The organism is Streptomyces mabaensis (genome assembly GCF_053763515.1).
Map to the genome: position 1 here is coordinate 113,195 of NZ_JBSOPZ010000016.1, position 54,758 is coordinate 167,952.

Sequence of the window (54,758 nt, forward strand, 5' to 3'; positions counted from 1 at the left end):
GGTCCGTGCCCGTGATCGTCTTGGTGACGTAGCCGCGCGCGCCGCCGCGGATGACGCCGATCACGTCCTCCGCCGCGTCCGAGACGGACAGCGCGAGGAAACGCACCGGGTGCTCGTGGGCCGCCATCAGCGTCGCGCAGCGGCGCAGGACCTCGACTCCGCCGCCGCCCGGCAGGTGCACGTCGAGCAGGACGACCTCGGGGCGGGTCGCCGTGATGACGGTGACCGCCTGGTCGACGTCAGCCGCCTCGCCGACCACCTCCACGCCCGTGCGGCCGGTCTCGCCGATCTCCGCCTGCACGCCCGTGCGGAACATGCGATGGTCGTCGACGAGCACCACCCGTACACGCCTGTCCCCGGTAGACGCCGTGCTCTGTTCGGTCATGGTGTGCTCGCCCTCTCCATCTCAAGCTCGACTTCCGTGCCCCCGTCGGGCGCGGAACGCAGCCTCGCCGTACCGCCGTTGCGCTGCATCCGGCCGATGATCGATTCTCGTACGCCCATCCGGTCGTCCGGTACCGCGTCCAGGTCGAAGCCGGGGCCGCGGTCCCGTACCGACACGAACACCGTCCGGCCCTCCACCTCGGCGTACACCTGCACCGCACCGCCCTCGCCACCGTACTTCGCGGCGTTCACCATCGCCTCGCGTGCGGCCTGCATCTGTGCGGCCAGTTTCTCGTCCAGTGGGCAGTCCCCGACGACCACGACCTCCAGCGGGACGCCGTGCTTGTCCTCCACCTCGGCCGCCGCCCGCTTCACCGCCTCCGCGACCGTGCCGGGCTCCTCGTCCTCCTCCTTGCCGGTGCCCTCGGGCTTGTAGAGCCAGTTCCGCAGCTCGCGCTCCTGAGCGCGGGCCAGCCGCCGTACCTCGCCCGGGTCCTCCGCGTTGCGCTGGATCAGGGTCAGGGTGTGCAGCACCGAGTCGTGTACGTGCGCCGCGACCTCGGCGCGCTCCTGGGCCCGGATGCGCATCAGGCGCTCCTCCGACAGGTCCTGGGACATCCGTACGAACCAGGGGCCGGCCAGCAGCGCGATCCCGACCAGGACGGCGAGGGCCGCGGTCAGGACGTTGCTGAGCTGCGCCACCGAGCCGCGGACCACGATGAAGACGGTGAGACCCGCGCCGACCAGCGCGACGCCCGCGAGACCGCGGGCCAGCGGCAGCAGCCGGCGACGCCTGCTGACCTCCATCCAGTGGGCGCGGCGGGCGTTGTCCGCCTGCCGCCACACCAGGACGACGCCGGCGCCGATCAGCAGCAGCGGCCAGATGTACGGACTGGCGGCGCCGCCCACCTCGACATTGGCGACGAACACCGCGGCGCCGATGAGCAGCGCGATGAGCGCGAAGAGCTGACCCTTGTCGGGCTTACGCAGCCGGCGCCGGCCGTCGGGGGTGATCTCGAACGCGGAGCGCGGGGCGGCCGTACCGCCGACGCCGAGCGGTACGACGATCCAGAACACGGCGTACAGCAGCGCCCCGAGGCCGTCCGCCAGGAACAGGCCGAGGAAGCCGATCCGCACCCACGCCACAGGCAGCCCCAGGTGCCCCGCGAGCCCGCGCGCGACGCCGCCCAGCATCCGCCCTTCGGCGCTGCGGTACAGCTTGCGCAGCGGCTCTTCGGGGTCGGGCGCGAGGGGGGGCGTGGCGCGGGGCGAGGCTGCTGACATACGCCGATCGTCACACGTACGCACCCGGGCGGGCATCAGGGCCGTCCCCGACTTCTGCCCCGGAGAAATCAGGGAACGGCCAGGGTCGGGCCCGGTCCCGCTGCTGCGGAGGGCCCGTCACCATGGACGTATGACAGAACAGCCCGGTGTACAGCACGGCGGCCGGCCCGGTGTACCGCCCGGTGGCCGGCCGGGCGAACCGGCCGGCGAGGGCGACGTCGCCGGGGCCGAACCGCCGCGGCCGCCGCTGCGCCGCAGCCGGCGGAACAAGGTGCTGGCCGGCGTCTGCGGCGGACTCGGCCGGTACTTCGACATCGACCCGGTCGTCTTCCGCATCGTGCTGGGCGTGCTCACCGTCACCGGCGGCGCCGGGCTGATCTTCTACGGCTTCGCGTGGCTGCTGGTCTCCTACGACGGCGAGGAGGAGAACGAGGCGCGACGGCTGCTGACCGGACGGGTCGAGGGACCGGCGCTGGTCGCCGTACTCATGGCGCTGGTCGGCTGCGGACTGTTCCTCTCCATGCTCGGCAACGGCGGCGTACTGACCTTCGCCACCCTGCTCACTCTCGCGACGGCGGGCTCGGCCTACTGGTCGCAGCGGCGCCGGCTCGCGGTCACCGAGCCGGGGCGCGGCCGTGTGGCGGACCCGGCGACGGCGACGGCCCACGCGGTCGCGGACGCCGCCCCGCCCGAGACGCAGGCGCCGCCCGCTCCCGGCGGGCCCTCGTGGTGGCGGGACCCGATCGTCAAGGACGGCACGACGGGCCCGGTCGGCACGGGGTACCTGTGGGGTCCCGAGGACACTCCGGCGGAGGCCGCGGTGCCGGTACGGCGGCGCAGCCCCACGGCGGCCGCGTCGGCGCGGGTGGCGGTCCGCCCCCGGGGCGGCGGCATCGGCGGCCGGGTGTTCCTCCTCGCGCTCGCCGCGGCGGCTGTCGGCACCGGGCTGACCTGGGACGCGTACCCGCTCGGTGTCAGTCTGCAGGCCGGTCTCGCGTGCGCGCTCGCCGTCTTCGGCCTGGGCATCGCGGTCAGCGCGTTCCGCGGGCGTACGGGCATCGGCTCGGTCGTGCTCGCGGTCCTCACGGCGGGGCTGCTGGCCGGGGCGGCCGTGGTGCCGAGGGACATCAGCACCGACTGGGTACGGCAGGAGTGGCGGCCGGCGTCGGTGGCCGCCGTGCAGCCTCGGTACGAACTGGGCTCGGGCGTGGGCACGCTCGACCTGCGCGGGGTCGCGGTGCCCAAGGGCGAGACGGTGAGCGTGAATGCGGAGGTCGGCGCGGGGCGGCTCGAAGTCGTTCTGCCGAACAACGTGACGGCGCAGGTACGGATCGAGGTGGGCGTGGGCGACATCCAGTTGCCGGGCGACCTGCCGAACGATGTGGATGTCGCCCCGGGCCGCCAGCGGACGGCCACCCTGACGCCGTCGGCGGGGACGGCACCGGCGGGCACGCTGAAACTCAATCTGGAAGCGGGCGTGGGACAGGTGGAGGTGACCCGTGCGACGTCATGAGTTCCAGCCGGGCCGGCTGGTCGCGGGCGTGACCCTGCTGAGCACCGGCATCGCCTACGCGGGCGACGCGTGGGACGCGTGGGAGACCCCGTGGTACGTGCTGGTCCCCCTCGTGGCGGGGGGGCTGTGCCTGGCGGCGGCGACGGGAGTGGTGACCCTGGCCGTGCGCCGCCACACGAACCGGTCCTGACACCGCGCGCCGCCCGGCGCGCAAGCCCCGCGAGCCCCGCCCGCCTGCCCGCCGCACGCCGCGGCGCAGGCCCGCCCGCCGCTCAGCGGCCGCGGCGGGCCGCCACCAGTGCGTCCAGGGAGAGCACCGCCGCGCCGCCCAGGATCAGCGGCAGCCAGGCCATCAGGTACGCCAGGTCGTTGCCGTAGTAGTACGGCTGGGTCTGCCAGCTCACCGTCAGCCACAGGCTCAGCGAGATCAGCGCCCCGCCCACCGCCGCCAGCCGGGTCAGCAGACCGAACAGCGTGCCGAGGCCGACCGCCAGTTCGCCGAGGGCGATCGTGTACGCGAAACCCTCGGGGTTCTTCAGCGCGAGGTCGACCAGGGCCGGAATCGCCGACGAGTCACGGACCGAGCCCATCAGCTCACCGATGGAGCCGGGCCCGACCGCCGACATGAACACGCTGTCCGTCAGCTTGTCCAGGCCCGCGTAGATGAACGTGACACCGAGAAAGATCCGCAGCGGCAGCAGCGCGTACCGCGTGGCGGTCTCTTTCCACCCCCTGCTGCCGCCCGCCTGGACCGCCGCGCCGTAGGTGTCCGTCCCATATCCGTGCGTCATCACGATGTGCCGCCTTCCCAGCCCGCCGACCCCGTCAGGCTGACCCGTCACGTTGACCCGTCAACAGACCATACGTACGCCGCAATCGCCCGGCTCACCAGCTGAGCGGCGCAATCCGGTTGCGACAGGTTCAGCCCGACGCTCCGCCCGACGTTCAGTCCGCGACCTCGATCACGCAGCGGTTGGTCTCCACCCCGGCCGCCGTCACCACCTGGACTTCCACCCGCCCCGGTTCGACGTCCACCGGCACCGGCACGGTGATCACGGTGTCGGTCGGATTGGTGAAGCCGCCCGCCACCGGCACCAGCGGCACATGCACATGGACCGCGCCGATCCGCACGACCATCCGGGCGAGCGCGTCCGGCGTCTGCGCCCCCGGCGGTACGAAGCCGGCGCCGCGGATCTCGATGTCGTCGCCCGTACGGATCGGCGCGTCCAGGTCGCCGGCCTCCCTGGCCCGGACGACCGACAGCAGCACCGGACGCCCGCCCTCCGCGTACTTGCCGCCCAGATAGGTCGCCGCCGAGACCGCCACCAGCAGGACGAGCCCCCACGGCAGGCCGGCCGGCTGCTCGGGCTGCCGGGCCAGCCGTACGCCGGCGAAGATCACCGCGACAGCGGTCACCAGCACGTACTGCATGTCCGTGAAGCTGCCCCGGCCCGCGTCGTCGGTGAGCAGGTCGGCCGCCCGCGGCCGGTCGGCGGGCACCTTCTGCAGTCGCTGGGCCAGGACGCGTACGGCCACGACCCGCCGTACCAGGACGGCCGCCCCGCACACCAGCGCGAGCACGGTCAGCAGACCCGCACCCCGGGCGAGCGCGAACCCGTCGATCAGCTCGTCCCGCCGCCGCCCGTCGGAGGCACCGGCCAGCTGGAGCGCCGGTACCAGTACGGAGAAGACGGCCACCAGCACCCATCCCGCCGCCACCGACCGCGACGTGGAGAGCCGGTTGTCCTCGCCGGTGACCGGTGTGAGCAGCCCGCCGCGCGTCCTGAGCACCCGTGCCGCGCCGGTCAGCAGTGCGGCGACCACCAGCGCGGCGAGCAGCCCGGCCGTGCGCGCGGCGGTCCAGCCCGCGCCGATCGCGGTCAGGGCCTGTCCGACGAGCAGGGCCGTCACCGCACCCCACACCACGGTCAGCGTGCGGCCCAGGCGGAGCCGCTGCCCGGCGAGTCCCGCCTCCCGGCCGCGCTCGGCGACGGTGCGGGCGGACTGGGTCAGCTCGTCCGAGACCCACTGGCGGGACGCGCCCGCCGAGTGCGCGACGGCCACGGGCAGCCCCTGCCCGGCGGCCAGTTCGTCGCGCTTCGCCAGGAAGGCGGCCACCGCCTGCCGGTGGCCCTCGCGTGCCCCGTGCGGGCAGTCACCGCACGTGCAGCCGCCGCCGTGGGTGCTCCGACCCGCCTCTTGGACCGCCACGGGAAATGCCACCCTTCGCACCGCACCGATGTGAATTTCCTTGTAATGCCAGCGAATTGTGCCGCACCACGGCGAAATTCCGCCCAACCTCCGATGTCAGGAAGGGTGATTGCCGCGCCATCGGGTTGACGACGGGAGCGGTGGGCGCTGGGCTGTGGGCGCTGGGCTGTGGGCGTCAGGTCAGCAGATCCGGCTCGCTGCGGCTGATGCGCTGCCACAGCGACTGGTAGTTGATCCATGCCACCAGGTCCGTGCCGATCTGCTCGCGCGTGGCCACCGCGTTCCGGTGGTCGATCAGGACGGGCTTGCCCGCGGCCCGCGCGGTGAGCTGCACCTGGCAGGAGCGCTCCATCGCGATGAACCACCAGGCCGCGGCGTCGACGGAGTCGCCGACCGTCAGCAGCCCGTGGTTGCGCAGGACGAGCGCCTTGTGCGGGCCGAGCGCGGCCGCGATCCGCCGGCCTTCCTCCGCGTCCACCGCTACACCCGTGTAACCGTCGAGCAGCGCGTGGTCCTCGTAGAACGCGCACGCGTCCTGGGTGATCGGTGCCAGCAGCTCCCCGAGCGCGGCAAGCGCCCGTCCGTACACGGAGTGGCAGTGCGCGACGGCGACGGCCTCGGGCCTGGCCCGGTGCACCTGCGCGTGCACGGCGAAGGCGGCCTGATTGACATGCTGCCGGCCCTCGACCACCTGCCCGTCGCCGTTGACCAGGATCAGCGCGCCGGCCGTCATATGGGCGAAGGGCATCCCGAACGGGTTGACCCAGTAGCAGTCGGCGAACTCCGGGTCCCGGGCGGTGAGGTGCCCCGAGACCCCCTCCTCGAAGCCGAGCTGCCCGAACAGCCGCAGCGCACCCGCGAGCCGTTCCTTGCGATACCGCCGCTCGCCCTCCACGGAGTCGTGGACGGGGGGCATCGAGAAGTGCAGCTGCTCGACGGGTACCGGGGCGGGCGTCGCAGTCGTACGAGTCATGCGCCGGAAGTTACCGCGCGGTACGTCGGGTGACCAGAGCCGCGCGGGAAAACGGCGACGCCGCCGCTCCGGTGAGGGAACGGCGGCGTCGGCACCGAGCCGGCGGGCGGCGTCGGGTCACTCCCACTCGATGGTGCCCGGCGGCTTGCTCGTCACGTCCAGCACCACGCGGTTCACGTCCGCGACCTCGTTGGTGATACGGGTGGAGATCTTCGCCAGCACGTCGTACGGCATCCGCGTCCAGTCCGCCGTCATCGCGTCCTCGGACGAGACCGGGCGCAGCACGATCGGGTGGCCGTACGTCCGGCCGTCGCCCTGCACGCCCACCGAGCGCACATCCGCCAGCAGCACGACCGGGCACTGCCAGATCTCGCGGTCGAGACCGGCCGCGGTCAGCTCCTCGCGGGCGATCGCGTCGGCCTCGCGCAGCAGGTCCAGGCGCTCGCGCGTGACCTCGCCGACGATACGGATGCCGAGGCCCGGGCCCGGGAAGGGCTGGCGCTGGACGATCTCCTCCGGCAGGCCCAGCTCCTGGCCGACCATCCGGACCTCGTCCTTGAACAGCTTGCGCAGCGGCTCGACGAGCTGGAACTCCAGGTCCTCGGGGAGGCCGCCGACGTTGTGGTGCGACTTGATGTTCGCGGCGCCCGTGCCGCCGCCGGACTCGACGACGTCCGGGTAGAGGGTGCCCTGGACGAGGAACTCGACGGCCTCGCCGCCCGTACCCGCCTCGGCGACGATCTCCGCCTGCGCCTGCTCGAAGACCCGGATGAACTCGCGGCCGATGATCTTCCGCTTCTCCTCGGGGTCGGAGACCCCGGCGAGCGCGTCGAGGAAGCGCTCCTGCGCGTCGACGACCTTGAGCTGGACACCGGTGGCCGCGACGAAGTCCTTCTCGACCTGCTCGGTCTCGCCCTTGCGCATCAGCCCGTGGTCGACGTACACGCAGGTGAGCTGGGAGCCGATGGCCTTCTGTACGAGGGCCGCGGCGACCGCGGAGTCCACGCCGCCGGACAGGCCGCAGATGGCGTGCTTCGTGCCGACCTGCTCACGGATCAGCGCGACCTGCTCGTCGACCACGTTGGTGGTGGTCCAGGTCGGCTCGATGCCGGCACCGCGGTAGAGGAAGTGCTCCAGGACCTGCTGGCCGTGCGTGGTGTGCATGACCTCGGGGTGGTACTGGACTCCGTACAGCTTCTTCTCGTCGTTCTCGAAGGCCGCCACCGGTACGACGTCCGTGGACGCGGTGACGGTGAAGCCCTCCGGGGCGGCCGAGCAGGCGTCGCCGTGCGACATCCACACCGACTGCTCGGTGGGGGTGCCCTCGAAGAGGGTCGAGCCGGCCTTGGTGACGGTGAGCGGGGTACGGCCGTACTCGCGGGCACCGTTGTCGTCGACCGTGCCGCCGAGGGTCGTGGCCATCAGCTGGAAGCCGTAGCACATGCCGAAGACCGGTACGCCGGCCTCGAAGAGGGAGCGGTCCAGGACCGGCGCGCCCTGCTCGTACACGGACGACGGACCGCCGGAGAGGATGATCGCCCGGGGGTTCATGGCCAGCATCTCTGCCACGGGCATCGTGCTCGGCACGACCTCGCTGTAGACCCGGGCCTCACGGACACGGCGGGCGATGAGCTGGGCGTACTGCGCGCCGAAGTCGACAACGAGTACGACGTCGGGGGCAGCGGGGGACGCTGATGGCACGGCGGCGGCCTTCCGGCGGGAAGAGGGGGCTGGTTTGTCAATTCTAACGGGGCCGGAAGATTGGATCTGTCTCACCATCCGAGCCCGCCTTTGCCCCGCCCGGCGCGGCGGGACATAATCCCCTCATGTCCAAGCAGCTGAGCTTCCTCTTTACCTATGGCACCGGCCCGTCCGGCTGCCATGGTCGTGCTGCTTGAGTCACTGACAAGCAACTTCCCAGGCGCCCCGGGCCGACAAGGCCCGGGGCGTTCTGTCGTATCCGGGCCTTGCCGCTCCGGGGCACCGCCCCCGACAAGGAGAACCCGCAGATGAGCACCACCACGGTGGAGACGACCGGCGCCCGCACCACGGAGGCCGCCGACCTGATCGGTGACGCCCGCCGGCGCATCGACGCACTCGACGACCGGATCATCGGCCTGATCCAGGAACGGATGGCCGTCTCGGCCGTGATCCAGGAGGCCCGGATCTCCTCGGGGGGCCGCCGGGTGAACCTCTCCCGCGAGATGGAGATCATCGGCCACTACAGCGACGCCCTCGGCAAGCCCGGCACCTCGCTCGCGATGACCCTGCTGGAGCTGTGCCGGGGCCGCGTCTGACGTGGGGGCCGCGGGCGGAGCGGCGGCCTGGACCTGAGTTCGGATCCGCTCTCACCCGTACGGCGCGTGACCGGCCCCGGGGGGCTTCGTTGGTCCCGTTGTCCGTGCCAGCCAGGGGCGGCCCGAAAGAACCACGCGTGGCTCCGCTGGAGCGATGAGACGTACGGCCCGTGGATCGTGCGTCGTGGGACCTCGCTCCAGCGCGTGACCGGTCGGCAGGGGACAGCAGCCCGGTCACCTCTGAGGCCGGTCGGCTCCGGGGACGCCCGGGGCCGACCGGCCGTCTTGCAGCCGGGCCTGCGTCTGCGCCCTGACTACTTGACCCTGGCGAGCTTCGCCAGCTGCGCGTCGATGACCGCCGGCGGTACGACCGCCTTGGCCGGGTCCAGGATGTTCATCGCGTAGAACGACACGACCGTCGAGCCGCTGCGTACGACGGTGAACGTCATCGGCAGCTTGTCCCCGTCGATGACCCCCTCGACCTGGTACGAGACGGACTCGTCGCCCTTCTTCGGGTCCGCCAGGGCCTTCACGCCCGCGTACTTCATATCGGCGTGCTCGTACGCCTTGCAGCTCGTCGACGCGGTGCGGAGCCCCGCGACGATCTTCCCGGCGTCCGCCTCCTGGTGCGCGAGCAGGCCGATCGAGACGACGGTGGCATCCATCTCGTCGGTCCCGTCGGGGCCGGTCAGCGTGCTGGCGACGCGGGCCTTCGCCTTGGGCTGGCTGGCGAACATGAACATGTCCGCCAGCGGCTGGCAGGCCGCCGGCTTCGCGGGCACGCTCAGCTCCGGTATCTCCTCAGCCGGGATCTTCTTGAACGTGTACCCCTTGAGCTCGGCGGGGGTGACCATGGCCTGCTCCAGCTGGGCCGCGGTGAGCGGCGGTGGCCCCGCCGGCTTCGACGGCGCCGAGGTGGCGGGTGCTTTCGCGTCCTTGTCCCCGTCGTCACCGGTGCAGGCGGTGGTGAGGGCGAGAGAGGCGATGACGGAACCGGCTGTGAGCAGCCGGGAGACTGACTTGTTCACTTGCACATTCACTTGCACACCTTCGGGACGTTCAGACGTGGGACGCGCGGCGACGCGAGGACAGGAAGAGGACGGCACCGGCGACGACGGCCGCGGCGGCGGCACCCAGGGCCGGCAGCGTCGCCGTACCGGTGGCGGCGAGGGCACCCCCGGTGAAACCGCCGGTCGTACCCGCTGAAGCGCCGGCGGACATACCGGTCGTTGTACCAGCCGAGGTGCCGGCCGAGGTGCCACCCGTCGACCCGCCCACGTCACCGCCGGTCGAGCCACTCGTGGTGGAGCCGCCACCCGTGGTGGAGCCGCCGTCCGCACCGGAACCACCGCCCGTGGCGGTACCGGAGTCCGTGCCGTTCAGGACGAGCCGGGCGGTGTTGTTGGCCGGCTTCGGGTCGAAGCCCAGCTCCGGACGGGACTGGTAGGGCGCGCGCACGGTCACGGCCCCGGTCGCGTTCGGCACGGCCCTGTCGACCTTCAGCTCGAAGGGCAGGGCGAACTTCGCGTCCTCCAGGACGACGGCGGACGTGTCACAGACGTAGCGGGGCGCGCCGAGCTGCTCCTCCCGGTATCCGCCGTCGGCCGCCACACCCCGGCAGCGCTCGGGCTTGCGGGTGACCTTGGCCCCCCGAGGCACCGTGAAGTCGACCGCGGCGACGCTCTCGCCGGAGCGGAGGTGGCCGATCCAGGCCGGGCCCCGGTTCCGGAATCCGACCTCGGCCTTCACCGTCTCGCCCGCGGCGGCCGTCAGCGCCGGGCCGTACGCCGCGAAGTCGGCGGTGTTGGCCGTGCGGAAGTCGAACTCCTGCTGGTTGTCCCACGGATGGAGGTCCGCGGAGTGGGCGGAGACCGTCTTCTTGGCGAGGGTCAGCTCACGGCCGGTGCCGCGGGCGAAGCCCAGGCCGGCCTGCTGGGCGGCACGTGCCGCCGGACTGTCCTCGTTGACGCGGTACACGAGCGTGTCGAGGTAGGCGATCCCGGTGGCCCGGATGTGCAGCGGCTCGGCCAGCTCGTAGACCGCGCCCGGCTCGTACGCACCGTCGAACCGGCACACGGTGGCGTGGAGGGCGCGGATGTCGTCCCCGCCCTCGCTGTACTCGCAGTTCGCGTACCGCTCGACGAAGGCCATGCCCCGCGAGTGCCTGAGCGTGAGCAGGATGCCCTCGGCCGGAGCGGTGCCGGTGTTGGTGAAGGACACGGGCACGGGCTGGACCTCGCCCGGCTGGAGGTTCCGCTTCAGGGCGAGCGGCTTCATCACCAGGTCGGGGCCGCCGACCGTGACCCGGGTGGAGAAGGGGGTGAAGCTCGCGCCTTCGGCCTCGCCGGTCACCTTGATGGCGCCGGTGGCGCCCAGCTCGCTGCCCTTGGCCGCGGTGAGTTCGAGTTCGCCCACACTGTTGAGGCCGGGCCGGATGCCGTAGTCGGTGCAGACGGCGGTGGTGCCCGTGACCGTGCAGTCGGAGCTGCCGGTCTCCCCGAAGCGGGCCTCCGCAACGCCGGCGATGCCGCTCAGGTCGATCGTGACGGTGTACTCGCCGTCGAACGAGCCGCCTTCCTCGTCCTCGCTGGGGTTGGTCACCCGGATGTCCACGGTGGCCTGCTGCGGGCTTCCGGCCGCGGGATACGGCCGGAGGCCGATCTCCGGCTCACCGCTGAGCGTGAACACGGGGTCGGCGGCGTACGCGGGGGCGCTGCTCAGCCCGACGGCCAGCAAGCCCGCGGCGCCGAGGCCGGCGACGGCGAGACCGGCGACGGCGCGGCGCAGCCCGGCGGGCGAGGAAGTACCTGTCATGACCACTCTCACGGTTGGCGGCAATGCAAGATCTTCGACCGGAAGAGAGCAGCCCGGGTTGCGCCCGGGAAGGTCACGGATTGAGGACGATGGGGGCGGTGGGGCTTGTGTGACGCGGGACACATAAAATCTGTGTGAGTGGGGCACAACCGTTCGCCCAGGTCGCAGGTCATCTATGCGCAACCAACGGCCTCACCCGTGTCCCCCACCGCGGAGGCCCCACAGACTCCGTGCCGCCCCGTGCGGCACGCCGGACTTCACTGAGGTCTTCATGAAGCTTCGCCGCGCCATGGCCCTTGCGGCCGCGACGGCCGTCATCGCCCCGGCCGCGCTGTTCGCTGCCCCGGCCGCGTACGCGACGGACGGCCCCGAAACGACGACCACCACCACGGGTGGGACGGGTGACGACTCCGCCACCACGGGTGGTACCGGCGACGAGGCGACCACCGGCGAGACGGGCGAGCAGCCCGCCACCGGCGGCACCGTCGAGACGCCGGCGGACAAGCCGGCCACGACGGGCGAGACCGACACCGAGCCGGCCGAGGAACCCGCCACGACGGGCGAGACCGAGGCCAAGCCGGACGAGGAGCCCGCCACCGGCGGCACCGAGACCAAGCCGGATGACAAGCCCGAGGTCAAGCCGGAAGAGAAGCCGGAGACCGAGGAGCCCAAGGGCCCCGTCGAGTGCAAGGACGACGAGGAGAACTCGGAGTTCGACGAGAACCTGACGACGGGTCTCTACGGCCTGCCCTCGAAGATCGTCGCGGGCAGCGGCTGGCACGGCTTCAACCTGAAGGTCTCCAACAAGTCGGACGTCGCCTACGACCGCGTCGACCTCGGCGTGTTCGCGGCCTCCCTCTCCGAGAACTTCGACGAGGACGAGCCCGACTTCACGAACCACGTGACGCTCCAGTTCAAGGACCCCGAGTCCGGTGAGTGGACCGACATCTCGCTCGGCGACGAGGACCAGGCCGCCGGTTACATCGGTTACACCGACATCAAGGCCAAGGAGTCCTTCTCCCTCGGCCTGCGCCTGAGCGTCGCCGCTGCCGCTCCGAACGGCATGGGCTTCGCCATCAGCATCGGTATGTACGCCGACGCCGAGGGCAACTGCGTCTACGCGAACGAAGAGGAGAACGGCTCCTACTTCTTCGACATCCTCGCGGCCGGCTCCAAGCCGGGCGAGGTGCCGGACGCCAAGCCGCAGCCGGGCAAGAAGCCGGTTCCGGACACCAAGCCGCAGGGTGACCGCGAGATCCAGCCGGTCGGCAACCTCGCCGAGACCGGTTCCTCCTCGATGCTGCCGACCATCGGTGCCATCGGCGGTATCACCATCCTCGCCGGTGCCGGCGTGATGTTCGCCGTCAAGCGCCGCAAGGGCGACGAGGGCGCTGCCGCGTAACGCATCACGCGTCACACAAGCTGAGGGGGCTGCACTCGGAGGGGAGTGCAGCCCCTTTCTGCTGCTCGGTTTCTGCTGCCCGATTACTTCCGCTTCTTCGGCGGCACCTCCGGCACCGCCAGCAGCGGCAGCCTCAGCGCGCCGAACGCGTCCTTCGGGACCGCCGGCCGCCGCGGCTCGACCGCCGCGAGCCGCGCGTAGGCCGCGCCCTGTTCCGGGCGCGGGTCCCGCTCGCCCTTGTTGGGCCAGTACGACATCGCGCGCTCGGCCTGCGCGGTAATGGTCAGCGACGGGTTCACGCCCAGGTTGGCCGAGACCGCCGAGCCGTCGACGACCGAGATGCCCGGGTGGCCGTACAGCCGGTGGTACGGGTCGATGACCCCCTGCTCCGGGCCGACGCCGATCGGGCAGCCGCCCAGGAAGTGGGCCGTCAGCGGCGTGCCCATGAGCTCGCCGACATTGCTGCCCGCGAAGCCGTTGATCTCCTCGGCGAGCAGCGTCGCCGCGCGCGTCGCCTCCTCGATCTGCTTCGGGTTGGGCGCCCCGTGCCCCTGCCGGGCCGTGAGCAGGCCTTTGCCGATGCCGCTCGCCTTGCGGTGGGTGGTGAGTGAGTTGTCCACCGACTGCATGACCAGGCCGATGATGGTCCGCTCCGACCAGCGCCGGTTGGACAGGGAGCGGAGCAGCAGCAGCGGGTGGCGGGTGACGTTGCCGAGCCAGCCGAGCACGCGCCGGCCGCCGTAGGGGACCTGGAGGATGGACATCGCGCCCATCGCGTTGGAGCCCTTGCCGTACCGGACCGGCTCGATGTGGGTGCTGGCGTTGGGGTGGATCGACGAGGTGATCGCGACGCCCTGGGTGAAGTCCGCCTTCTTCACGCCGTGCCGCTTGCGGTAGCGGCGGTTGTCGGTCTGGGCGCCGACGAGCGCCTCGGAGTTGGTACGGGTCAGCTCGCCCAGCCTGGCCGAGATGCGCGGCAGCAGCCCGCGGTCCCGCATCGTGTGCAGCAGCGTCTGCGTGCCGTACGTACCGGCGGCGACGACGACCTGCCGGGCCCGCAGCACCTTCGGCGCGGCTTTCCGGCGCGCGTCGGTCGGCACGGTGGAGACCTGGTAGCCGCCGGCCGGGTCGTCCGTCAGCCCGACGACCGAGGTCATTGGGTGGATCACGGCGCCGGCCTGCTCGGCGAGGTGGAGGTAGTTCTCGTTGAGGGAGTTCTTCGCGCCGTGCCGGCAGCCCGTCATGCACTCGCCGCACTGGGTGCAGGCGTTGCGGGAGGGCCCGGCGCCGCCGAAGTACGGGTCGGGGACGGCCGCCCCGGGCCGCGCCTGCGAGGCGCCCCCGGCATCGCGGCCGTCTCCGAAGAAGACCCCGACCGGCGCCAGATGGAAGCTGTCACCGACGCCCATCGCCTCGGCAGCGGCCTTCAGATGCACGTCCGACGGCGTCATGGTCGGGTTGAGCCGTACCCCCAGCATCCGCTTCGCCTGGTCGTAGTACGGCGCCAGCTCCTCCTGCCAGTCCGTGATCCCGGCCCACTGCCGGTCCTCGAAGAACGCGGCAGGCGGTACGTACAGGGTGTTGGCGTAGTTGAGCGAGCCGCCGCCCACGCCCGCGCCCGCCAGCACCATCACATTGCCGAGCAGATGCACGCGCTGGATGCCGTACAGGCCGAGTGCGGGCGCCCACAGGTAATTCCTGATGTCCCAGGAGTTCCTGGGCAGGGTCTCCCGGGTGAAGCGGCGGCCGGCCTCCAGCACGCCGACCCGGTACCCCTTCTCGGTCAGCCGCAGAGCGGACACGGCTCCGCCGAAACCGGATCCGACAACGATGACGTCGTAGTCGTACGACGCGTCGTCCTCGTCCCGGGCAGGCGCCTGGGCATGGGTGTCCTGTGACACTGGCTCTCCTCGTCGAAATCTGGGGGCCGGACCCCGCCTAGCGGAGGCGGAACGCCTTCATCGCCCGCAGGCTGCGGCTCATGAACGCCGCGTACTTCTCGTCGTCCATCCCGAAGGACGGGGCCATCGGCATCAGCCGCTGGTGTGCGACCGTCTGGGCCTCGGTGTACTTGAGGATGCCCTCGGACCCGTGCCGCCGGCCGAGGCCGGAGTCCTTCATTCCGCCCATCGGCGACTGGACACTGCCGTACGCGGGCGCGTACCCCTCGTTGATGTTGACCGTGCCGGTGCGCAGCCGGGCGGCGACCTCGTGGCCCCGCCTGCCGTCCTTCGTCCACACGCTGGAGTTGAGGCCGTACGGCGTCGCGTTGGCACGCTCGACCGCGTCGTCCTCGTCGCTGAAGCGGTAGATCGAGACGACCGGGCCGAAGGTCTCCTCCGTGCACACGGCCATCGGCGCCTCGACGCCGTCGAGGATGGTCGGCTCGAAGAAGAGCGGGCCGATGTCGGGGCGGGCGACTCCGCCGGCGACGAGCGTGGCGCCCTTGGCGACGGCCTCCTCGACGTGCCGCCGTACGGTCTCCAGCTGGCGCTCACCGACGAGCGAGCCCATGTCGGCGCCGTACGCGAGGGCACTGCCGAGCCGCATCGCCTTCGTACGGGCGGCGAAGCGCTCCACGAACGCGTCGGCCACCGACTCGTGGACGTACAGCCGCTCGATGGAGATGCACAGCTGGCCCGCGGAGGAGAAGCAGGCGCGCACGGCTCCGGCCGCGGCCTTCTCGATGTCGGCGTCCTTCAGGACCAGCATGGCGTTCTTGCCGCCGAGTTCGAGTGAGACGCCGACGAGACGGGCGGCCGCGCCCTGCGCGACCTCGCGGCCGGTGCGCGTGGAGCCGGTGAAGGACACGTAGTCGGCGTGCTTGACGACCTCCGGACCGACGACCGGGCCCTCGCCCAGCACCACCTGGAAGACCTCGGCCGGCAGACCGGCCTCGATCAGCAGGTCACGCGCCCACAGCGCGGTCAGCGCGGTCTCGGTGTCGGGCTTCATCACGACGGCGTTGCCCGAGACGAAGGCGGGCAGCGCGTCACCGACGGACAGCTCGAACGGGTAGTTCCAGGGCGCGATCTGGCCGATGACGCCGCGCGGCTGGCGCAGCTCGGTGACCTTGGTGAGGGTCGGCACGGCGCCGGTGTGGCGCTTCGGCCTCAGATACGACGGTGCCTTGCGCCCGTAGTGACGCGCGGCGACGGCGACGGCCTGGACCTCCTCGTGGGCGTGCAGCCGGGCCTTGCCGGTCTCCAGCTGGATGAGGTCGAGTACCTCGGCCTGCCGCTCCAGCACGAGGTCGTGGAAGCGGAGCAGGACCGCGGCCCGCCGGCGGACGGGCGTGGCCGCCCACACCGGCTGGGCCTCGCGGGCCCGGGCGAAGGCGGTGGCGACGTCCTCGGGAGTGGACTCCGGAAGGTCGGCGAGCTTCTCCCCGGTGAAGGGGCTGTGGTTGGCGGTGCGGCCGGAGCCGGTCACACCACGCGTGAGCTGCGCGACGATCTCGGGGGTGACCACATCGGCGGCCGTCCGCGCGCCGGCCGGGGCGGCGGCCACGGGGTTGGTGCCGGGGTGGGTGCCGAGGGGAGCGCTGAGGAGGGAGGCGGGGGCCTGCGAGTCCGTCATGGCGGTGAGCGTATGACGATCGGAACGCTTTGGGTACCCGTGGGTAACAGTTTTCAAAGGCACCGTTGAACGCACCGTCGAAGGCACCGTTGACCGCGCCAGTGATGGCTGGCACAAAGCCCCTGATCAGGGGCTTGTCGCGGTCGGAGGCCGAGTCGGAAGTCGGGAAGGCGGCTGCCAGCCGCGCAGCACCGTGTCGAACTGGTCCCGCGTCGTCTCCTAGTCCTCCTCGGGCCCGGACACTCACGGAGACAGCACTTTGACGTCCTCTCCCTCGTAGGCGAGGGAGATTCCTGGCTCACGCTGCCTGACGGCCCGGCGGGCGGTCAGGTCTTCCGCGATCGGCACCAGCCGGGTTGAGACCTGCCCGGACGAGCATCACGCGTGCGGAGTTTTTGTCCCGAGGGGAGACGGCTCCGCATGCGGTGCAGGTGTAGGTACGTTCCGACAGCGGGAGTGCGTGCTTGGTTCTCGCTCCGCAGTGTCCGCAGTCCATGGTGGTGTGCACGGGGTGCACCAGATGCAGGATGCGCTGATGCTTGCGCGCCATGTTGATCAGCTCGTGTTTGGTGGCGGAGATCGCCGCGTCGGCCGCCTTGCGGGCCATGCTGGACCTGGCGAGGAACTTCGGCCGGAAATCCTCCACCGCGAGCTGGTCGAAGTCGGTCACGACACGTTTGGCCCACTTGCGTGCGGTGTCCTGCCGCCGGCGTGCGATCTTCTTGTGCACCTTCGCGGCCTGCCGCTTCGCCTTGCGGTACCCCTTGGAGGCAGCCTGTCCGCGCTTCGGCTTCCGGCGGGCCATCATCCGCTGATAGCCGGCCAACTTCCCGGCCGCCTGCTTGCCGTGCTCGGCGTGCGGGAGGTCGTGGGTGTCGCTGGTGGTGGTCGCGGTTTCCTTCACACCCCAGTCGATACCGACCACGCTGCCGGTCGCGGGCAACGGATCGGCCTCGGCCTGGACGACGAAGGAGGCGTACCAGTAGCCGAGGCTGTCGCGGTATACACGGACACTGGACGGTTCGCCAGGCAGATCACGCGACCACACCACCGTCAGCCTGATACCGCCCGCAAGGTACAGACGCCCGTCCTTCAACCGGAACCCACGTTGGGTGTAGTTGAGCGTCGGATCCGCCAGATGCTTTTTCTTGAACTGCGGCATTCCCGCCCGCTGCTGAATCGGCAACCGGGCCTTGATGTCCTTGAGCGCCTTCCCGCGTGACTTGGCAAAGTCCCGGATGATCTGCTGCTGCGGGACACTGCTGCCTTCACGCAGCCAGCTCTGATGACCGCGCACTTCGGTCAGCATCTTGTCCAGCCGCGCCGGACCACACTTCTCGTCATCCCGGTATGCCTTCTTGGACCGGGCGGCGCATTCGTTCCATAACCAGCGGCACCGGTCCCACTCACCCAGCAGCGCGGCGAGCGCCGTGGATGACACACGGAGCCGGTAGGTGTACCGGGCATGCCCGCCATCCCCGGCTTCCTGAGGTGTCGTCATGGTGCCAATATAAGCCGGTATGCATCACGAGCTACGCACAACAGCCAGACTCCCCGCAGAACTTCACGCCCGATGGGCAGCTCACGCAAAACGCGAACGACGGTCCTTCAACGCCGATCTCATCTACCGCCTGGAGGGTGTACTCGGCACTCCCGCGGCAGACACCAATCCGGCCAGAGGTAAATCGGCCATCTCTGACCCGCTACACGGCAAGCCGGATTCCTCCCGCCCCAAAGGACCGGGCATCCTCCGGTAGCCCGGTGACTCAGGACGTGGCGCGGTAGGTGGCGGAGGCCTGTTCGAAGATCTCGCTCACCTTGTCCCGGCCCGATTCGGGGCCTGTCACCATCACCACGTGGTAGCGGTCGCCGACGGTCGTGACGAGGTTGCGGACGTACACCTCGCGGCCGCTGCTGTCCGACCAGGTGTACTGACCCTCGGCCATGACCCGTTCGCCCACGACGATTTGCCGCACCCCGGTGGAGGTGGCCCAACTGGAGTCGCGGAACGGCTGCAGCTCGCGCTCCCTCTCCCGCTGGTACGTCATCGGATCCGCGCCGTCGTCCTGCACGGGGTCCCGGCCGGGGACGATGATCAGCTCGTACCCACCGCCCGTGTACCGGACCTGGCCGCTGTCGTTGAGCGGGCGCCGCCGCAAGTCCCGGTCGACGGCGACCTGGAACCCCTCCGGGTCCTTGCGCAGTACGTACCCCTCGGCCAGGTCGCCCGCGGGCGCGGTCGTCTGCGGCCGCTGGGAGGAGGGCTTCCCCGACTGCCCGGACGTGGCGGACTGTTCCGGCCGGCCCGGCTGCTCCTGCTGATCCGCCTGATCCGACTCATCCGACTGCGACTCGGCGGACCCCGAACGGCTCGGGCCGACCGCTCCGGGCCGCTGCTGCGCGGCGTCCCCGTCGGCCTTGGGCATGAACATCACCGCGTACGCGACAACGGCCGCCAGGGCCAGCAGGATCAGCAACAGCAGCGTCCGCCCGAGCGACCTGGGCCCGCGCTGCCGCCGCTCCCTCCGGGGGACGGCCTTCTGCTGCCGGTGCCGGCCGTGCGCAACGGCCGGTGAGGCCGCGCGGCGCCTGCGTACGAGCTCGCCACGACGGCGTACGACCGGGAGCCGGGTGCCGTCCAGGGAGGGCACCGGCACCACCTGGGCGCCGGCCTCCGGCTCGGGAGCGGACCGTACGAGCGAACGCAGCCAGCCGCGCAGCTCCTCGAAGTCCGGGCGCTCCGTGGGGTCCTGACGCAGCAGCGACTCGACCACGGGCCGCAGCGGTCCGCACTCCTCGGCGAAGGCGGGCGGCTCGGCGCAGACCATCTGGACGAGCTCTGCGGTGTTCTCCTCCGGGTAGGGGGCGTGCCCCTGGACGGCGCGGAACAGCAGCGCGCCCAGCGCCCACAGGTCCGTCGAGGGACCGACGGGCGCTGCCAGCTGCCAGTTCTCGTGTACGGGGCCGGCCTGCTCGGGCGCCCAGCGCTCGGTGACCGCACCGACGACGGCGATCCGGGTCTGCCGGGCGCGCTCGGCGGCGAGCGGGGTCGCGGGCCCCCGGTAGGCGGGGACGCGCGCACCGGCGACGACTTCGTCCCACCCGCCGGCGGGCGAGGACGCGGCCGAGGGGGGCACGGCCACGGTGGGCGTGCGCGGTGCGGGCGTGCGCGGTGCGGGCGTGCGCGGTGCGGGCGTGCGCGGTGCGGGCGCGCCCGTGCCGCCGGTGCGCTCGGGCGGCGCGACGGCCGCGGGCAGGGCGTGCGGCGCGTGGCGGTGCTGGTCGGCCCGCAGCCCTTCGCCGGCGCTGCCGCCCCGGGGGGTGGCGCCGTGCCAGGAGCCGCCGCCGTTCCCGCTGCCGCCGTGCCGCGCCTCGTCGCTCCAGGTGCCGGCGAGTTCGGCCCGGCGCGGCCCGGGGACGCCTTGGTCGTCGGGGTGATCGCCGGCGCGGCGGCCGTCCGCGCTCCTGGCCAGGCTGTCGCCCGGCCGGGCGCCGCCATACGGATAGGCGTACCCCTCTGGCGGGTGGGAGCCGGGCGCGCGGCCCGTGCCCGTACTCGTACCCGTACCCGTGTCCTGCGGCGGCGCCGGCCGCTGGACGGGCAGGCTGCCGGTGCCGCCGGGCCTCTCCTCGGTCACCCGGGCTGCGGCGCGGGCTCCGGCGCGGTACGCCGCGATGGCCCCGGCCCGGGCGGCCCTGACCTCCGCAGCCGCGCCGGCCCCGGGCGGCAGCGCGCCGCGCGCCCCGGGCGGCTCCGGGGGCTCGGCGGGGCCCCGGCCGGGCCCGGCCGGCGGTACGGGGACGGCCTCGATGACCGGTTCCACGGCGGGGACCGGGTCGTAGCCGCACAGTGCCTCTTCCGCTGCGCCGGACGCCAGTCCGGTCAGTACGACCCGGCCGTCCTCGCACACCAGCACCGTGCGGACGGTGATGTTCCGGTGGGTCCAGCCATGTGCGTGCAGGACGCGCAGCGCGGTGAGTACGTCCGACGCGACCTCGGCCGCCCGGTACGGGCTCAGCGGCTTCTCCGCGAGCAGCGCCGCGAGCGGCCGCGCGGCCACCAGCTCGCTCACGATCCACAGCGAACCGTCCTCGGCGAACACGTCGAAGACCTGGTCGAGCCGGGGGTGGTCGGGTATCTGCGCGGCGGCCTGGGCCGCTTCGATCGCCCGTCGTACGGCGGGATCGGTGGGGCGGCGCGTGGTGCGCCCGGAGGCCCGCCGGGGGGCCGGCAGCCCGTCCGCGTCGAGCATCTCCGCGTCCACGACCTCGGGCAGCATCACCTGCCGCACGAGCACTTCCTGCCCGCTGTAGGTGTCGAACGCCCGGGTCTCCACGAGCTCGTACTCGTCGGACGGGGGCAGGGGCAGGCGGTAGCGGTCGGCGAGTACCCGACCCGCGTAGTCGTCCACGACGCCTCCCCAGAGCGCGCTGTTCCCCGGTGTCCGTCCGGTCCGTCGCCGCCGGTCCGTCCGAGAGCCGCAGAAAGGGTCAAATCCGGTCGTTCAGCGGCCCATTGCGGCTGCGTACGGTCCGCGACCTCTCACGATACGTGGCAATACCCGTCCGTGGCGCCGGGTCATCGCAACCCGGCGCCGAACAGACTCAGTCCTGCGGCCGGAACGTGTCGAACGCGGTCTTGCGCAGCGTCCGGCACTCCGCGCCGTCCCACTCGCTCTGCTTGCAGGTGACCATGATCGAGTAGCCGTGCTTGGCGTCGACCTTGAAGCCGCGGTTCAGTATCCGGACCCGCTCACCACCCTGGTTCCGCTCGAACTGCCAGTCGGCGACGGTCGGGTAGCCGTTGTACTGGACCTTCCCGATGCCCAGCAGCTTGTAGCCGCTGCTGCTGCCGGCGACGGCGGGCGCGAGCTGGGTCCAGGCCAGGGCCGCGTCGTCGCCGGGGCTGTTGGTGAAGTCGACCTGGATCCGCGGGAATCCGCCGGACGCGCTGTATATGCCGCCGGAGTTCTTGCCCGCTGTCCCGGTGCGCTTGAAGCCGGCGGGCATCGCCATGCTGAAGTGGAAGGCGCCGTCGGTGACCGTCTTGTACCCGGCGGGCAGCGCGTCCTTGCCCGGAGTCCCGCCGGTCGTCCCGCCGTCGGAGGTCTCGCCCGTGCCGGCGCTCTGCCCCTTGCCCTTGTCCGGGTCCTGCTTCTCGTCCTTGCCGGACTCCTTGCCGGTGCCGTCGCCCTTGTCCGAGCCGTCACCGCCGGTGGTGGCCCCGCTCGACGCGGCTGTGCCGTCCTTCGACTTGTTGTCCTGGCCGCCCTGGTCGTCGTCCCCGCCGAGCGCGATGGCGAGGATCGTGCCGAGGATGGCGAGCACCGCCACGACCGCGACGACGGCGAGGACGCGCCGGGAGGGCTGGGGCAGAGCCCCGGCGGCGAGTCCGGGCCGGGTCTTGGCCTCGGGCTCGGCCTCGGGCTCGGGCTTCGGCGCGTGCTCGGCGGAGGCCGCGGCGGACTTCGGCTTCGCCGCCTTCTGCTTCGCTGCCTTCGCCTCCGGCGGTACGGGCGGGAGGGGTACCACCCGGGTCGCGTCCCCGGCCGGTTCGGGCTCCGGCTCGGGCTCGGCGACCGGTTCCGGGGCGTTGACGACGGCGCTCAGCAGCGCGCGGGCCCCCGCGTCGTCGAGCCGGCGCTGGGGGTCCTTGGCCAGCAGCCCGTAGATGACCTCCTCCAGCGCTCCCGCGCTCTTCGGCGGGTCGAGCGGTTCGGTCATCACGGCGGTCAGGGTCGCGATCGCGGAGCCCTTGTCGTACGGCGGAACGCCCTCCACCGAGGCGTACAGCAGGCCGCCGAGCGACCACAGGTCGGCGGGCGGGCCGGGCTTGTGGCCGCGGGCGCGCTCGGGCGAGATGTACGAGGGGGCACCGACGAGCATCCCGGTGGAGGTGACGGAGGGGTCGCCCTCGACCTGCGCGATACCGAAGTCACTGAGCACGACGCGGCCGTCCTCGGCGATCAGCACGTTGGACGGCTTCACATCACGGTGCAGGATGCCCTCACGGTGCGCGGAGCGCAGCACGTCGAGGACGGCGAGCCCGACCTCGGCAGCCCGACGGGGGCTCAGGGTGCCCTTCTCGCGGATGACTTCGGCAAGGGACGCGCCCTCGATGAGCTCCATGACGATCCACGGCCGGTCGTCCTCGTCGACGACGTCGTAGACGGTCACGGCCCCGTTGTTGCGGATCCGGGCGATCGCCTTCGCCTCGCGCAGGGTCCGGGTGATCAGCCGGCGCTTCTCGTCCTCGTCGATGTTCGTCGGGAACCGCAGCTCCTTGACGGCGACGGTACGGCCGAGGGTCTCGTCCACGGCACGCCAGACGGTACCCATACCACCCTTGCCGAGCACACCACTCAGCCGATAACGCCTCGCAAGAAGCCGCCCGTCCTCGGAGTCCGGGCCGGCGGCAGCGCGGCCCTTGGCGCTGCCCTTGCCGCCACCGGCCGTCGCACCACTCTTGCCGGTACCCACCGACCCCGCCTGAGCGCCCGCCTCGCGGGGACTTTCGTCCTCATCGGCCTTCACGCCCACCTCGGGCGCCGCCGTGTCGGGACGAGCGTCCTCGTGCGCCTCGCCCGCCGTCGCACCGGCCTTGGGGGCGGCTTTGCCCGCACTCCCGGTCGCGCCGTCCTTGGCCGGACGCACGCCCTCGCCCTCGCCCACGGCCGCACCCGCCTCCGGACCCGCCGTCACGCGGTCCTCCGGGACCGCCTCGCCGGGACCTGCGTCCCCGTCAGCCTTCACGCCCACCTCGGGCGCCGCCGTGGCCAGCCCCGCGCCCTCGCCCTGCGGCGCGTCCGCCTCCGGGGAACCCTTGCCAGGACCTGCGCCCGCGGCCCCGCCCGCCGGCACGTCCGCCTCCGGAGCGGTGCTCGCCGGCCCCGCCTTCGCGTCCGCCTCCGGGGCCGCCTCGCCTGGTCCCTCGGCCTTGGCCGTCGGCGCTTTCGGCTGCCGTCCCGCCGGGGTCGCGTCCGCGCGGGCCGGTTCCTGGTTCCGCTCGGCCCCGGGCCGCTCCCGCGCCTGCTCCGCCTCCGACATGCGTCCCCTCTGCGATCCTGTGCCTAGGCTCTGTCCGGCCGATCTTGCCGGACAGGACCTCGCCCGCGGCGTTCCTTCGGCTCTGCGAGCCCGGGAGTGGCAGTAACCGGCCCTGGCAGAAACTTCATTGTCCCCCACCCCGGGACCGGTGAGTGTGCGGGGTCCACCGGCCGCACAAGACCCTTACAGGCGCACGATCTACAGCGGCACGATGTCCGGCGCGCCCAGCCGCGCCGCCTCCGCCGTCAGGTCGTCCGGCTGCCGCTGCGACTCCCGCTCCGCCTGCACGCGCTTGTCGTAGTGCTCGACCTCCTTCTCGATCTGCTCCTTGTCCCAGCCCAGCACCGGAGCCATCAACTCCGCGCACTCCCGCGCACTGCGCGCACCCCGGTCGAACGTCTCGATCGAGATCCGCGTCCTGCGCGTCAGTACGTCGTCCAGGTGCCGCGCCCCCTCGTGCGACGCCGCGTACACCACCTCCGCCCGCAGGTAGTCGTCCGCCGCGGCCAGCGGCTCGCCCAGCGACGCGTCGGCGGCGATCAGCTCCAGCAGTTCCTCCGTCATCGAGCCGTACCGGTTCAACAGGTGCTCCACCCGGGCCACATGAAGCCCCGTCCGCGCCGCGATCCGCGCCCGCGCGTTCCACAGGGCCTTGTACCCCTCCGCGCCGACAAGAGGCACATCCTCCGTGACGCAGTCGGCGACCCGCTGGTCCAGCCCGTGCACCGCCTCGTCCACCGCGTCCTTGGCCATCACCCGGTACGTCGTGTACTTGCCGCCCGCCACCACCACCAGCCCCGGCACGGGATGCGCCACCGTGTGCTCGCGCGACAACTTGCTCGTCGCGTCGGACTCGCCGGCCAGCAGCGGCCGCAGCCCCGCGTACACCCCCTGGACGTCGTCCCGGCTCAGCGGCACCGCGAGCACCGAGTTGACGTGCTCCAGCAGGTAGTCGATGTCGGCGCTGGACGCCGCCGGATGCGCCTTGTCCAGGTCCCAGTCCGTGTCCGTCGTCCCCACGATCCAGTGCCGGCCCCAGGGAATCACGAACAGCACGGACTTCTCCGTCCGCAGGATCAGCCCCGTGGTGGAGTGGATCCGGTCCTTGGGCACCACCAGGTGGATGCCCTTGGACGCCCGCACATGGAACTGCCCCCGCTCCCCGATCAGCGCCTGTGTGTCGTCCGTCCACACCCCGGTGGCGTTGACGACCTGCTTGGCCCGGATCTCGTACTCACCGCCGCCCTCCACGTCCTGTACGCGCGCCCCGACGACCCGCTCGCCCTCCCGCAGGAACCCGATGACCCGCGCCCGGTTGGCGACCTGCGCGCCGTACGCCGCCGCCGTACGCACCAGGGTCGCCACATAGCGCGCGTCGTCCATCTGCGCGTCGTAGTACTGCAACGCGCCCACCAGCGCGTCCTTCTTCAGGCAGGGGGCGACCCGCAGGGCCCGCGTACGCGTCAGATGCCGGTGCACCGGCAGTCCGCGCCCGTGTCCCGAGGACACCGACATCGCGTCGTACATCGCCACGCCCGACCCGGCGTAGAAACGCTCCCAGCCCTTGTGCTGGAGGGGGTACAGGAACGGCACCGGCTTCACCAGGTGCGGCGCCAGCCGCTCCAGCAGCAGCCCGCGCTCCTTCAGGGCCTCCCGGACGAGCGCGAAGTCCAGCATCTCCAGATACCGCAGCCCGCCGTGGATCAGCTTGCTCGACCGGCTCGACGTGCCCGACGCCCAGTCACGTGCCTCCACCATCCCGGTGGCGAGTCCGCGAGTCACGGCGTCCAGCGCGGTTCCGGCACCGACCACACCGCCGCCGACGACCAGCACATCCAGTTCACGCTCGGCCATAGCGGCGAGCGCGTGCGCGCGCTCCGCAGGTCCCAGTGTCGCTGTCCTCACTGCTGCCTCCCGTTGATCGGGGTGGTCCTGCTCGTGCCCGGGGTGGTCCTGCTCGTGCCCGGGGTGGTCCCGCTCGTGCCCGGGGTGGTCCCGCTCATGCCCGGGGTGGTCCCGCTCGCTTTCCCCGCCCCTTGATTCTTGCCGGGCTTGCCCGAGTCAGCCACCGCCTGTGGACAACACTCCCGTGACCACCGCCGCGCAATGCGGCATATCGGTCATATTTACGCCTAGTCTGACATTGCGCTCGCTCGTTCTGTCCACAGCACTTGCGCACTCTCGCCCCTCCGGTTAAGGGAAAGGACGGCCACCGCCATGCCCGCAGATCTCGCCGTCATCGGACTCGGCCACCTCGGTCTCCCCCTCGCCCAGGCCGCCGTCGCCGCCGGCATCGAGACCATCGGATACGACTCCGGCCACACCGGCCGCTCCCCCACCAGCGGCGCGCTGTCCGCCGCGGACATCCGCCGGATGTCCGCGGCCGGCTTCCGGGCCACCACCAACGCCGTCGAGCTGGGCAGGGTCCGTACCGCCGTCATCTGCGCCCCCACCCCCCTCGGCCCCGACGGGGCACCCGACCTGTCCGCCGTCGGCGACGCCGCCCGCGCACTCGCCGCGCGGATGCGCCCGCACACCACCGTGATCCTGGAATCGGCCGCCTACCCCGGCGCCACCGAGGAATTCCTGCGGCCCGTCCTGGAGCAGGGCTCCGGCCTCCTGGCAGGGCGCGACTTCCACCTCGCGTACTCCCCCAGCCGCGTCGATCCGGGCAACCGCACGCACGGCTACTCCAACACCCCGAAGGTCATCGGCGGCCTCACCCCTGCCTGCACCGAGTCGGCCGCGGCCTTCTACGCCCGCCTCACCGACAAGGTGGTACGCGCCCGCGGCACCCGCGAAGCGGAAACGGTTCAGGTTCTGGAGACCAACTACCGGCACGTCAACATCGCCCTGGTCAACGAGATGGCGGTGCTCTGCCACGACATCGGCGTGGACCTCTGGGACGTCATCCGCTGCGCCGAGACCAAGCCGTACGGCTTCCACGCCTTCCGCCCGGGCCCCGGCGTCGGCGGCCACGGCGTCCCGCTCGACCCCAGCTACCTCCCGCACACGAGCCGCACACCGGGCCACCCGCTTCGGATGGTCGGGCTCGCCCAGGAAATCAACAACCGCATGCCGCAGTACGTCATCCAGCGCTGCGCCACCCTCCTGAACGAGCACGGCAAATCCGCCCGCGGCGCCCGTGTCCTGCTCCTCGGCGTCACCTACAAGCCCGATCTGGCCGACCAGGCGGGCGCGCCCGCCGACGAGATCGCCTGCCGCCTGCTGGACCTGGGCGCCCAGCTCAGCTACCACGATCCGTACGTCCCCGGCTGGCGCGTCCGTGACCAGCCGGTGCCGCGCGCGGACTCTCTCTACGAGGCCGCCGCCAACGCGGATCTGACGGTCCTGATCCAGCACCACCGCACGTACGACCTCCAAGGTCTCGCCGTGAAGGCCCAGTTGCTGCTGGACACGAGAGGAGCGAGCCCCGCGGGCGCCGCCCACCGCCTCTGAGGCACCGGTCGGCCGCCCGCCGCACCTTCCCCGGTTCACCTGCGGAAAGGACTACTGCCCGGACCGGCGCAGCTCCTATGATCCGCCCGTGTCATATGCCGCGCCGTTGTCACGGCCTCAATTCGACTCCACGGTCACCATGCCCGTCCTTGCCCGGCTACGCGGTCTCGTCACCGCGCACGACTGGGCGGGCACCGCGGATTTCTTCGCTCAGCTCCAGCACGAGGACGAACGGGCGTTCGCCTGCTCCCTCGTCGGCGGCATCCAGGGTGCCGAAGAGTTCCTGGAGCGCGCCGCCGCCCAGCACAGCACCGCTTCGCTGCCCCGGGTGCTCCTGGCCGACCGGCTGATCCGCGCCGGCTGGGACATCCGCAGCGGAGCCCGTGCCAAGCACGTCTCCCGGCAGCAGTTCGACGGCTTCCACGGGTATCTGCGGCGCGCCCAGGCGCTGCTGATCGAGGTGTGCGCCGAGGAGCCGGACAACGCGCTCGCCTGGTACCTGCGGATCACCACCGCCCGCGGCCTGGAGCTCGGCGAGAGCGAGGCGCGCCGCCGCTACGACCGGCTGGCCGAGCACCACCCGCACCACTATCCGGCCCAGGGCCAGCTCATCCAGCAGCTCGCCCCCAAGTGGGGCGGCTCCTGGGAGGCCATGTTCACGTTCGCGCGCGAGTGCGCCGAGGCCGCGCCCCCCGGCAGCCACAGCGCGGCCGTAATAGCCCAAGCGCACCTGGAACGCTGGCAGAACGTCGGCCACGGCGAGGACGTCCGCTGTCTGCGCGACCCCGCGATACGCGCCGAACTGCTCGCCGCCGCCCAGAAGTCCGTACTCCACCCCGCCTACCGTCCGGGGTTCCACTGGATCGGCGCGCACGGCTACTTCGCCGCCGTCCACTCCCTCGCCGGCAACCACGTCGACGCCGCCCCGCACTTCCGGGTCCTGGGCAACTGTGCCAGCGAGTTCCCCTGGACGCTGCTGGGCCATCAGGAAGCCGTGTTCGTGCGGCACCGCAAGACCGCACTGGCGAAGGGCTGATCCGATGACCGAAGGCATAGTCGAGACCGAGGTCGACGGCGTCCGTACCGTGCTCGCGCACCGGCCCGGCCCGCTGAGCGCCGGCCTGTTCTTCCGTGTCGGCCGCGCCGACGAGACGCTCGCCACCAGCGGAATCACCCATCTGGTGGAGCATCTGGCGCTGTACCGCCACGGCATCGGCGAAGTGCACTACAACGGGTCGACCGCTGCCACCTACACGCACTTCGAGGTGCACGGCTCGCCGGACGAGGTCGTCGCGTACTTCAACGGCGTCTGCGCGGCGCTGCGCGACCTGCCGCTGGAGCGGCTGGAGACCGAGAAGGAGATCCTGCGCACCGAGGCGGCGGGCCGCGGCCACGGGGCGAACCACCAGATGGCCCTGTGGCGCTACGGCGCCCGCGGCTACGGCCTGACCAGTTACGCGGAGCAGGGCCTGTGGGGACTCGGTCCGGACGCGGTGCGCGCGTGGGCGCAGACCCGCTTCACCCGCGAGAACGCGGTGCTGTGGATCACCAGCGAGACCCTCCCCGAGGGGCTGGACCTCACCTTGCCGTCCGGACGGCGGTGGCCGGCGCCCGCGCCGACCTCGGCGCTGCGCGGGACTCCCGCGTACTTCCACGGCGACGACGGCGTCGTCGTCCTGGACGCCGTCGTCCGGCGCTCCACGGCCGCCGGGCTGTTCGCCGACGTACTCGGCCGGGAGCTGTTCCGCGACCTGCGGCAGAAGGGCGGGTACTCGTACACCGCCGCAGCCGACTACTGCGCGCGCGACGCCGACTTCGCCACGATCACCGCCCTCGCCGACGCGCTGCCGCAGAAGCAGGACGCGGTGGTCGGCGGGTTCGTCGACGTCCTCGCCAAGCTGCGGGCCGGCCGGATCGACCAGGCGGACCTGGATTCCGTACGCAACGCGAAGCTCAAGATCTTCGACACGCCGGACCTGGCCGCGGCACGGCTGCCCTCGTACGCCGTCAACCTGCTCACCGGGCACCGGAACATGAGCACCGAGACCTCCCGGGCGGAGATCGAGGCCGTCACCGTGGCCGATCTGCACGCGGTCGCCCGGGAGGTGGCCTCCGACGCCCTGCTCCAGGTGCCGGACCGCGGCGCGGACTGGGCGGGCTTCACCGAGGCGCCCTCGCAGTCCGCGGGTGTCGTGACCGGCCGGCGCCACCGCTCGCTGGACAACGACGAGGTCACCCTGCTGATCGGCGCCGACGGCGTCAGCATGACGGCCCCGCGCAACCAGGTCACCGTGCGGTACGACGAGTGTGCCGTCGTGCATGCCTACCCCGACGGCGGCCGGCGTCTCACCGGCCACGACGGGTTCTCGCTCTCCGTGGAGCCGACGCTGTACCGGCTCACCCCGGAGGATGTCGCCTACCTGGACTCGTGCCTCCCGGCGGAGGCGGTTGTACGCATGCCGGCCCGCGACCCGGAGCGGATTCCGCGGCCCCGGCCGAAGGACCGGTCGCGCAGCGGTCCGGGCCCGCGCGGCGCGGGCGGTCCGGGCCCGCGCGGCGCGGGCGGACCGGGCTCGGCGGGGCTGTGGGTGCTCACGGTTCTCAGCGCCGTGGTCGGCACGTTCACGCTGATCCTCACGGCCGCGGAGTTCGACACCTCCCTCACTCCGACCCCGGACTGGACCGTGCTGGTCCTCTTCTGGTTCTTCACCGCGTGCTGCGTGGTGCCGGCCGTCCGGACATGGCTGCGCCGGCGCCGTGGCTGAGCGGTGGGCGGTGAGCGGGAAATGCGTGGCGGCGGTGTCCGACGGGACTGCTAGCCTGCGGCGTCACTTCCCGCACAGCCGTAACTCGTACAGCCGTGCGTTTCAGTCCCAGGGGGGATTCCCAGCATGAGCCAGTCCGTTCCGCCGGCCGGCAACCCGTTCGCCGACGGCGCCGCCGTCCCGCCCGCCCCGGCGCCCGCGCCGGTGCGCAACAACGTCGCGCTCGGCCTCGCGGCCGCCGTGGTCGCCGCACTTGTCACCGCGGGCGTCTACGGCGCCATCCTGGGCGCCACCGAGTACGAGATCGGCTTCGCCGCCGTCGGTGTCGGCTTTGTGATCGGCTTCGCCGCGGGCAAGCTCGGCGGCTCCAACCCGGTGCTGTCCGTGGTGAGCGCGCTGCTCGCGCTCGGCGCCGTCTACCTCGGCCAGCTGCTGGGCATCGCGATCATCTTCGACAAGATCGCCAACGCGGGGGTGCTGACGATGTTCACGGAGAACCTCTCGGTCCTCACGGCCGGCTGGAAGGAAGGCGCGGACCCGATGACCTACCTCTTCCTGGCCATCGGCGGGTTCGTGGCGTTCTCCAGCGCCAAGAAGGCCTCCTGAGCCGGCTCCGACCCGGTAACCGGAAGGGCCCGTACCGCTTCGCGCGGTACGGGCCCTTCCGGTTACCGGCCGCACGTCCTAGTGCGACGGCGCCACCGTCACCTCGACCCGCTGGAACTCCTTCAGGTCGCTGTAACCCGTGGTCGCCATCGACCGGCGCAGCGCGCCGAAGAAGTTCATCGAACCGTCCGGCACGTGCGAGGGACCGAGCAGGATCTCCTCCGTCGTACCGACCGCGCCCAGGTCCATCCGCTTGCCGCGCGGCACGTCCTCGTGCACGGCCTCCATGCCCCAGTGGAACCCGCGGCCCGGCGCGTCCGTCGCGCGTGCCAGCGGCGAGCCCATCATCACCGCGTCCGCGCCGCAGGAGATCGCCTTGGGAAGATCGCCCGACCAGCCCACCCCGCCGTCGGCGATGACGTGGACGTACCGGCCGCCGGACTCGTCCATGTAGTCCCGGCGGGCGGCGGCCACATCGGCGACCGCGGTCGCCATCGGCACCCGGATGCCCAGCACGTTGCGCGTGGTGTGCGCGGCCCCGCCGCCGAAGCCGACGAGCACGCCCGCCGCTCCGGTGCGCATCAGGTGCAGCGCGGCGGTGTACGTGGCGCAGCCGCCGACGATGACCGGCACATCGAGCTCGTAGATGAACTGCTTGAGGTTGAGCGGCTCGGCGGCACCCGACACGTGCTCGGCGGAGACGGTCGTCCCGCGGATCACGAAGATGTCGACACCGGCGTCCACGACGGCCTTGGAGAACTCGGCCGTACGCTGCGGCGACAGCGCGGCGGCGGTGACGACGCCCGAGTCGCGCACCTCCTTGATGCGCTGCCCGATCAGGTCCGCCTTGATGGGGGCGGCGTAGATCTCCTGGAGCCGGCGGGTGGCCCGGCCCTCGTCCAGCTCCGCGATCTCCTGGAGCAGCGGCTCCGGGTCCTCGTACCGCGTCCACAGGCCCTCGAGGTTGAGCACGCCCAGCCCGCCGAGCTCACCGATGCGGATCGCGGTCTGCGGCGAGACGACGGAGTCCATCGGAGCAGCCAGGAACGGAAGCTCGAAACGATAGGCGTCGATCTGCCAGGCGATCGAGACCTCCTTCGGGTCCCGGGTGCGCCGGCTCGGGACGATGGCGATGTCGTCGAACGCGTACGCCCTGCGGCCGCGCTTGCCGCGCCCGATCTCGATCTCAGTCACGTGTGTGGCCTTTCCCTCTTGGTCTGCGCGTCCAGTATCCCCGACTGAGGGGCGGAAGCGTCTTCGCGACCGGTGGACGGACGGGGCCCCTCCGGCGCATGGCGAAGGGGCGGGCCCGGAACCGGACCCGCCCCCTTCACAGGTGTGCGGTGACGCGTCAGCGCCTGTTGTAGTTCGGCGCCTCGACCGTCATCTGGATGTCGTGCGGGTGGCTCTCCTTGAGCCCGGCCGAGGTGATCCGGACGAACCGGCCGCGGTCCTGGAGCTCGGGCACCGTCCGGCCGCCGACGTAGAACATCGACTGGCGCAGGCCGCCGACCAGCTGGTGGACGACCGCGGACAGCGGGCCGCGGTAGGGCACCTGGCCCTCGATGCCCTCGGGGACCAGCTTGTCGTCGGTGCCGACGCCCTCCTGGAAGTACCGGTCCTTGGAGTACGACTTGGCCTGGCCGCGCGACTGCATGGCGCCCAGCGAGCCCATGCCGCGGTACGACTTGAACTGCTTGCCGTTGATGAACAGCAGCTCGCCCGGCGACTCCTCGCAGCCGGCCAGCAGCGAGCCCAGCATGACCGTGTCCGCGCCGGCGACCAGGGCCTTGGCGATGTCGCCGCTGTACTGCAGGCCGCCGTCGCCGATGACCGGGACGCCGGCCGCCTTGGCGGCGAGCGAGGCCTCGTAGATGGCGGTGACCTGGGGGACGCCGATGCCGGCGACCACCCGGGTGGTGCAGATGGAGCCGGGGCCGACGCCGACCTTGATGCCGTCGACGCCCGCGTCGATCAGCGCCTGGGCACCGTCACGGGTGGCGACGTTGCCGCCGATGACGTCCACCGCCGCGTTCGACTTGATCTTGGCGACCATGTCGCCGACCAGCCGGGAGTGGCCGTGCGCGGTGTCGACGACGATGAAGTCGACGCCCGCCTCGATCAGCGCCTGGGCCCGCTCGTACGCGTCGCCCGCGACACCGACCGCGGCGCCGACGAGCAGCCGGCCGTCGCCGTCCTTGGCGGCGTGCGGGTACTTCTCGGCCTTGACGAAGTCCTTGACCGTGATGAGGCCCTTGAGGATGCCCGCCTCGTCGACCAGCGGAAGCTTCTCGATCTTGTGTCGGCGCAGCAGCTCCATGGCGTCCACACCGGAGATGCCGACCTTGCCCGTGACCAGCGGCATCGGTGTCATGACCTCGCGCACCTGGCGGCTGCGGTCCGACTCGAAGGCCATGTCGCGGTTGGTGACGATGCCGAGCAGCTTGCCCGCCTGGTCCGTGACCGGCACACCGCTGATGCGGAACTTGGCGCACAGCTCGTCGGCCTCGCGCAGCGTGGCGTCCGGGTGCACGGTGATCGGGTCGCTGACCATGCCGGACTCGGAGCGCTTGACCAGGTCGACCTGGTTGGCCTGGTCGGCGATGGAGAGGTTGCGGTGCAGCACACCGACACCGCCCTGGCGGGCCATCGCGATCGCCATGCGCGCCTCGGTGACCTTGTCCATCGCGGCGGAGAGCAGCGGAACGTTCACCCGGACGTTCTTGGAGATGTACGAAGAGGTGTCGATCTGGTCCGGGGCCATGTCGGACGCGCCTGGCAGCAGCAGCACATCGTCGTAGGTCAGCCCGAGCGTCGCGAATTTCCCGGGTACTCCGTCGACGTTGTCAGTCATGACACCTTCCCAAATGGTCTTGCTCGGCGCGGATGTCCATGCTAACGGGATCCTGACGTGTCTCATTCCACGAACAAGATCAGCAGGAATTTTCGTACCTTCCTGCTGCCCGTACACCCGCCCGGACTACCCGGATTACCGGACTACTGCTCAGCGAGCGCCCGCAGCCGGCTCAGAGCCCGGTGCTGGGCGACGCGCACCGCACCCGGCGACATCCCCAGCATCTGCCCGGTCTCCTCGGCGGTCAGCCCCACCGCGACCCGCAGCACCAGCAGCTCGCGCTGGTTCTCCGGCAGATTGGCGAGGAGCTTCTTGGCCCACTCGGCATCGCTGCTGAGCAGCGCCCGCTCCTCGGGGCCGAGCGAGTCGTCCGGCCGCTCCGGCATCTCGTCGGACGGTACGGCCGTACTGCCCGGATGCCGCATCGCGGCCCGCTGGAGGTCGGCGACCTTGTGCGCGGCGATGGCGAAGACGAAGGCCTCGAACGGCCGACCGGTGTCCCGGTAGCGCGGCAGCGCCATCAGCACCGCGACGCAGACCTCCTGCGCGAGGTCCTCCACGAAGTGCCGGGCATCGCCGGGCAGCCGGGAGAGGCGGGTACGGCAGTAGCGCAGGGCGAGCGGATGCACGCGGGCCAGGAGGTCGTGCGTGGCCTGTGCGTCACCCTCGACCGCACGGTGGACGAGGGCACCGATGACCCCGTGGGCAGTAGCTGCCTCGTCTTCGCGCATCGGTCCATGGTGCCTTGGCGCCGACCGTTCCGTGGCACCGCGTCCTGTGTTGTGCACCGAAGCGTTATGAGCAGGCGCGCCGGACGTCATCTCGTGCGCCCTCCCCTCCCGCTCGGCCGAATCGTCCCCGAGGAACTCCACACCTCCAAGGATGCGGCATCGAGCCGGAAGCCACACATGCCGCTGCGCGAAAGGGTCGTCGGCGGCGGAATCATCCGGGGTCGGAGCCAGGTCCGGGTCCGGGGTCGGGGCGTCGGCGGCAGGGCAGACCGACGCCCGCCCGCCGGGTGGCGGACGGGGATCGACGACGTACCCCCCGGGCGGCGCACGTCCTAGCGGACCAGGCCCCAGCGGAAGCCGAGCGCCACCGCGTGCGCCCGGTCCGACGCGCCGAGCTTCTTGAAGAGCCGCCGCGCGTGCGTCTTGACGGTGTCCTCGGAGAGGAAGAGCTCGCGCCCGATCTCGGCGTTCGACCGGCCGTGGCTCATGCCTTCCAGCACCTGGATCTCGCGCGCGGTCAGGGTGGGCGCGGCGCCCATCTCGGCCGAGCGCAGCCGGCGCGGCGCGAGCCGCCAGGTCGGGTCGGCGAGGGCCTGGGTGACGGTCGCCCGCAGTTCGGCGCGCGAGGCGTCCTTGTGCAGGTAGCCGCGGGCGCCCGCGGCGACCGCGAGCGCGACACCGTCGAGGTCCTCGGCGACGGTGAGCATGATGATGCGGGCGCCCGGATCGGCCGAGAGCAGCCGGCGTACGGTCTCGACACCGCCGAGCCCGGGCATCCGTACGTCCATCAGAATCAGGTCCGAGCGGTCGGCACCCCAGCGGCGGAGGACTTCCTCGCCGTTGGCAGCCGTCGTCACACGCTCTACGCCGGGCACGGTCGCGACCGCACGGCGGAGTGCTTCTCGGGCAAGCGGGGAGTCGTCGCAGACGAGGACGGATGTCATGGCCGCCCTCCGCAGCTGATGCGCGTCACCTTGAGCCTCCAGGCTGGGTACGTATCGTCACCTGAGCGGTTGACACCCTCGGACATCTGCCCGAGCGCTTGTTCTTTCAACCGCCTCCGCACTCTCAACGACGGTCACTCGAAAGAGTTACGGGTCGGACGGACACCTTCAGCACTCTACGTGAGGAAGCGGACACACAGCGGGCGCCACGAGTCATCTGTCCTTCATCTGGAGCTATGCCCTATTTGGCTGCATTTCTTCCGCTTCGCTGGTGTCTGGGGCTAGATTCGCCATGAGTCATATTTACATCTACTCGCATCGTAGATGTACCGTCGTGGGCACCTTATCCGCCTCAGCAACGGCTACAAGGGGACAAGCAATGGCAGATTTCTCCCGCCTTCCCGGACCCAACGCCGACCTCTGGGACTGGCAGTTGCTCGCCGCCTGCCGCGGGGTCGACAGCTCGCTCTTCTTCCACCCGGAAGGCGAGCGGGGCGCGGCCCGGAGTGCGCGTGAGACCTCCGCCAAGGAGGTCTGCATGCGGTGTCCGGTGCGCGCGGAGTGCGCCGCCCACGCCCTGGCCGTACGCGAACCGTACGGAGTGTGGGGCGGCCTGACCGAGGACGAGCGCGAGGAGCTGATGGGCCGCGCCCGCAACCGGCTGATCTCGGCGTCGGGCGCCGGGGGCACGCCGACGCACTGAAGGAACGTTTCTGCACATCTCTGCACATCTCTGCGCATCCGAGACCCCGGGGCCGGCCCCGGAGGTCCGTGTTCGGCTGCCCCGGTGCCGTGGCCGCGGGTTGCGGACCCGGGTTACGCCCCCGTGATCAGCGGGCGGCCGCGCGCTCCAGCCGGTCCAGCATCGCCGAGACCGCGGGGACCCGGGCCAGGTCGGGGAGGGTCAGGGCGACCACCTCGCGCCGGACGGCGGGCTCCAGCGCGACGGTCCGCGCCCCCCTCGGGCGTACCGATTCCACCGCCAGTTCGGGCAGCACCGCCACGCCGAGGCCCGCGCCGACCAGACCCACCACCGCCGGGTAGTCGTCGGTCGCGAAGTCGATCCGCGGGGTGAAGCCGGAGCTCTCGCACACCTCGACGAGGTGGCGGCGGCAGCGCGGGCAGCCCGCGATCCAGGACTCCTCCGCCAGGTCGGCCATGCCCAGCCGGTCCGCCTCCGCCAGCCGGTGCCCGTCCGGCACCAGGCCGACCAGGCGGTCGGTGAGCAGCGGCCGCACCACGAGGTCGTCCCAGGAGTCCCGTTCCGCGCCCGGCGCGCCGCTCGGGCCGTCGCTGCCGTCCGGGCCGCCCGAGCCGCTGCCGTCCGGACCGTACGCGCCGTACCGGAAGGCCAGCGCCACGTCGCAGTCGCCCTCGCGCAGCATCTCGACCGAGCGGGGCGGCTCGGCCTCGACGAGGGAGACCCGGGTGCCCGGGTGTTCCTCGCGCATCGCGGCGAGTGCGGTCGGGACCAGCGCGGAACTGCCGCTGGGGAACGAGACCAGCCGTACCCGGCCGGCCCGCAGGCCCGCGATCGCGGCGACTTCCTCCTCCGCGGCCGTCAGCCCCGCCAGAATGCCCGCGGCATGCCGCACCAGCGCCTCGCCGGCCTGGGTGAGGCGCATCTCGCGCCCGGTACGGATGAGCAGCGGGGTGCCCGCGGACTGCTCCAGGGCCTTCATCTGCTGGCTGACGGCGGGCTGGGTGCAGCCCAGTTCCCGTGCGGCGGCGGAGAAGGAACCGGTGGCGGCCACGGCGCGCAGCACTCGGAGATGGCGGGCCTCGATCACACCTCAAGCATAAGCGACGCTTGGGGGCAGCGTCGGAAACAACGTCGAGGCTTTGGCAGCCATCGCTTAGCGGGGGCGCGGCCCGGCCGCGGCACCGGGCAGGGCTTAGGCCCTGCCCGGCCGATCAGGCTGGATCAGCGAGCGGCGTCTGGTGCACTGCACTCGCTTCGCTCGCTCCGTCTCGGCTCTTTGACTCATCCTCCGGATGCCGAGCGCAGCTGCAAGGCGGCCGGATTCGGCCATAGCGGAGCTATGGCCGAATGTGGCCAACGCGGCAGATGTGCGTGCCAGACGACGGGAGCCCAGCATGATCGGCCGGGCAGGGCCTAACGTTCAGGCATGACGACTGCACTGATTACGGGAGCGACGGCAGGCATCGGCGCCGCCTTCGCGCGGCGCCTGGCCTCCGAGGGGCACAACCTGGTGCTGGTGGCCCGTGACACCAAGCGGTTGCGGGAGCAGGCGACCGAGCTGCACGACCTGCACGGCATCGAGGCCGAGGTGCTGACCGCCGATCTCTCCCTGGACAGTGGGATCGATGCCGTCGAGACCCGGCTGTCCGACCGCAAGAGCCCGGTCGACCTCCTGGTCAACAACGCCGGGTTCGGCAACAAGGGCCGCTTCCTCGACGTCTCCATGGCGGACGAGCTGACGATGCTGAAGGTGCACTGCGAGGCGGTGCTGCGGCTGACTGCGGCGGCGACCGGGGGCATGCGCGAGCGCGGCCGCGGCGGAGTGGTGAACGTGGCGTCGGTGGCCGCGTTCGTACCGCGCGGCACGTACGGCGCCTCGAAGGCCTGGGTGGTGCAGTTCACCCAGGGCGCGGCGAAGGACCTGGCCGGGTCCGGGGTACGGCTCATGGCGCTGTGCCCCGGCTTCGTCCGTACGGAGTTCCACGAGCGGGCGGGGATGGGGACGGACAACATCCCCAACTGGCTGTGGCTCGACGCGGACAAGCTGGTGGCGGCCGCGCTCGCCGATCTGGCGCGGGGGAAGACGGTGTCGGTCCCGGACCCGCGGTACAAGGCGCTGATGGGCGTGGTGAAGCTGGCGCCGCGCGCCCTGCTGGGCGGGGTCAGCTCGCGGACGGGCCGCAAGTACGGGCCTCAGTAGACGGCCTCGGCGCGGGTCTCGGCAGGGGCGTCCGGGAGGACCAGGGCCGCCGTGCTGCCGTCCTGCCACGTGACGTCCACCCGGCGGCCGGTGACGGTGACCCGGGCGAGGCCGGCGACGGGCGCGGGGTCCGGTTCGGCGGTGAGCGAGGCGAGGGCGGCGAAGACCGTCCCGCCGCGGTCGGTGACCGTGCCGTGCAGCACGGCGATACGCGCTCGGGGGCCCATGAGCGTGGCGCCCGCCGGGGTGTCGGTGGGCCCGCCGTCGTAGCCGTGCACCGGGTGGAGCTGGGCGGTGGGGCCGTCGGGCGTGACCGCCCAGCCCGTCTGGCGTACGGGAGTTCCCGGCGCGGCGCCGGTGACCAGATGGACGCGCAGCTCGGCCCGGCGGTGGACCAGGGTCGCGGAGACGACCCGGACACCCTCGTACGGCGTGTGGACGGAGGCGGCCCGGTCGGGGCCGCAGCCGAGCGGCGTGGCGGGGCCGCGCCGGCTGGGCACGCCGTCGACGAGCAGCGCGAAGTGGTTGTCGGGGACGTCGGTGGCGGGGCCGGTGCGGGTGGAGTACGCGAAGCGGGCGTAGCCGGGGTCGTCCTCCTCCTGCGGACGCACCTGGTTGCTGCCGTGGTTGTGCAGGCGTACGAGACCGTCGGCGGCGGTGGACTGGATGAGCAGCCCCGGTGCGGGCAGGGCGGTGACCGCGTCCGTCGTCTCCGCGGGCAGCGGCTCCTCGGGTTCGGTCCAGACCGGGTGGCCGGGCGGGAGGAGCAGACCGAGGAAGCCCTTTGACGCCCAGTACGGCGAGCCGGGGCCCGAGTAGCCCTGGAGGACCGGCTCGTACGGGCCGTACCAGCCCAGCGAGAGCAGCCCGTCCGGACCGGCGGCGCCCCGGTCGAGGAAGTGGCGCAGGGTGCCGGAGGCGAGCCGGCGGGTGGCGCCGGGGGTGAGCGGGGTGTGGCCGGTCAGGGTGCCGAGCCAGGGGGCCGCGGCGGCGGCGAACCGGTAGGTGAGGGAGCGGCCGTACGGCATCGGGGCGCCGTTCGCGTCGAAGAGGCGGGTGGCGGCGTCCAGCTGTTCGCTCAGGCGCGGTCCGTACACGGCCAGGAGGTCGCGGTCGCCCGCGAGATGGGCGTGCAGGACCGGATAGAAGTGCAGGGCCCAGGCGTTGTAGTGGTCGAAGGCGCGGTTCGGACCGTCGCTGTACCAGCCGTCGCCGAGGTACCACTCCTCGATGCGGGCGAGGGCCCGGTCGATGGCGGCGCGGGCGCGGTCGGTCTCGATGCCCGCGTCGAGGAGGAAGCCGCCGACGGTGAGACCGAAGAGCCACCAGTTGTTGTCGACCGGGGACGGGCCGACCGCGGGGAGCAGCCAGTCGACGGCGCGTTGGCGGGTGGTGTCGTCCAGGGCGTCCCACAGCCAGGGGCGGGTGAGCCGCAGACCGAGGGCGACGGAGGCGGATTCGACGACCGCCTGCCGTACGCCGGCCATCGACGGCCAGGCGTCGGGGCCCTGGGGGTCGTCCGCGCTTCCGGCCGTGCCCGCGGCGAGGCCTTCGGCGTACCGGGGGAGGAAACCGTGCGGGTCGTGGCCGCCCGCGCCGGCGGTCCGGAGTGCGGCGAGGAGGAACGTACGGGCGTAGCCTTCGAGGCCGTCGGACCGGGGGCCGGACCAACTGGGGCGCGGGCCCGGGAGGTTGACCAGGCCGTGCCGGGGTGACGCGTACGGCAGAACGGCTGCCAGGAGGCGGTCGGCGGCGGACTCCCAGTGTTGCCGGGTCCAGCCGGTGTACGGGCTGAGCTCCCGGTCCTCGGGCGGCGCGGGCATCATGCTCCGGGAATCTAGAACCGGGACTGATCGAACGTCAACGAGAGAAGGTCGAATGATCGAAACTCCCGACATTCGATCAGAGTGCATTAGAGTCGTGACCACCGAGTCACCACCACACCGCGAGGGGACTGCCGCCGTGCGCGAGACCGCCGCTGAACGTCACGACCGACTGCTGGGCCTGGTGCGCGAGCGCGGTACGGCCCGGGTCTCGGAACTCGCCGCGCAGCTCGGGGTCTCCCCCGTCACCGTGCGGCGGGACGTCGAGGCACTGGCCGCGCGGGGCCTGCTCGACCGGGTGCACGGGTCGGTCTCCTGGCCGGCCGACAGCGCGGGTGCGGGTTCCGGGGCGGGTTCTGGTTCCGGTTCTGGTTCCGGTTCTGGTTCCGGTTCTGCTTCCGGGGGCGCCGAGGGGCTGGTCCTGGGGCTGCTGGCGCCCTCCGCGACGTACTACTTCGCCCAGGTCATCCAGGGCGCGCACGAGGCCGCGGCGCGGGCCGGGGCCCGGCTGATCCTGCGGATCTCGGACTACCGGCCGGACGAGGACCAGGCGCGGACCGAGGGGCTGCTGGCCGCCGGGGCGCAGGGCCTGCTGATCGCGCCGGGCTGGCGGGGCGCGGACGACGCGGCGCGCTACGGCGACTGGGCCGCCGGGCTTCCCGTACCCGCGGTACTGCTGGAGCGCGAGGCGGCGCCCGGCAGTCCGCTGAACGGACTGGACCGGGTCTGCTCGGACCACCGGCACGGGGTGCTGCTCGCCGTACGGCACCTGGTGGGCCTCGGGCATCGGACGCCGCTGCTGGTGGCGCGTGCCGACAGCCCGACGGCTCTCGCGGTGCGGGCGGGGTACGTGGAGGCGCTGGGCGCGCTCGGGATGCGGCCTCCGGGGCCGGTGATCGACTCGGTGCCGGCCGAGCGGGACCCGGACGGCTTCGAGAAGGCGGTACGGGCGCTGCACGCGGCGGTGGCCGCGGGTGAGACGACGGCGGCGCTCGTGCACAACGACGTGGACGCGATCCGGATGGTACAGCGGCTGGCCGACCTGGGCGTACGCGTGCCGCGGGACCTGGCCCTCATCGCGTACGACGACGAGGTGGCGGCCCTGGCGGACATCCCCATGACGGCGGTGGCGCCGCCCAAGCGCGAAGTGGGGCGGTACGCGGCGGAGTTGCTGATCGGCCGGCTCGGCGGGGGCGGGGGCGGGACCGGCGGCGGAGGCGGGGCCGGGGGCCGGGAGGAGCCCGGACAGCATCTGTCGCTGCTGCCCCGGCTGCGGGTGCGGGCGTCGTGCGGAGCCGGTTCGACTCGGACCTGATCTGATCTTTTTTCGATCAATCAATCTTTCGCTCTTGACTTCGGTCGTCGGCGGCCCAAGTATCACGGCCAACGTCCTGCCCTCTTCGTTCAGGAGCTGTGCTGTGAGCCGGAGTTGGAACAGAACCACCCATGTCCTCATCGGCGCCGCCACCGCCCTCGCCGTGCTCACGGCCTGCGGCAGCAGCGGTGACTCCTCGGCCGAGGGAACCGCCGACAAGCCCGTGACCTTGACGTTCTGGGCGTGGCAGAAGGGTTCGAAGGACGTCGTGGACGCCTTCAACGCCTCGCACGACAAGGTCAAGGTGAAGTTCGAGGAGATCCCGTCCGGCAACGCCGGCGGCTACGCCAAGATCTCCAACGCCGTGAAGGCGGGCAACGCGCCGGACCTGGTCGCCATCGAGTACCCGCAACTGCCGGAGTACGTCAGCCAGGGCGCGGTCCAGGACATCAGCGCACATCTCACCGACGAGACGAAGCGGGAGCTGCTGCCTCAGGCCGTCGAACTGACCACGCTGGGCGGCAAGAACTGGGCCGTCCCCTTCGATGCCGCGCCGCAGGCGTTGTTCTATCGCAAGGACGTCTTCGAGCAGCACCGGATTGCGGTGCCGACGACGTGGGACGAGTACCGCAAGGCCGCCGAGCAGATCAAGAAGGCCGACCGGAAGGCCCGTATCGGCACGTTCTTCCCGGACGACCCGAGCACGGTCCAGGCCATGGCCTGGCAGGCCGGCGCGCACTGGTTCAAGGCCGAGGGCGACACCTGGAAGATCGACACGACGGACGCCGCGACGGCCAGGGTCGCCGGGTTCTGGCAGGGGCTGATCGACGACGACCTCGTGCACACCCAGGTCTCCTTCAGCCCCGAGTGGGTCAACTCGCTGAAGAGCGGCGGCACGGTGGGGTACGTCGGCGCTTCCTGGGGCGGCGGGGTCGTGAAGTCCACGCTGCCCGAGCAGAGCGGCAAGTGGGCGGTGGCGCCGATCCCGACGTGGGACGGCAAGCCGGCCAGCGGCATGCTCGGCGGCTCCACCTTCGCGGTGACGAAGGACAGCAGGCACGCCGAGGCGGCGGTGGAGTTCGCGACCTGGATGGCCACCACCCCGGAGGGGATCAAGGCCCGCATCGCCTCGGGCACGTCCAGCGCCTTCCCGGCGGCGTCCGCGCTGCGCCCGGTGGCCAAGGCGGCCTTCGACCCGAGCTTCTACGGCGGCCAGGACATCTACCAGGTCTTCGAGGGCGCGGCCGCCTCGATCCGGCCGGACTGGACCTGGGGCCCCACCTCGGGCACCACCACGACGGCCATCAAGGACCGGTTCGGAAAGATCAAGAGCGGTGAGGCCACGGTGGCGGACGGAATCAAGGCCGGCCACGAGGCGACCGTCGCGGAGCTGAAGAAGCGCGGCCTGAAGGCAGAAGGCTGATGCACCAACCCCACGGCCCTTCGGCCGTCCCGCCGCCCGGGCCCTCGGCCGTGCCGGCCCGGCAGGCGGCAGCCGCCGTTCAGCCCGCCGGCGGGCGCGGCACCGCGCAGGGCGCAGACGCCGATGCGGAGGGCAACACCACCCGCACCGCCGACACCGCGCCCAGGCACGCTCCGCACGGCGGAGCCTCCGGTCAGCCCGCCCCCGGGCGCGGCAGCGCGCAGGGCGCCGATGCCGGTACGCCAGCCGACGCCGGCCCCACCGGCGACCGGCCCGCCGGGCCTCCGGCCGGCGTGGCGCCGGCGGGACCGCCGGCCATGGCGTCCGGCGGGCGGGAGCGCGTCAACCGTCGCGGTGGCGGGCGGGAGTCTTCGGGCCTCCGGGGATACCCACGCCTGGGGCGGGCCGGGGCCGCGGCGGTGCTGGTGGGGCCCTTCTTCGTGTTGTTCACCGCGGTGATGGTGGTGCCCATCGGCTACGCGCTCTGGCTGAGCCTCTTCACCGAGAAGCACTCGGGTCTCGGCTTCGGCGGCACCGAGACCGTCTTCACCGGCCTCGACAACTACACGGCTGCGCTGGGCGATCCGGCCTTCCGTGACGGCTTCCTCGTCCTGCTCGGCTACTGCCTCATCTACATCCCGCTGCTGCTCGGCGGGGCACTCGCCCTCGCCCTGCTGCTGGACTCCGCCCTGGCCCGTGCCCGCCGCTTCTTCCAGCTCGCGCTCTTCCTCCCGCATGCCGTCCCCGGCATCATCGCCGCGCTGATCTGGGTCTACCTCTACACGCCCCAACTCAGCCCGGTCGTCGACGTCATGGAGTCGGGCGGCATCGGCTTCGACTTCTTCTCGCCCGCGGGCGCCCTCCCCTCCGTCGTCAACATCGCGCTGTGGGAATGGCTCGGCTACAACATGGTGATCTTCTACGCCGCCCTCCAGGCCATCGACCGGTCCGTCCTGGAAGCGGCCACGGTCGACGGCGCCGGCTCCTGGCGCACCGCGTTCAGCATCAAGGTCCCGCTGATCCGCGCCTCGGTCGTGATGGTCGCGCTGTTCACGGTGATCGGCTCGCTGCAGCTGTTCACGGAGCCGCTGATCCTGAACAAGGGCGCCGGATCCGCCGTCTCCTCCACCTGGACGCCGAACATGTACGCGTACACCGCGGCTTTCGACCGCAACGACTACGGACTCGCGGCCGCCGCCTCGGTGCTGCTCGCGCTGGCCGCGGCCGTGCTGTCCTTCGCCGTCACCCGGCTGTCCGGACGGAAGGGGAAGAGGTCATGAGCACACAGACCACCGCCGGCCGCCGCGCCGCCGGTCCCCCGAACGCCAACCCCCGCCCCACCAGCCGCTGGCTCTCCAGGACCGCGGTCAACGGCGCACTCCTGCTCGCCGTCCTCTACATGCTGTTCCCCCTCGTCTGGCTGGTCACGGCCGCCACCAAGGACACCGGCGACCTGCTGGCCGGCAGCGCCTTCTCCCTCCAGGGCTTCAACCTCGGCGCGAACCTGGCCGGCCTCGCCGCGTACGGCGACGGCGTCTACTTCCGCTGGTACCTCAACAGCCTCCTCTACGCGGGCGGCGGCGCCCTCGGCTGCTCGCTGATCTGCGTCGCCGCGGGCTACGCCTTCGACAAGTACCACTTCCGGGGCAAGGAGAAGCTCTTCGGTATCGTCCTGCTGGGCGTGCTGGTGCCGAGTACGGCGACCGCCCTGCCCATGTACCTGCTCGCCTCACGCACCGGTCTCGTCAACACCTACTGGGCCGTGCTGATCCCGGTCCTGGTGAACCCCTTCGGGGTGTATCTCTCGCGGGTCTTCAGCGCCGGCTACATCCCCGACGAGGCCCTGGAGGCCGCCCGTATCGACGGGGCCGGCGAGCTGCGCACCTTCTGGTCCATAGGTCTGCGCATGATCATGCCGGGCTTCGTGACCGTCTTCCTCTTCCAGTTCACCGCCATCTGGAACAACTTCTTCCTCCCCCTCGTCATGCTCTCCGACCGCGAGCTCTTCCCGCTGAGCCTCGGCCTGTACGCCTGGAACACCAACACCCACAGCGAGCCCGAGTTCTACCCCCTCGTCGTCACCGGCTCCCTCCTCGCCGTCCTCCCCCTCATCGTCGCCTTCGTCTCCCTCCAGCGGCACTGGAAAGCCGGCCTCACCGCCGGCAGCGTCAAGTGACGCCGGACCGGCCCGCCGCCCGAGCGCAGAAGGAGCACTGGTTCCACCATGCACCCCGCCACTGACAACGCCCTCTCCGGGCGCCGCCCCTCGCTCCTCCTCGCCATGGGCCCGGGCATGGCCGAGCGGCTCTTCTCCGACCGTCATCACAGCCGCCTCGCGGCCCTCGCGCGTACCGACTCCCGGCTGGTCGCCCACGACCTCACCACGCCCACCCCGCGGGTCGCGGCCGCCCTGGCCGAGGCCGAACTGCTGCTCACCTGCTGGGGCGCGACCCCCCTCAGCGCCGCGGTGCTGGCCGCAGCCCCGAAGCTGCGCGCAGTCGTACACGCCGCCGGCTCCGTCAAACACCACATCACCGCTGCCTGCTGGGAACGCGGCCTGGCCGTCGCGTCCGCCGCCGGCGCGAACGCCCTCCCCGTCGCCGAGTACACGCTCGCCGCCATCCTCTTCGCGAACAAGCGCGTCCTGCACACCCGCCGCCGCTACCGCGAGCTGCGCACCCACCACGACTGGCGCCGGGAGCTGGACGGCGCGGGCAACTACGGCCGTACGGTCGGGGTCGTCGGCGCCTCCCGGATCGGCCGCCGCGTGATCGAACTCCTGCGCCCCTTCGACCTGCGGGTGCTGCTGTACGACCCGTACGCCGGGGACGCGGAGGCCGCCGGCCTGGGCGTCGAGACGGTCCCCCTGGACGTCCTGTGCGCGCGCAGCGACATCGTCACCGTGCACGCCCCGCAGGTCCCGGCCACCCGCCACATGATCGGCGCCCGGCAGCTGGCCCTGATGCCCGACGGAGCGACTCTGATCAACACCGCGCGCGGCTCCCTGGTCGACGAGGACGCCCTCCTCCCCGAGCTCGTCTCCGGCCGCCTGGATGCCGTACTGGACGTGACGGACCCCGAACTCCCGCCCCGCGACTCACCGTTGTACGACCTGCCGAACGTCCTGCTCACCCCGCACATCGCCGGATCACTGGGCGGCGAGCTGCACCGGATGGCCGACCGGGCGCTGGACGAGGTGGAGCGGTTCGCGGCCGGCCGGCCGTTCGCGGACCGGGTCCACCCGGCCGCCCTGAGCCACTCGGCCTGACCCGCCCATAGCGGAAACTCATCACTAAAATGGACGTATCCCATCCCGCGCAGGGAGGCGCCATGAAATTCGTACAAGTAATCGACTACACGACCGAGCGGTCCGACGACATGAACCAGCTCATGGACCAGTGGGTCGAGCAGACCAAGGGCAAGCGGACCGCCACCCACAGCGTCGTCGGCAAGGACAGGTCCGCAGCGAACCACTTCGTGGAGATCGTCGAATTCCCGTCGTACGAAGAGGCGATGAAGAACTCCCACCTGCCCGAGACCGACCGGATCTTCCAGGAGATGGCGGCGCTCTGCGACGGGATGCCGTCCTTCACCGACCTCGACGTGGTCCGCGAGGAACAGCTGAACACCGCGGCCGCGCGCCGGTTCTTCCACGAGATCGCCGTCGGCGGCAACCTCGACGCCATCGACGAGCTGTTCGCGGCGGACCTCCGCGACCACGACATCACCAAGGAGGAGGAGACCACGGTCGGCTCCGACTCCTTCCGCAACGACGTCGCGGGCTGGCGCAACGCCTTCGACTTCCACTTCGATCTCGACCGGCAGGTCTCGGAGGGTGACGACGTGGTGACCTTGTGGACCTGGACCGGTACCCACAAGGGCGACTTCATGGGGATCCCGCCCACCGGCAAGCAGTGCAGGATGACCGGCACCACGATCTTCCGCTTCAAGGACGGGAAGGTCCAGGAATGCTGGTGGCACTACGACGTCACGCGTCTGATGCGGGAGCTCGGCGCGACCGGCTGAACGCGGACCGGCTGAATACGGACCGGCTGAACGCGGACAACTTCTCCGCACGCACAAGGTCCCTGTTCCCGCCGCCGAGCGGCGGGAACAGGGACCTTGCAACAGCTACGCGACGTACGCGACGTCAGTGCGAGTGGCCGTGACCGTGGCCGTGACCCGCCTCGGCCTCTTCCTCGGCCGGCTTCTCGACGACCAGGGTCTCGGTCGTGAGCAGCAGCGACGCGATGGACGCGGCGTTCTCCAGCGCGGAGCGGGTGACCTTGACCGGGTCGATGACGCCGGCCTTCACCAGGTCGCCGTACTCGCCGGTCGCGGCGTTGAAGCCGTGGCCCTTCTCCAGCTCTGCCACCTTGGAGGTGATGACGTAGCCCTCGAGGCCGGCGTTCTCGGCGATCCAGCGCAGCGGCTCGACGACGGCGCGGCGGACGACCGCGACACCGGTGGCCTCGTCGCCCTCCTTGCCGAGGTTGCCGTCCAGCACCTTGGCGGCGTGCACCAGAGCGGAGCCACCACCGGAGACGATGCCCTCCTCGACCGCGGCGCGGGTCGCGGAGATGGCGTCCTCCAGACGGTGCTTCTTCTCCTTCAGCTCCACCTCGGTGGCGGCGCCGACCTTGATCACGCACACGCCGCCGGCCAGCTTCGCGAGGCGCTCCTGGAGCTTCTCGCGGTCCCAGTCGGAGTCCGTGGACTCGATCTCGGCCTTGATCTGGTTGATCCGGCCGACGACGTCCTCGTGGTTGCCACCACCGTCGACGACCGTCGTGTCGTCCTTGGTGACGGTCACACGGCGGGCGGAGCCCAGCACGTCCAGACCGGCCTGGTCGAGCTTGAGGCCGACCTCCTCGGCAATGACGGTGGCACCGGTGAGGGTGGCCATGTCGCCGAGCATCGCCTTACGGCGGTCGCCGAAGCCGGGGGCCTTGACCGCGACGGCGTTGAACGTGCCGCGGATCTTGTTGACGACCAGGGTCGACAGGGCCTCGCCCTCGACGTCCTCGGCGATGATCAGCAGCGGCTTGGAGGAGCCGGCCTGGATGACCTTCTCGAGCAGCGGGAGCATGTCCTGGATCGAGGAGATCTTGCCCTGGTGGATCAGGATGTACGGGTCGTCGAGGACGGCCTCCATACGCTCCTGGTCGGTCACCATGTACGGCGACAGGTAGCCCTTGTCGAAGGCCATGCCCTCGGTGAAGTCGAGCTCCAGGCCGAAGGTGTTGGACTCCTCGACGGTGATGACACCGTCCTTGCCGACCTTGTCCATCGCCTCGGCGATGAGCTCGCCGACCTGCTGGTCCTGCGCGGAGAGCGCGGCCACGGCGGCGATGTCGGTCTTGTCCTCGATCGGACGGGCGGTCGCGAGGAGGTCGTCGGACACGGCCTTGACGGCGGCGTCGATGCCCTTCTTCAGCGAGGCCGGGGAGGCGCCGGCAGCGACGTTGCGCAGGCCTTCGCGGACCAGCGCCTGGGCCAGCACGGTGGCGGTGGTGGTGCCGTCACCCGCGATGTCGTTGGTCTTGGTCGCCACCTCCTTCACGAGCTGGGCGCCCAGGTTCTCGTACGGGTCGTCGAGCTCGACCTCGCGGGCGATGGTCACACCGTCGTTGGTGATGGTGGGGGCGCCGAACTTCTTGTCGATGACGACGTTGCGGCCCTTGGGGCCGATCGTCACCTTCACCGTGTCGGCAAGCTTGTTGACGCCGCGCTCAAGGGCGCGACGGGCGTCCTCGTCGAACTTCAGGATCTTCGCCATGGGAGCTTCTGTGTCCTCTCAAATGAACTGCGCCCCGGCGCCCGGCCATTGAAGAGCGGGAGCACGGGGCGCAGATCAGAAAACTTCGGCTGGGATTACTTCTCGACGATCGCGAGAACGTCGCGAGCCGAGAGGACGAGGTACTCCTCGCCGTTGTACTTCACCTCGGTGCCGCCGTACTTGCTGTAAAGCACGACGTCGCCGACGGATACGTCGAGCGGAAGACGGTTGCCGTCCTCGAAGCGGCCCGGGCCCACGGCCAGGACGACGCCCTCCTGGGGCTTCTCCTTGGCAGTGTCCGGAATGACCAGGCCAGAGGCCGTGGTCTGCTCGGCGTCGAGCGGCTGGACCACAATGCGGTCCTCGAGCGGCTTGATGGCAACCTTGGAGCTGGCGGTCGTCACGATCCGACCTCCCCCTTCGGAGATCTCACGGGGTTAACTGTCTGAGGTGGCGACCAGGTCGATCCGTCGTCGCGGGTGCCGGACCTGCCCGTCGCTGTGTTGGCACTCCCCGGTGGCGAGTGCCAGAGCCGAGACTATGCGGCGGTTAGCACTCGGTCAAGCGGAGTGCCAACGTGGCCGCGCCGAATCCCCCGTGGAGCCCCGCCGGGACCGCTGCCGGATCCCCTCAACTGCTGAGTACCCGCACTGACGTACGAGCCGCCGTCCCCGCTCCCGGCCGCGCGTCCGGGACACGCTCAGAGGTAGTCCTCGAGAAGGCCGATCCGGAAGCCCTGCTCCTGGATCCGGCGCAGCATCGCCGTCGTCATCTGCGTGATGGTCGAGCCCTTGAGTTCACCGGGACCACGGAAGTGCGCGAGCACGATGTCGCCGGGCCGCAGCCGGTCGCCGTCCGCGTACCGCAGATCGTGTATCTGCATCGAGACCCGCCACAGCACGACCGACCTGACCCCGCAGTCGGCGGCCGCCCGCAGGGTGTCGTCGTTGTAGTTGCCGAACGGCGGCCGGAACAGGTGCGGTTTCGTCCCGAAACGGGCCGCGAGCCGGTCCTGCTGGCCGCAGATCTCCGCCCGCTGTTTCGCGTACGGAAACGTGCGCAGGTTCGGGTGGGTGAGGGTGTGGTTCTGCACCGTGCCGCCGAGGTCCCGCAGCCGCTCGAAGTGGTCGTACCCGCCCGAGGCCACGCTGTCCGTGAGGAACATGCTGATCGGCAGCTTCAGGTCCGCGGCCATCCGCAGGAACTCGGGGTCGCGTTCCGCGCCGTCGTCGAAGGTGAGGAAGACGACCTTCTCGTCGGTCGGGATCCGGTCCACCACCGAGGGCAGTCCCGGCCCCGCCGCCGGCAGTACGGGCTTGTGGGCCGGCTTCGGGGCGAAGGCGAGCGGCGCCTTCAGCCCCCAGCGGGTGTGCGGGCCGGGCGCAACCGACGGCCGCTTCACGCCCTTGCCCGCCCCGGCCGCTCCCGGCGTGGCCTCTCCCTGCGTCCCCGGCGTGGCGGCCGGTTCCCGCTGCCCCTCGGTGGCCTTGTGCCCCTGCCGCTCGACCGGCTCCCCGGGCTGCGAGCACGCGGCGAGCGCGAGCACGCCGGCTGCCAGCGTTCCGGCCAGCAGCCGGTGCACGCGTATCACAGGTAGTCCTCCAGCCTGGCCACGGCGTACCCCTTGTCCGTGATCGTCTTCATCACCCGCCGGATCATGTCAGGCATGCTTCCGCCCCAGTCCTCCTGCCCCCTGAAATGCGTGAGGATGATGTCACCGGGGTGCAGGTCGCGGTCCCACTCGCGCCACTCCATCCGGTCCGGGAACGCTTCGGCGGCCCACAGCGGAACCGCCTTGATACCGCAGGACTCGGCGGCGCGCAGGGTGTTGGCGTTGTAGTTGCCGTACGGCGGGCGGAACAGCTCCGGCCGCTTGCCGAACCGCTTCTCGATGACGTCCTGCAGGCCACAGATCTCCGCGCGCTGCGCCCGGTAGGAAAGGCCGGGCAGGTAGAGGTGGTTGAGGGTGTGGTTGTTCAGTGCGACGCCGAGGTCCTGCATCTTCTCGAAGTACGGGTAGTTGTCGCGGACCAGGTAGTCGCTGAGGAACGCGCTGTACGGGATGCGCAGTTCGCGCATCATCCTGATCAGCTCGGGGTCCTTCTCCGCGCCGTCGTCGATCGTCAGGAAGACGATCTTCTCCTTGGTCGGGACGGTGGTGAACACGGGCGGCAGGCCCGGCCCGGCCTCGAAGCCCTTGCGCGTCCTGATCTCCGGTTTCTCGGCGGGCGGCGCGGGCGGCAGGAGCGGGACCTTCTTCAGGCCCCACCGCTCGGCCGCGGCGCGCCGGGCGGCTTCGGCGCGCCCGAGCTTCTCGGCGTACGCGGTGAGCGCACCCGCCGCGCCGCCCTGCGGCGGGTTCGCCCCCGGCAGACCGAGGGCCGGTTTCCCGGCCGCGGGTTCGTCGGCCCCGGCGCAGCCGGAGCCGAGGGCGGCGACGAGCAGAGCGGCCAGGGTGGTCCGGCGGAGCCCTCGCCGCCTCGCGGCATTTCTGGCGGACTTTTCTTTTTGTCGTACTAGCTGCATGGCGCCGGATCCTGTCAGGGCACCGCCCCCGCGCCCCGGCGACACCGCCACCGGGCGCGCAGCATCGCCCGGCTGGCCCACAATGGACCGGGTGAACGACCTCGATCCCCTCGGCTCCTTCTCCGCACTGCTCACCGACGAGGGCCGGGCGCTCCTCGGCTCACTGCGGGAGTACGACCCCGCGCAGGAGCTCGCGACCGCCACCCGGCTGCGCCGCGAGCACCCGGCCGCACTGGTCTCGGCGGCGCTGGGGCAGGCGCGGCTGCGGCAGCGGGCGGTGGCGAAGTTCGGTGCCGAGGACGCGTTCCGCATGTACTTCACCCCGAACGGCGTCGAGCAGGCGACCCGTACCTCGGTCGCCGCCCACCGGGCCGGCCGGTTCGCGGCACTCGGCGTACGCACCGTGGCCGACCTGTGCTGCGGTATCGGCGGCGACGCGATCGCGCTGGCGCGCGCCGGTGTTTCCGTACTGGCCGTCGACCGGGACCCGCTGACCTGCGCGGTCGCCCGCGCCAACGCGGAGGCGCTGGGCCTGGCGGAGCTCATCTCCGTCCGCTGCGCGGACGTCACGGAGGCCGACACCTCGCCGTACGACGCGGTGTTCGTCGACCCGGCGAGGCGGGGCGGCCGCGGCCGGGTGTTCGACCCCGAGGCGTACTCGCCGCCGCTCTCCTGGGCGATCGAGGCGGCCCGCACGGCCCCGCACGCCGCCCTCAAGATCGCCCCCGGCGTGCCGCACGAGGCCATCCCCGACGACGCCGAGGCGGAGTGGATCTCGGACGGCGGCGACGTCAAAGAGGCGGTCCTCTGGTTCGGCACCGCTCCCGGCTCGGTCCGCGCGACACTGCTGCCGGACAAGGCGGTCCTGTCGACCGCAGAGCCGCTGCCGGCCCCCCGGACGGGCCCGGTGGGCCGCTACCTGTACGAGCCGGACGGGGCGGTGATCCGCGCGCACCTCGTGGCGGAGGTGGCGGAGCGGGTGAACGGCAGGCTGATCGACGAGACGATCGCCTATGTCAGCTCGGACGAGCTGCACGCGACGCCGTTCGCCACCGCGTACGAGATCACCGACGTGCTCCCGTTCAACCTGAAGAAGCTGAAGGCGCTGCTGCGCGAACGCGAAGTCGGCGTCCTGACGGTCAAGAAGCGCGGCTCGGCGGTCGAACCGGAAGAACTGCGCCGCAGACTGAAGCTCCACGGCCCGCGGGCGGCCACGGTCATCCTCACCCGGACGGCAGGAGCCCCCACGATGCTGATCGGCACCCGGGCGGACGGGTAACGCGCCCGAAGCGGCGGGCGGGCGCCAGGCCGTGGGAGCGGGCAGTGGGCCACTGGACCGAGTCGGGGGCCGCCGGGCCGGCACGCCGCTCAGCCGTCACCGCTCAGCACTCACAGACGCGCCGCGCGCTTCAGGAGCAGCGCTCGCTCCTGCTCGTTCCGGGTGAGCGTCGCCGCGCGTGCGAACTCCGCGCGCGCCTCCTCCCCACGCCCCAGCCGGGCCAGCAGGTCGCCGCGCACGCTCGGCAGCAGGTGGTAGCCCGCGAGCGCGGAGTCCTCGGCCAGTACGTCCACCAGTGCCAGCCCCGCCGCCGGCCCGTCCGCCATCGAGACCGCCACCGCCCGGTTCAACTCCACCACCGGCGACGGGACCTGGGCGGCCAGCGCCCGGTACAGGGCCGCGATCCGGGCCCAGTCCGTCTCCTCGTACGCCCGGGCCTGTGCGTGGCAGGCGGCGATCGCGGCCTGCAGCGCGTACGGGCCGGGCGTGCCGCCCAGGGACTCCGCGCGCGCCAGCGCCGCGAACCCGCGCCGGATCAGCAACCGGTTCCAACGGCCCCGGTTCTGGTCCGCCAGCAGCACCGGCTCGCCCGAGGGCCCGGTCCTGGCGGCGGTACGTGACGCCTGGATCTCCAGCAGGGCGGCCAGCCCGTGCACTTCGGGCTCCTGCTCCATCAGCCCGGCCAGTACCCGCGCCAGCCGCAGCGCGTCCTCGCACAGTCCTGGCCGCAGCAAGTCGTCACCCGCGGTGGCCGAGTACCCCTCGTTGAAGACGAGGTAGATCACCTCCAGTACGGAGGACAGCCGCTCGGCCCGCTCCGGCCCGGCAGGCACCTCGAACGGCACGCCCGCCTTCGCCAGACTCCGCTTGGCCCGCACGATCCGCTGCGCGACGGTCGCTTCCGGGACCAGGAACGCCCGCGCGATCTCGTCCGTCTTCAGCCCGCCCACCAGCCGCAGCGTCAGCGCGATCCGCGCCTGCGTCGACAGGACGGGGTGGCAGGCGGTGAAGACCAGCCGCAGCAGGTCGTCGTCGATGTCGTCGTCAGCGGCGTCGGCGACCGCGTCCGCCGGATCCTCGGCCCACGCCGGCGCGGCCTCCAGGTCGCGCCCCATCTCGGCCAGCTTGCGCGCGTACCGCTCACGCCGCCGCACCAGGTCGATCGCCCGGTGCTTGGCCGTGGCCATGAGCCAGGCTCCCGGGTTGTCCGGGACACCCGACTCCGGCCACTGCTCCAACGCGGCGACCAGCGCGTCCTGCGCCAGCTCCTCCGCGATGCCGACGTCTCGTACGATCCGCGCGACTCCGGCGATGAGCCGGGCGGACTCGATCCTGAATACCGCCTCGGTCGCGCTGTGCGTCGCAGTGCTCTCAGCCCTCACGGGCACCCATCAGAGCACCGCTCCCGCACGGCGGCAACAAGCGGTCCGGGCGTGGCCCTATCCGCACGCTTCGACGATCTCGCGGATCTCGGAGGTCACCGTCCAGTGCTCCTCGTGGATCTTCAGGAAGCGCTTGGTCCACTCGATCGCCTCAGCCATGTCCTTGGCCTGGACGATCGCGTAACCCCCGACGACTTCCTTGGTCTCGGTGAAGGGCCCGTCGGTCACGCTCAGCTGCCCGCCGGACCAGCGGACACGGGTGCCTTGCGAGGTGGGGGTGAGGCCAGCAGTCTCGAGCATGGCGCCCGCCTTCGTCATCTCCTCCAGCAGATTGTCCATCCGCTCCATCAGCTCGGGGCTGGGGCCCTCGGCGGGCGCGGCGTTCTCGTCGAGGCGGATCATCGTCAGATAGCGCGGCATGGCGGTTCTCCCTAGCGTTCCAGCGTTTCGGTCCTGCGTTCCTGCGTTCTGCCTGTCACCTGTGCGTCGAACGGGCACGGCCCGGATCGACACGTCCGGAGAACTTTCCCGAGGGAATTTCGGGCTGCGGGTGACGGCCGCCAGGGGCGAGGGGTGCGGGGGCCGGGGGTGAGGAGTGGACGGGAAACCCGGGGCCGCCCGGTTTGTGAGTATGGCGGGCCGGACCGGACCCTCAAGGGCGCTCCCTACGGTCGCGTCGCTGCGCGATGGCCTGCGGCCCCCCTTGACAAGCAGCCGCGTCCCGCTGGTGCAGATGAGTGTCGGGCGGCCCCGGGGAGCGGGGCCCCACCTGAGCCCCGGGGGTGGCCGCGCTCTCGTCGGTGACCTCAGCCCGGCAGATGGGGCAAGACACGCACCAGGTTCGGGGACTGCGGGCCCCGGCATAGCGGCCGACGGCCGTCTGTTGGCCTACGACAACGCCCAATCCGAGGTGGGACGACACCAAGCGGCCGAGGGGGCCCGCAAGCAGGCCACAAACCCCGGCAAACCGGACACGACTGAGGCCCTGCGGACCTCGCATACGGACTGACGTCAACGCACCTCGGCTCCACCGGCCTGACGGCCGCATAGCCGAGGCCAAGTCCATCCCGGACCTGCCGCGCGCGGCAATCACCCACCGGCTGCCGCCGCGAGAAGATGGCACCCTGCCCACCGGCCTGCGGCCGCTTGGCCGGGCCGGGCCCGTCCCAGACCGATGGCACAGCACCCACCACCCGGTGGTCGCTAAGCCGGGGAGTGGCCCATCCCAGGCCGACCACGCACCACCCACCACCCACCCGGCAGCCGCTAAGCCGAGGCCGGGCCCATCCCGAGCCTGCCGCGCATCTTGTCGCCACCCACCGGCTTGCGGTCGGCAGCGGGCCCGGGCCAACCGGCAAGCAGCCCCGGGGGCCCCGCCCCAGGGGCCGCCCCCACTCAGCAGTCAGCGGTGGAGGGACGGGAGTCCAGGGTGGCCGAAGGCCATCGCGCAGCGACGCGACCGCAG

Annotated in this window: 43 protein-coding genes (1 of these 43 cut by a window edge); 17 read left to right on the top strand and 26 right to left on the bottom strand. The window is 71.8% G+C overall.

Annotation, left to right across the window (positions count from 1 at the left end):
- Positions 1 to 385, bottom strand: partial view of a LuxR C-terminal-related transcriptional regulator gene (locus ACWV17_RS16735; RefSeq protein ID WP_455360351.1) — the 5' portion only. Its footprint begins 308 nt before the window's first position; only the first 385 of its 693 coding nucleotides appear in the window; its start codon is at positions 383 to 385; its stop codon lies off the left edge, out of view.
- Positions 382 to 1,668 carry a PspC domain-containing protein gene (locus tag ACWV17_RS16740; protein WP_455360352.1) on the bottom strand — a complete coding sequence of 429 codons (1,287 nt, stop codon included), beginning with the start codon at positions 1,666 to 1,668 and terminating at the stop codon, positions 382 to 384. Before ACWV17_RS16740 ends, ACWV17_RS16735 begins: the two co-directional genes overlap by 4 nt.
- A 130-nt stretch (positions 1,669 to 1,798) precedes the next feature.
- Here ACWV17_RS16740 and ACWV17_RS16745 point away from each other — a divergent pair, with 130 nt between their 5' ends.
- Together ACWV17_RS16745 and ACWV17_RS16750 are read left to right on the top strand one after the other, a co-directional pair.
- Entirely contained in the window at positions 1,799 to 3,181 is a 1,383-nt protein-coding gene (locus tag ACWV17_RS16745) for a PspC domain-containing protein (RefSeq protein ID WP_455360353.1), read from the top strand.
- Complete coding sequence (locus tag ACWV17_RS16750; RefSeq protein WP_455352495.1) at positions 3,168 to 3,371, top strand: hypothetical protein; 204 nt, start codon at positions 3,168 to 3,170, stop codon at positions 3,369 to 3,371. The genes ACWV17_RS16745 and ACWV17_RS16750 overlap by 14 nt, the downstream gene beginning before the upstream one ends.
- An 82-nt stretch (positions 3,372 to 3,453) precedes the next feature.
- On the opposite strand, the gene ACWV17_RS16755 is transcribed toward ACWV17_RS16750, so the two are convergent.
- The 4 genes from ACWV17_RS16755 to guaA all read right to left on the bottom strand — a co-directional run bounded on the left by ACWV17_RS16755 (position 3,454) and on the right by guaA (position 8,066).
- Positions 3,454 to 3,972, bottom strand: a complete 519-nt coding sequence (locus ACWV17_RS16755) for a DoxX family protein (RefSeq protein ID WP_455352494.1) — start codon at positions 3,970 to 3,972, stop codon at positions 3,454 to 3,456.
- Positions 3,973 to 4,126: 154 nt separating this feature from the next.
- Positions 4,127 to 5,392 carry a hypothetical protein gene (locus tag ACWV17_RS16760; protein WP_455360354.1) on the bottom strand — a complete coding sequence of 422 codons (1,266 nt, stop codon included), beginning with the start codon at positions 5,390 to 5,392 and terminating at the stop codon, positions 4,127 to 4,129.
- Between the two features lie 175 nt (positions 5,393 to 5,567).
- Positions 5,568 to 6,365 carry a class II aldolase/adducin family protein gene (locus ACWV17_RS16765; RefSeq protein ID WP_455360355.1) on the bottom strand — a complete coding sequence of 266 codons (798 nt, stop codon included), beginning with the start codon at positions 6,363 to 6,365 and terminating at the stop codon, positions 5,568 to 5,570.
- 117 nt (positions 6,366 to 6,482) lie between these two features.
- Positions 6,483 to 8,066, bottom strand: a complete 1,584-nt coding sequence (gene guaA, locus ACWV17_RS16770) for a glutamine-hydrolyzing GMP synthase (RefSeq protein WP_455352491.1) — start codon at positions 8,064 to 8,066, stop codon at positions 6,483 to 6,485.
- Positions 8,067 to 8,374: 308 nt separating this feature from the next.
- Between guaA and ACWV17_RS16775 the strand changes: the two genes are divergently transcribed.
- A complete protein-coding gene (locus ACWV17_RS16775) occupies positions 8,375 to 8,662 on the top strand; it encodes a chorismate mutase (protein WP_455360356.1) in 288 nt (95 codons plus the stop codon).
- 314 nt (positions 8,663 to 8,976) lie between these two features.
- On the opposite strand, the gene ACWV17_RS16780 is transcribed toward ACWV17_RS16775, so the two are convergent.
- Together ACWV17_RS16780 and ACWV17_RS16785 are read right to left on the bottom strand one after the other, a co-directional pair.
- A complete protein-coding gene (locus ACWV17_RS16780; protein ID WP_455360357.1) occupies positions 8,977 to 9,690 on the bottom strand; it encodes a hypothetical protein in 714 nt (237 codons plus the stop codon).
- A 31-nt stretch (positions 9,691 to 9,721) separates the two neighbouring features.
- Entirely contained in the window at positions 9,722 to 11,476 is a 1,755-nt protein-coding gene (locus tag ACWV17_RS16785; RefSeq protein ID WP_455360358.1) for a peptidase, read from the bottom strand.
- A 271-nt stretch (positions 11,477 to 11,747) separates the two neighbouring features.
- Here ACWV17_RS16785 and ACWV17_RS16790 point away from each other — a divergent pair, with 271 nt between their 5' ends.
- Positions 11,748 to 12,878, top strand: a complete 1,131-nt coding sequence (locus ACWV17_RS16790) for an LAETG motif-containing sortase-dependent surface protein (RefSeq protein ID WP_455360359.1) — start codon at positions 11,748 to 11,750, stop codon at positions 12,876 to 12,878.
- 83 nt (positions 12,879 to 12,961) lie between these two features.
- On the opposite strand, the gene ACWV17_RS16795 is transcribed toward ACWV17_RS16790, so the two are convergent.
- The 6 genes from ACWV17_RS16795 to ACWV17_RS16820 all read right to left on the bottom strand — a co-directional run bounded on the left by ACWV17_RS16795 (position 12,962) and on the right by ACWV17_RS16820 (position 25,409).
- Entirely contained in the window at positions 12,962 to 14,779 is a 1,818-nt protein-coding gene (locus ACWV17_RS16795; protein ID WP_455360360.1) for a GMC family oxidoreductase N-terminal domain-containing protein, read from the bottom strand.
- Positions 14,780 to 14,816: 37 nt separating this feature from the next.
- Complete coding sequence (locus ACWV17_RS16800) at positions 14,817 to 16,457, bottom strand: succinic semialdehyde dehydrogenase (protein WP_455360361.1); 1,641 nt, start codon at positions 16,455 to 16,457, stop codon at positions 14,817 to 14,819.
- Between the two features lie 298 nt (positions 16,458 to 16,755).
- The gene (locus tag ACWV17_RS16805; RefSeq protein WP_455360362.1) at positions 16,756 to 17,958 is read right to left on the bottom strand and encodes an RNA-guided endonuclease InsQ/TnpB family protein; all 1,203 of its coding nucleotides are present in this window, start codon (positions 17,956 to 17,958) and stop codon (positions 16,756 to 16,758) included.
- A 265-nt stretch (positions 17,959 to 18,223) separates the two neighbouring features.
- Positions 18,224 to 20,869, bottom strand: a complete 2,646-nt coding sequence (locus ACWV17_RS16810) for a protein kinase (RefSeq protein ID WP_455360363.1) — start codon at positions 20,867 to 20,869, stop codon at positions 18,224 to 18,226.
- A gap of 193 nt (positions 20,870 to 21,062) precedes the next feature.
- Positions 21,063 to 22,823, bottom strand: a complete 1,761-nt coding sequence (locus ACWV17_RS16815; RefSeq protein WP_455360380.1) for a serine/threonine-protein kinase — start codon at positions 22,821 to 22,823, stop codon at positions 21,063 to 21,065.
- An 879-nt stretch (positions 22,824 to 23,702) separates the two neighbouring features.
- On the bottom strand, positions 23,703 to 25,409 hold the full coding sequence (locus ACWV17_RS16820; RefSeq protein ID WP_455360364.1) for a glycerol-3-phosphate dehydrogenase/oxidase: 1,707 nt from the start codon (positions 25,407 to 25,409) through the stop codon (positions 23,703 to 23,705).
- A gap of 312 nt (positions 25,410 to 25,721) precedes the next feature.
- On the opposite strand from ACWV17_RS16820, the gene ACWV17_RS16825 reads away from it, so the two are divergent.
- The 4 genes from ACWV17_RS16825 (at position 25,722) to ACWV17_RS16840 (ending at position 30,334) form a co-directional block, all read left to right on the top strand.
- Positions 25,722 to 26,963: a nucleotide sugar dehydrogenase gene (locus ACWV17_RS16825; protein WP_455360365.1), complete on the top strand. Its 1,242-nt coding sequence runs from the start codon at positions 25,722 to 25,724 to the stop codon at positions 26,961 to 26,963.
- 106 nt (positions 26,964 to 27,069) lie between these two features.
- Positions 27,070 to 27,999, top strand: a complete 930-nt coding sequence (locus tag ACWV17_RS16830; RefSeq protein ID WP_455360366.1) for a hypothetical protein — start codon at positions 27,070 to 27,072, stop codon at positions 27,997 to 27,999.
- 4 nt (positions 28,000 to 28,003) lie between these two features.
- On the top strand, positions 28,004 to 29,728 hold the full coding sequence (locus ACWV17_RS16835) for a M16 family metallopeptidase (RefSeq protein ID WP_455360367.1): 1,725 nt from the start codon (positions 28,004 to 28,006) through the stop codon (positions 29,726 to 29,728).
- 126 nt (positions 29,729 to 29,854) lie between these two features.
- The gene (locus ACWV17_RS16840; protein ID WP_455360368.1) at positions 29,855 to 30,334 is read left to right on the top strand and encodes a hypothetical protein; all 480 of its coding nucleotides are present in this window, start codon (positions 29,855 to 29,857) and stop codon (positions 30,332 to 30,334) included.
- Positions 30,335 to 30,412: 78 nt separating this feature from the next.
- On the opposite strand, the gene ACWV17_RS16845 is transcribed toward ACWV17_RS16840, so the two are convergent.
- The 4 genes from ACWV17_RS16845 to ACWV17_RS16860 all read right to left on the bottom strand — a co-directional run bounded on the left by ACWV17_RS16845 (position 30,413) and on the right by ACWV17_RS16860 (position 34,863).
- A complete protein-coding gene (locus tag ACWV17_RS16845) occupies positions 30,413 to 31,528 on the bottom strand; it encodes a GuaB3 family IMP dehydrogenase-related protein (RefSeq protein ID WP_455352478.1) in 1,116 nt (371 codons plus the stop codon).
- Positions 31,529 to 31,685: 157 nt separating this feature from the next.
- Positions 31,686 to 33,188 carry an IMP dehydrogenase gene (gene guaB, locus ACWV17_RS16850; protein ID WP_455360369.1) on the bottom strand — a complete coding sequence of 501 codons (1,503 nt, stop codon included), beginning with the start codon at positions 33,186 to 33,188 and terminating at the stop codon, positions 31,686 to 31,688.
- Positions 33,189 to 33,331: 143 nt separating this feature from the next.
- Positions 33,332 to 33,919 (bottom strand): sigma-70 family RNA polymerase sigma factor, encoded by a 588-nt coding sequence (locus ACWV17_RS16855; RefSeq protein WP_455352476.1) that lies wholly within the window; start codon positions 33,917 to 33,919, stop codon positions 33,332 to 33,334.
- A gap of 332 nt (positions 33,920 to 34,251) precedes the next feature.
- Positions 34,252 to 34,863 carry a response regulator transcription factor gene (locus ACWV17_RS16860; protein WP_003948568.1) on the bottom strand — a complete coding sequence of 204 codons (612 nt, stop codon included), beginning with the start codon at positions 34,861 to 34,863 and terminating at the stop codon, positions 34,252 to 34,254.
- 379 nt (positions 34,864 to 35,242) lie between these two features.
- Here ACWV17_RS16860 and ACWV17_RS16865 point away from each other — a divergent pair, with 379 nt between their 5' ends.
- Positions 35,243 to 35,566 (top strand): WhiB family transcriptional regulator, encoded by a 324-nt coding sequence (locus ACWV17_RS16865; RefSeq protein WP_455352475.1) that lies wholly within the window; start codon positions 35,243 to 35,245, stop codon positions 35,564 to 35,566.
- A gap of 127 nt (positions 35,567 to 35,693) precedes the next feature.
- Here ACWV17_RS16865 and ACWV17_RS16870 read toward each other — a convergent pair whose 3' ends face one another.
- On the bottom strand, positions 35,694 to 36,653 hold the full coding sequence (locus ACWV17_RS16870) for a LysR family transcriptional regulator (RefSeq protein ID WP_455360370.1): 960 nt from the start codon (positions 36,651 to 36,653) through the stop codon (positions 35,694 to 35,696).
- A gap of 339 nt (positions 36,654 to 36,992) precedes the next feature.
- On the opposite strand from ACWV17_RS16870, the gene ACWV17_RS16875 reads away from it, so the two are divergent.
- Positions 36,993 to 37,766, top strand: coding sequence for an SDR family NAD(P)-dependent oxidoreductase (locus ACWV17_RS16875; protein ID WP_455352473.1), 774 nt, complete (start codon positions 36,993 to 36,995; stop codon positions 37,764 to 37,766).
- On the opposite strand, the gene ACWV17_RS16880 is transcribed toward ACWV17_RS16875, so the two are convergent.
- Positions 37,760 to 39,589, bottom strand: a complete 1,830-nt coding sequence (locus ACWV17_RS16880; RefSeq protein WP_455360381.1) for a DUF2264 domain-containing protein — start codon at positions 39,587 to 39,589, stop codon at positions 37,760 to 37,762. The two genes, ACWV17_RS16875 and ACWV17_RS16880, sit on opposite strands and share 7 nt — an antisense overlap.
- A gap of 139 nt (positions 39,590 to 39,728) precedes the next feature.
- On the opposite strand from ACWV17_RS16880, the gene ACWV17_RS16885 reads away from it, so the two are divergent.
- From ACWV17_RS16885 to ACWV17_RS16910, 6 genes are all read left to right on the top strand, one after another.
- Complete coding sequence (locus ACWV17_RS16885; RefSeq protein ID WP_455360382.1) at positions 39,729 to 40,904, top strand: substrate-binding domain-containing protein; 1,176 nt, start codon at positions 39,729 to 39,731, stop codon at positions 40,902 to 40,904.
- A gap of 103 nt (positions 40,905 to 41,007) precedes the next feature.
- Positions 41,008 to 42,327 (top strand): ABC transporter substrate-binding protein, encoded by a 1,320-nt coding sequence (locus ACWV17_RS16890; protein ID WP_455360371.1) that lies wholly within the window; start codon positions 41,008 to 41,010, stop codon positions 42,325 to 42,327.
- A gap of 317 nt (positions 42,328 to 42,644) precedes the next feature.
- Positions 42,645 to 43,607: a carbohydrate ABC transporter permease gene (locus ACWV17_RS16895; protein WP_455360383.1), complete on the top strand. Its 963-nt coding sequence runs from the start codon at positions 42,645 to 42,647 to the stop codon at positions 43,605 to 43,607.
- On the top strand, positions 43,604 to 44,503 hold the full coding sequence (locus ACWV17_RS16900; protein ID WP_455360372.1) for a carbohydrate ABC transporter permease: 900 nt from the start codon (positions 43,604 to 43,606) through the stop codon (positions 44,501 to 44,503). The genes ACWV17_RS16895 and ACWV17_RS16900 overlap by 4 nt, the downstream gene beginning before the upstream one ends.
- Positions 44,504 to 44,551: 48 nt before the next feature.
- Positions 44,552 to 45,595, top strand: a complete 1,044-nt coding sequence (locus tag ACWV17_RS16905; protein WP_455360373.1) for a hydroxyacid dehydrogenase — start codon at positions 44,552 to 44,554, stop codon at positions 45,593 to 45,595.
- A 62-nt stretch (positions 45,596 to 45,657) separates the two neighbouring features.
- Positions 45,658 to 46,353 (top strand): ester cyclase, encoded by a 696-nt coding sequence (locus tag ACWV17_RS16910; RefSeq protein ID WP_455360374.1) that lies wholly within the window; start codon positions 45,658 to 45,660, stop codon positions 46,351 to 46,353.
- Positions 46,354 to 46,477: 124 nt separating this feature from the next.
- Here the strand turns inward: ACWV17_RS16910 and groL are convergent, their stop codons facing one another.
- From groL to ACWV17_RS16930, 4 genes are all read right to left on the bottom strand, one after another.
- Complete coding sequence (groL, locus tag ACWV17_RS16915; RefSeq protein ID WP_455352467.1) at positions 46,478 to 48,106, bottom strand: chaperonin GroEL; 1,629 nt, start codon at positions 48,104 to 48,106, stop codon at positions 46,478 to 46,480.
- 95 nt (positions 48,107 to 48,201) lie between these two features.
- Positions 48,202 to 48,510, bottom strand: coding sequence for a co-chaperone GroES (groES, locus tag ACWV17_RS16920; protein ID WP_019329594.1), 309 nt, complete (start codon positions 48,508 to 48,510; stop codon positions 48,202 to 48,204).
- A gap of 296 nt (positions 48,511 to 48,806) precedes the next feature.
- Positions 48,807 to 49,697 (bottom strand): polysaccharide deacetylase family protein, encoded by an 891-nt coding sequence (locus tag ACWV17_RS16925; RefSeq protein WP_455360375.1) that lies wholly within the window; start codon positions 49,695 to 49,697, stop codon positions 48,807 to 48,809.
- Entirely contained in the window at positions 49,694 to 50,632 is a 939-nt protein-coding gene (locus ACWV17_RS16930; RefSeq protein WP_455360376.1) for a polysaccharide deacetylase family protein, read from the bottom strand. Before ACWV17_RS16930 ends, ACWV17_RS16925 begins: the two co-directional genes overlap by 4 nt.
- Before the next feature lie 82 nt (positions 50,633 to 50,714).
- On the opposite strand from ACWV17_RS16930, the gene ACWV17_RS16935 reads away from it, so the two are divergent.
- Positions 50,715 to 51,911, top strand: a complete 1,197-nt coding sequence (locus ACWV17_RS16935; RefSeq protein WP_455360384.1) for a THUMP-like domain-containing protein — start codon at positions 50,715 to 50,717, stop codon at positions 51,909 to 51,911.
- A gap of 110 nt (positions 51,912 to 52,021) precedes the next feature.
- On the opposite strand, the gene ACWV17_RS16940 is transcribed toward ACWV17_RS16935, so the two are convergent.
- Both ACWV17_RS16940 and ACWV17_RS16945 read right to left on the bottom strand, forming a co-directional pair.
- The gene (locus ACWV17_RS16940) at positions 52,022 to 53,293 is read right to left on the bottom strand and encodes an RNA polymerase sigma factor (RefSeq protein ID WP_455360377.1); all 1,272 of its coding nucleotides are present in this window, start codon (positions 53,291 to 53,293) and stop codon (positions 52,022 to 52,024) included.
- Between the two features lie 57 nt (positions 53,294 to 53,350).
- The gene (locus ACWV17_RS16945; protein ID WP_455352462.1) at positions 53,351 to 53,713 is read right to left on the bottom strand and encodes a YciI family protein; all 363 of its coding nucleotides are present in this window, start codon (positions 53,711 to 53,713) and stop codon (positions 53,351 to 53,353) included.
- Between the last annotated feature and the right edge of the window lie 1,045 nt (positions 53,714 to 54,758).

Excerpts from the sequence above, each read along its gene's own strand:
- ACWV17_RS16840 (WP_455360368.1), top strand. The coding sequence starts at position 29,855 with ATGAGCCAGTCCGTTCCGCCGGCCGGCAACCCGTTCGCCGACGGCGCC.
- ACWV17_RS16835 (WP_455360367.1), top strand. The coding sequence starts at position 28,004 with ATGACCGAAGGCATAGTCGAGACCGAGGTCGACGGCGTCCGTACCGTG.
- ACWV17_RS16945 (WP_455352462.1), bottom strand. The coding sequence starts at position 53,713 with ATGCCGCGCTATCTGACGATGATCCGCCTCGACGAGAACGCCGCGCCC.
- ACWV17_RS16790 (WP_455360359.1), top strand. The coding sequence starts at position 11,748 with ATGAAGCTTCGCCGCGCCATGGCCCTTGCGGCCGCGACGGCCGTCATC.
- groL (WP_455352467.1), bottom strand. The coding sequence starts at position 48,106 with ATGGCGAAGATCCTGAAGTTCGACGAGGACGCCCGTCGCGCCCTTGAG.
- ACWV17_RS16910 (WP_455360374.1), top strand. The coding sequence starts at position 45,658 with ATGAAATTCGTACAAGTAATCGACTACACGACCGAGCGGTCCGACGAC.
- ACWV17_RS16895 (WP_455360383.1), top strand. The coding sequence starts at position 42,645 with ATGGCGTCCGGCGGGCGGGAGCGCGTCAACCGTCGCGGTGGCGGGCGG.
- ACWV17_RS16900 (WP_455360372.1), top strand. The coding sequence starts at position 43,604 with ATGAGCACACAGACCACCGCCGGCCGCCGCGCCGCCGGTCCCCCGAAC.
- ACWV17_RS16755 (WP_455352494.1), bottom strand. The coding sequence starts at position 3,972 with ATGACGCACGGATATGGGACGGACACCTACGGCGCGGCGGTCCAGGCG.
- ACWV17_RS16745 (WP_455360353.1), top strand. The coding sequence starts at position 1,799 with ATGACAGAACAGCCCGGTGTACAGCACGGCGGCCGGCCCGGTGTACCG.
- ACWV17_RS16935 (WP_455360384.1), top strand. The coding sequence starts at position 50,715 with ATGGACCGGGTGAACGACCTCGATCCCCTCGGCTCCTTCTCCGCACTG.
- ACWV17_RS16930 (WP_455360376.1), bottom strand. The coding sequence starts at position 50,632 with ATGCAGCTAGTACGACAAAAAGAAAAGTCCGCCAGAAATGCCGCGAGG.
- ACWV17_RS16805 (WP_455360362.1), bottom strand. The coding sequence starts at position 17,958 with ATGACGACACCTCAGGAAGCCGGGGATGGCGGGCATGCCCGGTACACC.
- ACWV17_RS16785 (WP_455360358.1), bottom strand. The coding sequence starts at position 11,476 with ATGACAGGTACTTCCTCGCCCGCCGGGCTGCGCCGCGCCGTCGCCGGT.
- ACWV17_RS16905 (WP_455360373.1), top strand. The coding sequence starts at position 44,552 with ATGCACCCCGCCACTGACAACGCCCTCTCCGGGCGCCGCCCCTCGCTC.
- ACWV17_RS16860 (WP_003948568.1), bottom strand. The coding sequence starts at position 34,863 with ATGACATCCGTCCTCGTCTGCGACGACTCCCCGCTTGCCCGAGAAGCA.
- ACWV17_RS16800 (WP_455360361.1), bottom strand. The coding sequence starts at position 16,457 with ATGACGGACTCGCAGGCCCCCGCCTCCCTCCTCAGCGCTCCCCTCGGC.
- ACWV17_RS16880 (WP_455360381.1), bottom strand. The coding sequence starts at position 39,589 with ATGCCCGCGCCGCCCGAGGACCGGGAGCTCAGCCCGTACACCGGCTGG.
- ACWV17_RS16875 (WP_455352473.1), top strand. The coding sequence starts at position 36,993 with ATGACGACTGCACTGATTACGGGAGCGACGGCAGGCATCGGCGCCGCC.
- ACWV17_RS16740 (WP_455360352.1), bottom strand. The coding sequence starts at position 1,668 with ATGTCAGCAGCCTCGCCCCGCGCCACGCCCCCCCTCGCGCCCGACCCC.
- ACWV17_RS16825 (WP_455360365.1), top strand. The coding sequence starts at position 25,722 with ATGCCCGCAGATCTCGCCGTCATCGGACTCGGCCACCTCGGTCTCCCC.
- ACWV17_RS16765 (WP_455360355.1), bottom strand. The coding sequence starts at position 6,365 with ATGACTCGTACGACTGCGACGCCCGCCCCGGTACCCGTCGAGCAGCTG.
- guaB (WP_455360369.1), bottom strand. The coding sequence starts at position 33,188 with ATGACTGACAACGTCGACGGAGTACCCGGGAAATTCGCGACGCTCGGG.
- ACWV17_RS16855 (WP_455352476.1), bottom strand. The coding sequence starts at position 33,919 with ATGCGCGAAGACGAGGCAGCTACTGCCCACGGGGTCATCGGTGCCCTC.
- ACWV17_RS16865 (WP_455352475.1), top strand. The coding sequence starts at position 35,243 with ATGGCAGATTTCTCCCGCCTTCCCGGACCCAACGCCGACCTCTGGGAC.
- ACWV17_RS16775 (WP_455360356.1), top strand. The coding sequence starts at position 8,375 with ATGAGCACCACCACGGTGGAGACGACCGGCGCCCGCACCACGGAGGCC.